This is a genomic window from Candidimonas nitroreducens (assembly GCF_002209565.1).
Lineage (GTDB): Bacteria > Pseudomonadota > Gammaproteobacteria > Burkholderiales > Burkholderiaceae_B > Candidimonas > Candidimonas nitroreducens.
Genome location: NZ_NJIH01000011.1, coordinates 115344 through 173014 on the forward strand (window position 1 = coordinate 115344; position 57671 = coordinate 173014).

Annotated in this window: 49 protein-coding genes, 1 tRNA gene and 1 pseudogene (2 of these 51 cut by a window edge); 29 read left to right on the forward strand and 22 right to left on the reverse strand. The window is 61.9% G+C overall.

Going from position 1 to position 57671, the window contains the following annotated elements; all coding sequences use genetic code 11:
• The 3 genes from CEY11_RS19290 to CEY11_RS25435 all read right to left on the reverse strand — a co-directional run.
• A protein-coding gene (locus tag CEY11_RS19290) for a Bug family tripartite tricarboxylate transporter substrate binding protein (protein WP_158215384.1) crosses the window boundary here: on the reverse strand, positions 1–637 show its 5' portion. It extends 380 nt beyond the left edge of the window; only the first 637 of its 1017 coding nucleotides appear in the window; the start codon lies at positions 635–637; its stop codon lies off the left edge, out of view.
• A 419-nt stretch (positions 638–1056) separates the two neighbouring features.
• Positions 1057–1851: an HpcH/HpaI aldolase family protein gene (locus CEY11_RS19295; protein WP_233154982.1), complete on the reverse strand. Its 795-nt coding sequence runs from the start codon at positions 1849–1851 to the stop codon at positions 1057–1059.
• A 140-nt stretch (positions 1852–1991) separates the two neighbouring features.
• Positions 1992–2147, reverse strand: coding sequence for a hypothetical protein (locus CEY11_RS25435; RefSeq protein ID WP_158215385.1), 156 nt, complete (start codon positions 2145–2147; stop codon positions 1992–1994).
• 109 nt (positions 2148–2256) lie between these two features.
• Between CEY11_RS25435 and CEY11_RS19300 the strand changes: the two genes are divergently transcribed.
• From CEY11_RS19300 to CEY11_RS19310, 3 genes are all read left to right on the forward strand, one after another.
• The gene (locus CEY11_RS19300; RefSeq protein WP_088605056.1) at positions 2257–3039 is read left to right on the forward strand and encodes an IclR family transcriptional regulator; all 783 of its coding nucleotides are present in this window, start codon (positions 2257–2259) and stop codon (positions 3037–3039) included.
• 102 nt (positions 3040–3141) lie between these two features.
• Positions 3142–4077 (forward strand): hydroxyacid dehydrogenase, encoded by a 936-nt coding sequence (locus CEY11_RS19305; protein WP_233154983.1) that lies wholly within the window; start codon positions 3142–3144, stop codon positions 4075–4077.
• A gap of 107 nt (positions 4078–4184) precedes the next feature.
• The gene (locus CEY11_RS19310) at positions 4185–5105 is read left to right on the forward strand and encodes a LysR family transcriptional regulator (protein ID WP_233154984.1); all 921 of its coding nucleotides are present in this window, start codon (positions 4185–4187) and stop codon (positions 5103–5105) included.
• Between the two features lie 258 nt (positions 5106–5363).
• Here the strand turns inward: CEY11_RS19310 and CEY11_RS19315 are convergent, their stop codons facing one another.
• On the reverse strand, positions 5364–6236 hold the full coding sequence (locus CEY11_RS19315; protein ID WP_088605058.1) for a TauD/TfdA dioxygenase family protein: 873 nt from the start codon (positions 6234–6236) through the stop codon (positions 5364–5366).
• A gap of 404 nt (positions 6237–6640) precedes the next feature.
• Here CEY11_RS19315 and CEY11_RS19320 point away from each other — a divergent pair, with 404 nt between their 5' ends.
• From CEY11_RS19320 to CEY11_RS19330, 3 genes are read left to right on the forward strand one after another with little or no spacing between them, the layout of a single operon-like run.
• Positions 6641–8593 (forward strand): serine protein kinase, encoded by a 1953-nt coding sequence (locus tag CEY11_RS19320; RefSeq protein ID WP_088605159.1) that lies wholly within the window; start codon positions 6641–6643, stop codon positions 8591–8593.
• Positions 8594–8616: 23 nt separating this feature from the next.
• Positions 8617–9813 carry a DUF444 family protein gene (locus CEY11_RS19325; RefSeq protein ID WP_088605059.1) on the forward strand — a complete coding sequence of 399 codons (1197 nt, stop codon included), beginning with the start codon at positions 8617–8619 and terminating at the stop codon, positions 9811–9813.
• 1 nt (position 9814) lies between these two features.
• Positions 9815–11206 (forward strand): SpoVR family protein, encoded by a 1392-nt coding sequence (locus CEY11_RS19330; protein WP_088605060.1) that lies wholly within the window; start codon positions 9815–9817, stop codon positions 11204–11206.
• A gap of 24 nt (positions 11207–11230) precedes the next feature.
• Here the strand turns inward: CEY11_RS19330 and CEY11_RS19335 are convergent, their stop codons facing one another.
• A complete protein-coding gene (locus CEY11_RS19335) occupies positions 11231–12280 on the reverse strand; it encodes a tetratricopeptide repeat protein (RefSeq protein ID WP_158215386.1) in 1050 nt (349 codons plus the stop codon).
• Positions 12281–12671: 391 nt separating this feature from the next.
• Here CEY11_RS19335 and CEY11_RS19340 point away from each other — a divergent pair, with 391 nt between their 5' ends.
• Positions 12672–16205, forward strand: coding sequence for an autotransporter family protein (locus tag CEY11_RS19340; protein ID WP_088605062.1), 3534 nt, complete (start codon positions 12672–12674; stop codon positions 16203–16205).
• Between the two features lie 261 nt (positions 16206–16466).
• Here the strand turns inward: CEY11_RS19340 and CEY11_RS19345 are convergent, their stop codons facing one another.
• Positions 16467–19106 carry an AAA family ATPase gene (locus CEY11_RS19345; RefSeq protein WP_088605063.1) on the reverse strand — a complete coding sequence of 880 codons (2640 nt, stop codon included), beginning with the start codon at positions 19104–19106 and terminating at the stop codon, positions 16467–16469.
• On the reverse strand, positions 19103–20236 hold the full coding sequence (locus CEY11_RS19350) for a metallophosphoesterase family protein (protein ID WP_088605064.1): 1134 nt from the start codon (positions 20234–20236) through the stop codon (positions 19103–19105). Before CEY11_RS19350 ends, CEY11_RS19345 begins: the two co-directional genes overlap by 4 nt.
• Before the next feature lie 271 nt (positions 20237–20507).
• Here CEY11_RS19350 and CEY11_RS19355 point away from each other — a divergent pair, with 271 nt between their 5' ends.
• Entirely contained in the window at positions 20508–21305 is a 798-nt protein-coding gene (locus CEY11_RS19355) for an EcsC family protein (protein ID WP_233154985.1), read from the forward strand.
• Between the two features lie 188 nt (positions 21306–21493).
• Here the strand turns inward: CEY11_RS19355 and CEY11_RS19360 are convergent, their stop codons facing one another.
• Positions 21494–21721, reverse strand: a complete 228-nt coding sequence (locus tag CEY11_RS19360) for a hypothetical protein (RefSeq protein ID WP_088605065.1) — start codon at positions 21719–21721, stop codon at positions 21494–21496.
• A 190-nt stretch (positions 21722–21911) separates the two neighbouring features.
• Positions 21912–22466: a hypothetical protein gene (locus CEY11_RS19365; RefSeq protein ID WP_088605066.1), complete on the reverse strand. Its 555-nt coding sequence runs from the start codon at positions 22464–22466 to the stop codon at positions 21912–21914.
• 216 nt (positions 22467–22682) lie between these two features.
• Between CEY11_RS19365 and CEY11_RS19370 the strand changes: the two genes are divergently transcribed.
• Positions 22683–23678: a glycine reductase gene (locus CEY11_RS19370; RefSeq protein ID WP_088605067.1), complete on the forward strand. Its 996-nt coding sequence runs from the start codon at positions 22683–22685 to the stop codon at positions 23676–23678.
• A gap of 84 nt (positions 23679–23762) precedes the next feature.
• Here the strand turns inward: CEY11_RS19370 and CEY11_RS19375 are convergent, their stop codons facing one another.
• From CEY11_RS19375 to CEY11_RS19385, 3 genes are all read right to left on the reverse strand, one after another.
• Positions 23763–24668: a hypothetical protein gene (locus CEY11_RS19375; RefSeq protein ID WP_088605068.1), complete on the reverse strand. Its 906-nt coding sequence runs from the start codon at positions 24666–24668 to the stop codon at positions 23763–23765.
• A 282-nt stretch (positions 24669–24950) separates the two neighbouring features.
• The gene (locus tag CEY11_RS19380; protein ID WP_088605069.1) at positions 24951–25361 is read right to left on the reverse strand and encodes a type II toxin-antitoxin system VapC family toxin; all 411 of its coding nucleotides are present in this window, start codon (positions 25359–25361) and stop codon (positions 24951–24953) included.
• On the reverse strand, positions 25337–25615 hold the full coding sequence (locus CEY11_RS19385; RefSeq protein WP_088605070.1) for a FitA-like ribbon-helix-helix domain-containing protein: 279 nt from the start codon (positions 25613–25615) through the stop codon (positions 25337–25339). Before CEY11_RS19385 ends, CEY11_RS19380 begins: the two co-directional genes overlap by 25 nt.
• Positions 25616–25783: 168 nt before the next feature.
• On the opposite strand from CEY11_RS19385, the pseudogene CEY11_RS25230 reads away from it, so the two are divergent.
• Positions 25784–25917 (forward strand): annotated as a pseudogene (locus tag CEY11_RS25230) (type I restriction enzyme endonuclease domain-containing protein); the annotation flags it as partial.
• Between the two features lie 226 nt (positions 25918–26143).
• Positions 26144–27004 carry a hypothetical protein gene (locus CEY11_RS25585; protein WP_198958941.1) on the forward strand — a complete coding sequence of 287 codons (861 nt, stop codon included), beginning with the start codon at positions 26144–26146 and terminating at the stop codon, positions 27002–27004.
• A 123-nt stretch (positions 27005–27127) separates the two neighbouring features.
• On the opposite strand, the gene CEY11_RS19395 is transcribed toward CEY11_RS25585, so the two are convergent.
• Positions 27128–27203, reverse strand: a tRNA-Ala gene (locus CEY11_RS19395).
• 446 nt (positions 27204–27649) lie between these two features.
• Between CEY11_RS19395 and CEY11_RS19400 the strand changes: the two genes are divergently transcribed.
• Positions 27650–28513, forward strand: a complete 864-nt coding sequence (locus CEY11_RS19400) for an aldo/keto reductase (RefSeq protein WP_088605071.1) — start codon at positions 27650–27652, stop codon at positions 28511–28513.
• Between the two features lie 31 nt (positions 28514–28544).
• Here CEY11_RS19400 and CEY11_RS19405 read toward each other — a convergent pair whose 3' ends face one another.
• The 3 genes from CEY11_RS19405 to glcF all read right to left on the reverse strand — a co-directional run bounded on the left by CEY11_RS19405 (position 28545) and on the right by glcF (position 32561).
• Positions 28545–29531 (reverse strand): Bug family tripartite tricarboxylate transporter substrate binding protein, encoded by a 987-nt coding sequence (locus CEY11_RS19405; RefSeq protein WP_233154986.1) that lies wholly within the window; start codon positions 29529–29531, stop codon positions 28545–28547.
• Between the two features lie 72 nt (positions 29532–29603).
• On the reverse strand, positions 29604–31163 hold the full coding sequence (locus CEY11_RS19410) for an FAD-binding oxidoreductase (RefSeq protein WP_233154987.1): 1560 nt from the start codon (positions 31161–31163) through the stop codon (positions 29604–29606).
• Between the two features lie 12 nt (positions 31164–31175).
• The gene (glcF, locus tag CEY11_RS19415) at positions 31176–32561 is read right to left on the reverse strand and encodes a glycolate oxidase subunit GlcF (protein WP_088605072.1); all 1386 of its coding nucleotides are present in this window, start codon (positions 32559–32561) and stop codon (positions 31176–31178) included.
• Between the two features lie 174 nt (positions 32562–32735).
• Here glcF and CEY11_RS19420 point away from each other — a divergent pair, with 174 nt between their 5' ends.
• The 4 genes from CEY11_RS19420 to CEY11_RS19430 all read left to right on the forward strand — a co-directional run bounded on the left by CEY11_RS19420 (position 32736) and on the right by CEY11_RS19430 (position 38193).
• Positions 32736–33737 (forward strand): helix-turn-helix domain-containing protein, encoded by a 1002-nt coding sequence (locus CEY11_RS19420; protein WP_088605073.1) that lies wholly within the window; start codon positions 32736–32738, stop codon positions 33735–33737.
• Positions 33738–34209: 472 nt separating this feature from the next.
• Positions 34210–34851, forward strand: coding sequence for an HIT family protein (locus tag CEY11_RS19425; RefSeq protein ID WP_088605074.1), 642 nt, complete (start codon positions 34210–34212; stop codon positions 34849–34851).
• Positions 34844–35560 (forward strand): hypothetical protein, encoded by a 717-nt coding sequence (locus CEY11_RS25235; RefSeq protein WP_143322948.1) that lies wholly within the window; start codon positions 34844–34846, stop codon positions 35558–35560. The genes CEY11_RS19425 and CEY11_RS25235 overlap by 8 nt, the downstream gene beginning before the upstream one ends.
• 89 nt (positions 35561–35649) lie before the next feature.
• The gene (locus tag CEY11_RS19430; RefSeq protein ID WP_088605075.1) at positions 35650–38193 is read left to right on the forward strand and encodes a nucleoside triphosphate pyrophosphohydrolase; all 2544 of its coding nucleotides are present in this window, start codon (positions 35650–35652) and stop codon (positions 38191–38193) included.
• Here the strand turns inward: CEY11_RS19430 and CEY11_RS25240 are convergent.
• From CEY11_RS25240 to htpX, 3 genes are all read right to left on the reverse strand, one after another.
• A complete protein-coding gene (locus CEY11_RS25240; RefSeq protein WP_143322951.1) occupies positions 38179–38808 on the reverse strand; it encodes a hypothetical protein in 630 nt (209 codons plus the stop codon). The two genes, CEY11_RS19430 and CEY11_RS25240, sit on opposite strands and share 15 nt — an antisense overlap.
• A gap of 308 nt (positions 38809–39116) precedes the next feature.
• Positions 39117–40778: a Na/Pi cotransporter family protein gene (locus CEY11_RS19435; protein ID WP_088605076.1), complete on the reverse strand. Its 1662-nt coding sequence runs from the start codon at positions 40776–40778 to the stop codon at positions 39117–39119.
• A 316-nt stretch (positions 40779–41094) separates the two neighbouring features.
• Positions 41095–41976 (reverse strand): protease HtpX, encoded by an 882-nt coding sequence (gene htpX, locus CEY11_RS19440; protein WP_088605077.1) that lies wholly within the window; start codon positions 41974–41976, stop codon positions 41095–41097.
• A gap of 241 nt (positions 41977–42217) precedes the next feature.
• Here htpX and CEY11_RS19445 point away from each other — a divergent pair, with 241 nt between their 5' ends.
• Together CEY11_RS19445 and CEY11_RS19450 are read left to right on the forward strand one after the other, a co-directional pair.
• Complete coding sequence (locus CEY11_RS19445; protein WP_088605078.1) at positions 42218–43126, forward strand: DMT family transporter; 909 nt, start codon at positions 42218–42220, stop codon at positions 43124–43126.
• 11 nt (positions 43127–43137) lie between these two features.
• Positions 43138–44016 (forward strand): sulfurtransferase, encoded by an 879-nt coding sequence (locus CEY11_RS19450; RefSeq protein ID WP_088605079.1) that lies wholly within the window; start codon positions 43138–43140, stop codon positions 44014–44016.
• 10 nt (positions 44017–44026) lie between these two features.
• On the opposite strand, the gene CEY11_RS19455 is transcribed toward CEY11_RS19450, so the two are convergent.
• A complete protein-coding gene (locus CEY11_RS19455; RefSeq protein WP_088605080.1) occupies positions 44027–45175 on the reverse strand; it encodes an aromatic ring-hydroxylating oxygenase subunit alpha in 1149 nt (382 codons plus the stop codon).
• A 501-nt stretch (positions 45176–45676) separates the two neighbouring features.
• Between CEY11_RS19455 and CEY11_RS19460 the strand changes: the two genes are divergently transcribed.
• From CEY11_RS19460 to CEY11_RS19500, 9 genes are all read left to right on the forward strand, one after another.
• Entirely contained in the window at positions 45677–45964 is a 288-nt protein-coding gene (locus CEY11_RS19460) for an exodeoxyribonuclease VII small subunit (protein ID WP_088605081.1), read from the forward strand.
• Position 45965: 1 nt separating this feature from the next.
• Positions 45966–46880 (forward strand): polyprenyl synthetase family protein, encoded by a 915-nt coding sequence (locus CEY11_RS19465; protein ID WP_088605082.1) that lies wholly within the window; start codon positions 45966–45968, stop codon positions 46878–46880.
• 122 nt (positions 46881–47002) lie between these two features.
• The gene (gene dxs / locus CEY11_RS19470; RefSeq protein ID WP_088605083.1) at positions 47003–48907 is read left to right on the forward strand and encodes a 1-deoxy-D-xylulose-5-phosphate synthase; all 1905 of its coding nucleotides are present in this window, start codon (positions 47003–47005) and stop codon (positions 48905–48907) included.
• Between the two features lie 152 nt (positions 48908–49059).
• Entirely contained in the window at positions 49060–49863 is an 804-nt protein-coding gene (gene folE2, locus CEY11_RS19475) for a GTP cyclohydrolase FolE2 (protein WP_088605084.1), read from the forward strand.
• A 244-nt stretch (positions 49864–50107) separates the two neighbouring features.
• Positions 50108–50476 (forward strand): 30S ribosomal protein S6, encoded by a 369-nt coding sequence (gene rpsF / locus CEY11_RS19480; RefSeq protein WP_088605085.1) that lies wholly within the window; start codon positions 50108–50110, stop codon positions 50474–50476.
• Positions 50477–50522: 46 nt separating this feature from the next.
• Complete coding sequence (gene priB / locus CEY11_RS19485; protein ID WP_088605163.1) at positions 50523–50825, forward strand: primosomal replication protein N; 303 nt, start codon at positions 50523–50525, stop codon at positions 50823–50825.
• Between the two features lie 107 nt (positions 50826–50932).
• Positions 50933–51205, forward strand: a complete 273-nt coding sequence (rpsR, locus tag CEY11_RS19490; RefSeq protein ID WP_088605164.1) for a 30S ribosomal protein S18 — start codon at positions 50933–50935, stop codon at positions 51203–51205.
• Between the two features lie 15 nt (positions 51206–51220).
• On the forward strand, positions 51221–51676 hold the full coding sequence (gene rplI, locus CEY11_RS19495; RefSeq protein WP_088605086.1) for a 50S ribosomal protein L9: 456 nt from the start codon (positions 51221–51223) through the stop codon (positions 51674–51676).
• A 231-nt stretch (positions 51677–51907) separates the two neighbouring features.
• Positions 51908–53317 (forward strand): replicative DNA helicase, encoded by a 1410-nt coding sequence (locus CEY11_RS19500; RefSeq protein ID WP_408608149.1) that lies wholly within the window; start codon positions 51908–51910, stop codon positions 53315–53317.
• A 150-nt stretch (positions 53318–53467) separates the two neighbouring features.
• On the opposite strand, the gene pdxA is transcribed toward CEY11_RS19500, so the two are convergent.
• Both pdxA and CEY11_RS19510 read right to left on the reverse strand, forming a co-directional pair.
• Positions 53468–54481 (reverse strand): 4-hydroxythreonine-4-phosphate dehydrogenase PdxA, encoded by a 1014-nt coding sequence (gene pdxA / locus CEY11_RS19505; RefSeq protein ID WP_088605088.1) that lies wholly within the window; start codon positions 54479–54481, stop codon positions 53468–53470.
• 246 nt (positions 54482–54727) lie between these two features.
• A complete protein-coding gene (locus CEY11_RS19510) occupies positions 54728–55540 on the reverse strand; it encodes an IclR family transcriptional regulator (RefSeq protein WP_158215387.1) in 813 nt (270 codons plus the stop codon).
• 129 nt (positions 55541–55669) lie between these two features.
• Between CEY11_RS19510 and CEY11_RS19515 the strand changes: the two genes are divergently transcribed.
• Both CEY11_RS19515 and CEY11_RS19520 read left to right on the forward strand, forming a co-directional pair.
• Positions 55670–57076 carry an FAD-dependent oxidoreductase gene (locus CEY11_RS19515; RefSeq protein WP_088605090.1) on the forward strand — a complete coding sequence of 469 codons (1407 nt, stop codon included), beginning with the start codon at positions 55670–55672 and terminating at the stop codon, positions 57074–57076.
• Between the two features lie 63 nt (positions 57077–57139).
• Positions 57140–57671: the 5' portion of a Bug family tripartite tricarboxylate transporter substrate binding protein gene (locus CEY11_RS19520; protein ID WP_088605091.1), read on the forward strand. Its footprint extends 464 nt past the window's final position; the window shows 532 of its 996 coding nt (coding positions 1–532); its start codon is at positions 57140–57142; the stop codon falls past the right edge of the window.

Below are 57671 nucleotides of genomic sequence, written 5' to 3' on the forward strand. Positions count from 1 at the left end.
GATCTCCCATGACGTCGAGCAACACCTGTGAATCACCCTTATAAGGTATGTGCCTGATGTCGAAGCCAGCGCGACGCTTGAAGGCTTCCATACCCAACATGGTGATGCTGCCCATGCCCGATGTGCCATAAGTGTATTTGCCGGGGTTGGCCTTGGTGACTTTCAGGAATTCCTGAAAGTTATTGGCCGGAAAATCGGAAGCCACCACGATAACCGCATCGTTGGTAGCGATGGCGGTGATTGGTATGAAGTCATTCAGCGTGTCGTAGGGGACTTTCTCCAACTGCGGCCGAATTGTTAGGGCGCCGGCCGTGTCGACCAGCAGCGTGTAGCCGTCGGCGGGATCCTTGGCTACTCGCCCGGCAGCCACGCTGCCCGATGCTCCCCCTACGTTCTCCACAATCACCGATTCGCCCCACAACTTGGTCAGACCTTCGGCCAGCATACGGGCTTGCAGATCTGTCGCACCACCGGCGGCGAAGCCGACGATCAGGTGAACCGGATGCGAAGGGAATGATTTCGCGTTGGCTGCATCGGAGTTGCTGGCTTGGCAGGGGGAGGCGAAGAGCGCTATAGCGCCCGCCAACATACCCGTCGATGCTGCTGTGAGCCACCACCATCTTTTTATTCCATTCATATTGTCTCCTTGACTGGTTGGCAGGCACGAAATTGTGCCAGGTGCAGGCAATCTTGGGCGAAGCATATGCCACGACGCGCTGCCTAGGATGAACATTCTGGAGCGGGGTGTCCATAACGTCCAATCATCTTTGTTTTCTAGTCTATAAATGGCAGTGATGGGCGCGTAGAGTGAAAGCGTAGGAGCCGCTCTCGGGGGCTAAGCGGGCAGCGATGAGGAAGCGCCACGCAAATGCCAGCCGATTTTTAACCCAGCTAAGATCGACGATAGCGCCGCTGGCCGTACCGCGTGGACGCGGTGTGCTACGCAGCGCGTCCAAAGAATAGTCGCAGTAGGCACCCCCAAAGCCTGATGCCGTAATCGCGGGGAAGGGAGTTGATTCCTGGGCTAGTAGCGATAGGCGCTTCTTTTGGGAGAGGTCACACGTTTAACGCCGACCGTAACAATTTTGTGCGTGCGGTAGCACCGGAAACCATGTACTGCAGGTCGCTGCCCGCGGAAATATATAAAGCGCCCATTTTCACGAATTGCGTCAGCAGTTCTGGATGCCCCGATAACCCGCCCACGCCGACATGCTTGCCGTGTTTACGTGCTACGGCGGTTACATGTGCATAGATCTCTTTCACTTTAGGGTGGTCGAATTGGCCATCGATTCCCAGTTGGGCGCATAAGTCGTTGGTTCCAATGAATAGAATGTCTACACCCTCGACTGCGGCGATTTCCTCGGCATTGTCCACTGCGTCCGGCCCTTCGAGCATTGTAACGACAGTAGTCTTGGCGTTCAGCTCGCGCCGGGCCTCAGCTAACGGATAATTTTGGAACTTGAGCTGTGGTAAGCCTATCGACACAGATCGGTCGCCCAATGGTGGAAATTTCGCAGCCGCAACGACTCGTTCCGCTTCATTCCGGTTACTGACATGCGGAGCAATGATGCCCATCGCGCCTCCATCTAGCACACGCGATACATATTCGGGTGCATAGCTGGGCACACGTACAAACGGTGTGATGCCCACAGCCAGCGCGGCCATGCAGATTTGGCTGGTCTGGTGCATGCTATGCATGCAGTGCTCAAGATCGATATATAGCGTGTCGTAGCCGCAGGATTTGGCGATCTGTGCTATCTCGATGCTTTCGACCAGTCGAACCTGAAAGGAGACCGCGGGCTTTCCCGCCGCTAGATTTGAGGTCACATTGTTCTGAATGATGTCGTTCACCTTACGCCTCGTAGAGTAGTTGAAACGGATTGCCAGCGGGCAGAGTGCCCGCGTGGAGAGTATGGATTGTGTTTTGGTGCGAGGCAGGATGTCGTCCTGCGGCCGGAGATGTTCGTCATTAAGAACCTTGGCCATATTACTTAGTGCATGGCGGGAAACAGGCCACGGAAGGCCAGTACATGATGGCTCGCGAAAGCTTTTTTGACTTGCACTGTAGTGTCCGCATCGCGTGTGTCGCGCAAGTCAATGCCGGTGATTTCGGCTCCGGTGTGCGAGATCAGTGGCGTGTTTGTCATCTCGACTCTCTTGTCTTTTGTTTCGATGATGCTATCACTCGATTCAATTTTTCTCACTAGAAAACTACAATGCGATTTCATTTTTTATATATATGGTTTGGTGTAGTAAATGACACAAGAAGGTGTGAAATCCGCCCAGCGAGTGTTCAGGATCTTGGAGTTCTTTGGGCAAGAGCAACGCGACTTGTCAATGACGGAAATTGCGCATCACTGTGGTTTTCCTCAGTCGAGCACCTCGGCGCTGATGCGCACAATGACGGAACTGGGTTATCTGCATTTTGATCGCGGTAGCCGCACGTATCGACCGACGCTGCGCCTACCGCTGCTGGTAAGTTGGGTCAACACCAAACTGTTTAATGGTGACAAGATCCTGCAACTTATGCAGGATCTCAGCGAAGCCACGGGCGAAACGATTCTATTGGCAACGGAGAATGGCCGCTGCTGCCGCTACATTCATGTGATTGAAGCAACTGGCCCGTTGCGGCTGCATGCCATGGCCAGCCAAACCAGGCCGTATGCGCGTACCGCATGCGGTTTGGTTCTGTTAAGTCAGTGGAACCAGCGGAGATTGGCGGGGTTCATTCAGCGCACCAATGGCGAAGAGCCTGATCCCGCTTTGCGCGTGGATCTGGCAGCCCTGTTGAAGCGGCTCGACGGTATTCGCAAAGACGGCTACGTCAAGTCTGTTGGGGGCCTGACTAATGTTGGCGGCGCTGTTGCGATGATGTTGCCGCGGGTCGAATCCGAGCCCCCAATGGTGATTGGCATTGCCGGATTCCAGACTCGAGTAGAGGCGCACGCCTCTGCATGGGTTGAGAAAATGCGCAGTGTCGTGGCACGGTATTTTGGTGAATACGAATATAGCAGCCTTATGCCGAAAATTGATATATAAGGCATCAGCTGGGTTTATGTTGCTCACTATAAAAGTGATTGGACTGTTATGCCAATGGATCTGAGAATGTTCGTACCTCTCTCGTGTGCATGAAAAATACCTGTGATATACGTACTCGACGCTTTCGAACCCTCCGGGCTTCAATACTTGGCAGACCAAAATCAAAGCTTCGTGCCTTTTGGTGATCCGCGCGGTATTAACTGGCATCAGGATGCTGTTGGCATCATGATCCGAGGGAGCCAGTTGAGCGCAGATGATTTTGCACGTGCTCGAAAGCTTAAAGTAGTATCCAAACAGGGGGTAGGCGTAGATAACATTGCACTGAGCGCTGCACGCGAACATGGTGTAATTGTGTGCAACACACCGGGTATCAATAGCGCCGCGGTGGCCGAATTGGCATTCACTCTGGCGATGGCAGTAGCGCGTCGTGTCAGCGAGTTCGACCGTATGATTCGTAGCGGGTCAAAGATAGTTCGCCCTCGATATCTTGGTCGTGCAATGCATGGTAAGACGATCGGCTTCATTGGCATGGGCAACATCGGCACGCAGGCGGCGCGGCTATTTCGCGGGGCGTTCGATTGTAGGATACTGGCCTACGATCCGTATGCCCCGATGGGGCATTGGGGCGATATACCACATGTGCGTATTGCCGATCTGGAGGAATTGTGGCCGCAGGTGGATGTGCTGTCACTACATGTGCCTCTGACCGATACGACGCGCAATATTGTCGATCGCGCCGCCATAGCTCGGATGAAACCCAGCGCGATTATCATTAACGTTTCACGCGGTGGGCTGATTGACGAGCTTGCACTAGCGGATGCTTTGCGTGACGGCAAACTATTCGGCGCTGGCTTGGATGCCTTCGAGGAAGGCGAGCCGCCCAGCCGGAGCAACCCACTGCTTGCATTCCCAAACGTGCTGGCCACGCCTCATGCTGGTGCGGGCACCATCGAAACGCAGGCCGACAGTTCTCTAGCAACCGCCCGCCAGTTGTTGCACGTACTTGCCGGCAACGAGCCATTCCACCGTGTGGTATAGGCCGCTCTTACCCCGCTATTTTCGACAAGCTTGAACTTGTCAGGTGCCTGCGTTACAGTCGCCAGCATTGCGCCTGGCCATGGCGCGTGAGCGAAGGCGGAACCACGGTGAATCTACGGCAGCTGGAAGTCTTTCACGCGATTATTCGCGCCGGGTCGGTCACGGGCGCCGCACGCGATCTGAACGTGACGCAGCCGGCCATCAGTGCGGTGCTGAAGCACACTGAGCAACAGCTGAACATGAAGCTGTTCGAACGGGTCAGCGGTCGGCTACAGCCAACGCCAGAGGCGATAATCCTGCTGCCGGACGTAGAAAATGTATTTGCTCGCATCGACACGATCCGAAGGCTGGCGCACAGCTTGCGCGATGGTCGAGCCGGGCAAATCGTAATAGCTACTTCACCCACTCTGGTCAACGCTTTTCTACCACAGGCGGTGGCGTCGCTGCGCAAGCAGGGGCCGGACATGAAGATCTATGTGCGATCCTTGCCTACGCCTCTGGCGATTGATCGTGTGTCGCGGCGTGAAGCTGATATCGGGATCGTATACGGCCCCGTCGAAGAACCTTCGGTCACCTCCGAGCGGTTCGTCTGCTCTGAAATAGTGTGCGCATTGCGTGAAGATCATCCGCTGGCCACCGAGCCGAAGATCGATACCGTGATGTTGGCAAATGAGCCTGTGATTTCCATGGGAGCCAGCACATTCCTCGGCCACACGATTATCGAAACGTGTAGGCGTGAATCACTTGAGGCGCCGCGGGTGGGCGTGGAGGCGAGCTCATCTCTGGCCGCTTGCATGATGGTACAGGCAGGTGCTGGTGTCGCACTGATCGATCGCATTACCGAGGTAGCGCAGCACTCGGATGGCGTGGTGTTCCGTCCATTCGTACCCCGTATCGTGATCGAAGTGGTGTTACTGTTTCCCCGCGATCGTCCGCGGTCTAGAGCCACTCGACGTTTGGTAGCCTTGCTGAAGGAGTTGGCGCCCGTCGGCTTCCGGATGCAGGATGGTGCCGGCCGTTCTGAATAGCCGGGGGGCGCTCGTGGCTGGAGCGCCCGTTGCCGGCAGCGGTGATGTGGGCAGAGCTTGGGCAGCGGTTGCCGATGCGGAATGGGTTGGGCGGCCGATCTATGGCTGGCGTAAATGGATCGCCGAAGCACTTCTCGTGCTCGGTTCCGGGCGGTTCGGTATACACAGACTGGCTAGGACATACCATATTCGTATGTGATACTGCTGGCCCATACCATATCTGTACTAAAAGATTCCGCCTCCCGCCCGCGGTGGACATCAAGCGTGGGCCACAGCCTGCGCCGAATACGCTTCTAGCGGCTTGCCTTGCAGCATGATGCGGTAGAGGTAGCGCAACTCGGTCGGATCGTAGTCCGCATTGGCTTGATGTAACACACTGCGGTTGTCCCAGATAACAAGATCGCCAGGCTGCCATACGTGCCGGTATTCGAACTTCGGTTGAGTGGCATGGCGGAACAGGCGCGCAATCAGTGCATATCCTTCTTCGTCGGGCATGCCTTCAATACCTTCCATGCGCCCGGTATTCAAGTACAAGGCCGGTCGGCCGCTTTCAGCGTGGCGGATGACTAGCGGCTGAGACGTGCGCGGCATGGCGTCACGCTCTTTATCACTGAGCTTGAACATCTTGCGTGTGCTGTGTGTACTCTCGTAAACGTGCAGGGAGCGCAGGCTTGAAATCTGCGCCTTAGTGGCCTCGTCCAGGTCGTCGTAAGCGGCCCGTGCGTCGCAAAACTGAGTATCGCCGCCTCGGCTGGGCAAATTCACAGCATGCAATATAGTTGCTTTGGGCGGTGCAGAGAAGTTGGAATGATCTGTATGGAATTCTTCGCCGCGCACGTGCAGCTTACCATCGACTACCGGCAAGTCGCGTGACGAAATTGTGCCTACTTCAGGATGATCCGGCAGGGCGAATTTTTTCAGTTGCTGAGCGAGGATATCGCCGAACATGCGTGCAGCAGCTGAAAACTGTCCGGGTTCCAGCTTTTGATCGCGTACGACGAGTACAGCATGTTCGATCCAGGCTTCGTAGATACGCCGGCGATCCGATACGGTAATCGGCCCAGACAGATCCACGCCACGAACTTCGGCGCCAAGCACAGATGATGATATGGGTGTAATGGTCAAGGTCATGAGAAATCCAATCTGAGTGAAGACGGCTTTCATTTTGACGATGACATGCAGAGCACGCCAATCACGATTTTGGCCTCAATCATAATCTGGACTGATGCTGAGTGATTCGGGATGATACCGAATACGCTTTACTCGCGGTCGTCTATTCCGACCCTAATTTATCGGTCATGGCCATAGGTGCGAATATCAAGTGATATGGTAAGCACACTGCAACAATGCTTCTGTGTCGATATGCGAACCGGTACCCGGGCGGCGAAAGAGTGCGAATTTCTCTGAACTTCGAGCGCGAACGGGTGTCCAACCCCATAGCAATGGACATTTCGAGGTTGGGTTTCCACTGACTCAGGTTCATAGATGCACAAGCAGGGTCAGCGGGCGACTCAACTCCATGCTTGGAGAAGGCCATGACCGAATACAACAAAGATACAGAACGACAACGTTCTGAATTTGTCGAGTCGCTGACGGATTATTCGCGCAAACAGCAAGCCCAGCAATGGGCGGGCAGCTTCAACGATTACCTGCGTGACATCGTCGCCGGCAATCCGGGGCGCGCCGCCCGATCCAGCCATCAATATATTTGGGACATGATGTGCTGGCGCGGCATAGAGGCGCCCAAGCAAAGCGATGCCTGCAATCGCTACAAATTGTTCGAAGATGATTTGTTTGGCATCGACCAGGCCCTGGAGCGGGTTGCCAATTACTTCAAGGCGGCCAGCGAAGGCTCCGAGGTGGGGCGGCGCCTGCTGCTCTTGCTGGGGCCACCGTCGGGCGGCAAATCAAGCCTGGTGACGCTGCTCAAGCGTGGCCTCGAGGCCTACAGCCGCGTCGATGACGGTGCGCTGTACGCCATTCAGGAAAGCCCGATCCAGGAATCGCCCCTGCTGCTGATTCCGCACGGCAAGCGGGCCGAATTCAAGGATTCCTACGGCGTCGAGATCAGTGGCGAATTGTCGCCCTACACGCGCGCGCTGGTGGATGACAAATACGGCGGCGATTTCGCCCGCGTGCCCGTGCACCGCATTTTCATCGACGAGGCCGGCCGCAAGGCGGTAGGCACTTACGCCCCGCACGACCCGACCACGGCCGATATCGCCGACCTGGTGGGCTCGGTCGACCTGTCCAAAGTGGCCGAGTACGGCGACGAGGGCGACCCGCGCGCCTGGTCGTGGTCGGGGGCGGTCTATGCCGGCAACCGCGGCCTGCTGGAAATGATCGAGATTCTCAAGGTCAAGCGCGAGTTCCTGTACCTGCTCTTGACCCTGACCCAGGAGCAGGTGGTCAAGGTATCGCGCTTCCCGCTTATCTACATCGATGAAACGATCGTCGCGCATACCAATATGGCCGAATTCCGCCGCTTCCTGCAGGAAAAGGAAAATGAAGCCCTGCTCGACCGCATGGTTATCGTACAGGTGCCCTACACCTTGTGCTACACCGACGAGGCGCGCATCTATCACAAGCTGACCTCGGCCACGCCGTCGTTCCGGCAAGTGCACCTCGATCCGCACGCGCTGGCGGTGGCCGCCGTGTTTGCCATACTTACGCGCCTGAAGGCTTCGGAACGCGCCGACCTCGACCTCAGCAAGAAGCTGCGCATACACGCGCATGAAGAGGTGGAAGGGATTTCGGATACCGAAGCCGAGCACATCATGCGCGAGCAGCCCGACGAGGGCATGGACGGGGTATCGCCGCGCTTTGTCGTCAATGCGCTGGCCAGCGCCATCAGCCAGTCGGAGAGCAAGAGCCTGACCGCAATGGAAGTCATGCTGGCGCTGAAGGATGCGATCGAATCCGATGCGCGCATGGATGCGAAGATGAAGAAGCAGTGGATTGACTTCCTGGTCACCACGCGCAAGGAGTTCTACAACCGCTGGGTCAAGGAAGACGTGCACAAGGCGCTGTTCGTGTCCTTCCTGGACGAGGCGCAAGAGCTGCTGGACAAATATTTGGACGAAGTCGAGGCGGTACTCGAGAGCCGCAAGGTGGACGACCCCATCACCGGCGAAGAGCGCGATGCCGACGAACGTTTCCTGCGCAATGTGGAAACCAAGATCGGCATATCCGATTCCGGCAAGACCTCGTTCCGCCAGGAGATCGTGCGCAAGGCCCTGGGTGCCTACAAGCGCGGCGTCAAATTCACGCTTGCCGAGCACGCGCGTTTGCGCGAAGCGATAGAGCAGTACCTGTTCCAGGAGCGGCGCGACGTGCTGCGTCTGGTCACTTCGAGCGCGCGCGCCGACGCCGAGACCATGGAAAAGATCTCTGCGGTCGAACAGCGCCTGGTCAACGACTACGGCTACGATGCGCATAGTGCGCACGAAGCGCTCAACTATGTGACCACACTGCTGGCGCAGGAATAGCCGCGGTATGCGAGGCCATCATCATGAGCAGGCCAGTAGTCCGGCAGCTGTCCAACCTGGCGCACGCGCACCGCTGGTACAGGCTGTTTTCGCGCGGCGCCCGCGACTGGCTGCGGCACAATGAAAAGGTTCGCGACGCCGTGCGCGAACAACTGCCCGAGATGATCGCGGGTGCCGACATCCTTAGCCGGCCCTCGCATCATACCGTGCAGATTCCGGTTCATTTCCTGGAGCATTACCGCTTTCGCCTGAATACGCCCAAGGAACAGTCGGGCGTGGGGCAGGGCGGCGGGCGCCCGGGCGACGTGTACCGGCAGGGCCAGGCCGAAGGCAGCGGCGCCGGCCAGGCGGGCGCCGGCGGCGATGGCGGCGGCGAACTGCGCTTCTTGCTGGAATTGCGCATCGAGGATATTGTCGACTGGATCTGGGAAGAGCTGCACCTGCCCGATCTCAAGCCCCGCAGCAGCGATGCGCTGCGCGACGAAGATCTGGTGCGCGAAGGCTGGAGCCGGCACGGCCCCCACGCGCGGCTGGATCGGCGCCTGACCATGAAAGAGGCGATCAAGCGGCGCCATGCCCAGCCCGACGGGGCCGCGCCGTTTTCCGACGAAGACCTGCGCTTCCGGCAGCTGGCGCGGCGGCAGCGCCCCGCCACCGATGCGATCGTGGCGCTGGTGCTGGACGTGTCCGGCTCTATGGATGCAGAGCGGCGCAAACTGGCCAAGTCCTTCTTCTTCTGGGCGATACAAGGCTTGCGCCGGCAGTACGGCGACGCACTGGAAATCGTCTTTATCGCGCATACCAGCGACGCCTGGGAATTTACCGAAGAGCAGTTTTTCCAGGTAAGCGCCACCGGCGGCACCACGGCTTCCAGCGCCTTCAAGCTGGCGCTGGAAATTTTTGCCGAGCGCTACCCCACGCGGCGCTACAACCATTACCTGTTTTACGCCTCTGATGGCGACAACTTTGCCGATGATCGCGGCCTGGCCGACAGTCTCTTGTGCAAGCTGGGCAATATCGCCAATTTCATGGGGTTTCTGGAGACACCGCAAAATCCGCATGAATCGGGGCTTTCCGAAATCGGCCGTTTGTTCCGTTCGCTGGAGTCGCGCAATTATGCGGTAGGCACCTATACGGTGCATGACCGTGGCGGCGTATGGAGTGCCGTACGCCGCTTCTTCCAGCGCCAGGCGGACGCAGCGGCGGGCAAGGAGGCCTGAGATGCAAGCTACCTACGAACATGGCCTCGAGCAGCTTTCACTCTACATGCCGAAGATCGAGGCGCTGGCCAGGCGCGACGGGCTGGATTTCGACCCGGTCGATTTCGAGCTGGTACCCAATACTTTCATGATGGAGGTGGCGGTGTACGGCCTGCCCATACGCATGCCGCACTGGTCTTTCGGCGTGCGCTACATCCATCAGCAGGTGCAGCACCGCATGGGCGGCTCGCACATCTTCGAGGTGGTGTTTCCGGGAAATCCCAACCGTGCCTACCTGGTAACCGACAACGGGCTGGCGCAGAACACGCTGGTGACGGCGCATGTGCTGGGACACGCCGATTTTTCCAAAAACAATGCCTTGTTCGCGCGCATGCAGCAGCAAGTGGGCTATCACATCGTGACCGAGGCGGCGGAACGCGCGCACAGCATTCAGGCCGCGATAGAAGAGTATGGCCAAAGGCGTGTGGAAATGGTGCTGGATGCGGCGCTTGCGCTGGAGCAGCACATCGACGTGGATCAGCCCATACATCGGCACGATTACCCGGTCGATATCGAACCCAGGGCGAATCCCAAGCCGACCGGCTTTCGTTCCCGCTACGCGGCGCTGCCCGGCGAAGAAGCGCCTGCGGCGCGTGGGCGGCAGCGCGCCCCCGTGCCGCCGCATCCGGAATCGGATCTGTTGTGGTTCATGGCGCGCTATGCGCCCGACATGGAAGGCTGGGAGCGGGATATTTTCCTGGCGGTGCGCGAAGAGTCGTTTTATTTCTACCCGGTATTCGCCTGCCAGATCATGAACGAAGGCTGGGCCAGCTACTGGCATGCGCGCCTGCTGCGCGAGGCCGACTTCCTGCCGGACGATGTTTATCTGGACGCGATCAAATCGCATTCGGACGTGATCCGCCCCTACGCCAGCGGCAAGGATTTCGCGCTTGCCCTCAACCCCTATCACGTCGGTTTTGCCATGTGGGAGCACATCATCGAGAACGAAGGCCTGGACACTGCCTTGCGCATACGTGCCGAAGAGGACGACTTCAGCTTCATACGCAACCACCTCGACGAGGCCCTGGTCGAAAAATTGCAATTACTGGGCTATCGCAGCGGCCGGGAGCCGGGGGCCGGAATCCGCGTCCAGGTCGAGGACATGGACATCGATGCCTTGCGGGAACAGTTGATCGCGCCGAAGTTCAATTTTTCCGCGCCGCACGTGCAGGCCGTCGAGCTGAGCAACGACGGCAGCCTGATGCTGCGCCATGACCATGCGGCCGATGGCCGCGGCCTGGATCTGGATCGCGCGAAGAAGGTGCTGGACTACATCGCCCTGGTCTGGCGCCGCCCCGTGGCGCTGGAAACGATAGACGGCGAGGGCAACAAGAAGACTTTGGCGGCTCGCTGAAGAGCAGGTCGGCGGGCTGGGGAACTACGGCGCTTTCAAATACGCGTCCAGCGCTGCAAGTGCCTGGCCAGGCCGGTGCATGGCCGCGGCCAGGTCTTGGGCACGCTTGATTTCCGCCGGCTTCATGTCCTGCTGCACGTGCTGCAGATTCTTTACACTCAAGGTATTGCCGCTATTGGCCGCATGCATGAACAGGGCGCAGGCCGCTACCTTGTTTTCGGGCACCCCGGCGCCCCGTACGTACAGGATGCCCATGGCGTTCCAGCTTAGGGCGAAGCCGCGCTGCGCTGCGCGGCGGTACCACTTCATGGCCGTGGCGTAATCCTTTTGTACGCCCAGGCCTTGTTCGTACATGGAGCCCAGATTGTGTTCGGACGGAGCATAGCCCTGGGCGGCGGCCTTCAGGTACCAGTTGCGGGCCTGTTCGAAGTCTTGTTTGATGCCGCGGCCGTTGCGGTACGCCAGCGCCAGGTTGTGCTGGCCGATGTCCGTGCCTTGCTCGGCGGACAGGCGAAACAGCGTGGCCGCAAGCGGATAGTCCTTTTTCACGCCGTCGCCGTTGCTGAGCATCATGCCCAGGTTGGCCATGGCCAGCGGATGGCCCTGCTGGGCCGACAATTGGTACCAGCGCGCTGCCTCTTGGTAGTTCTGTTTTACCCCGCGCCCGTACTGGTAGCGTACGCCCAGATTGTATTGGGCCCAGACCTGGCCCTGCACCGCGGCTTTTTCATACCATTTCAGGGCTTCGGCATCGCTTTGCGGCACGCCCTTGCCGTGGCTGTAGGCCCATGCCAGATTGTTTTGCGCCCCGGCATGGCCCTGGTCGGCGGCCAGGCGGTACCAGCGTGCCGCCGCAGCGGGGTCGGCGGGCACGCCCTGGCCTTCGTCGTAGGCCAGGCCCATGCGGAACTGGGCCTGGGCATCGCCCTTGTCGGCCAGCGGCCGCCATTCCTGCAAGGCCGTCGCATAATCGCCGCGGTCGGCGGCTTGCTCGCCTTCTTTGTAGCCCGCATTTGCCAGGGCGGCCGAGCCGAGCATCGCGATAGCAAGCGTCAACTTGATCAAATTATGCATATTGTTTTCTCTGGTTCCGTACGCCATGCGAAGCAGGCCGCGCCTTCGGGTTGGCGCCACTGTCGGGAAATATATCAGCGGCGACTCAAAAGCGTTTCATTCAAATGAATGGAGTACGAGGGCCCGGATGCTTGTGATTCGGCCGACGCTTTGCGAGTCCCAGCGCCTCGCAAGCTGTCTTTGCGACCGGCTCTGTGCCTGGCGGTGGATGATGGCCGGTGTCATAAGCGCAACATCCCGCTAATTAATTGTGCTTTTAGTTTCTTTTTCATCCATTTGAATGACGGTTGATTTCTCGAGCTCGTCCAGAATAAGCAAAAAGTTTTGACTACGACAGGGGAATCACGTGAAAAACCACGGCCGGCGCAGCCGCGTCAGGAACCATAGGTCTGTGCATACATATGCTGCGCCCGGCTCGCGGCCGCACTTGCTGACTTTGGCGGTATGGGCCGCATTGGCGGCCCTGCCGCCGGCCGCCAACGCGGCATGTACTGTTTCGGGGGTGGATCTTAGCTGCGGGCCCGGCGACGTCCTGGATGCGACCACTTCCGTACAGGCGTTCACCAACTCGCATGCCCAGCTCAATGGCGAGGCGAACAACCCGGTCACCGTCTCGACCACGGGCACCGACCCGCTGTTCAAGGTACTGGCGCCCGACAATCACGTCACTGCCACCGCCAACCACACCGTGTTCAACGCCAGCGCTACGGTTCTGCAAGCCGACTCGTTCGGCGATTCCACCCTGAAGCTGCAGAATTCCACCATCAACATTGGCCTGGGCACGGCGCCCAAAAGCGGGTTCGACGACCCCTGGACGCTGAAGTATGCCCTGTACGCCCAAAGCGCCGGCGGCGGGGCGCCGATCATCGAGCTTAACAATGTCGAATTCAACAACCTGAGCACCACCCCAGGCAACGTGATGAATCTGGTGTACGCCAATTCCAGCAATACCACGCCGGGGCCGCAGGTCAGTGCCAATGGGGTTACGACCCGCGGCCCCGTGGATTACGGCTTCGTCATTGCCGGCCAGGGCTCCAGCCTGCTGCTGGAAAATTCCCAACTCAAGGACGTCAATTTCAGCGCGATCAGCAATCAGGCCAACGATTATTCCGCCGGCAGGGACATCGCTCAAGTCACGATCAGGAACTCGGTGATTACGGGCGCTAATGAAGAGGGCGCTATCTCCATAGACAACATTGGCCCCAACAGCCGAACGTCTGGCTTCCAGTTGGATATTGCCGACAGCCAGATTAGCGCTTCAAATGGCACGGCCATAGACATTACCCTGGCGCAACAGGATGCGCCGATTGTCGTGAACTTCGGCGTGCAGGATACCCACACCCCCAGCACGCTGGTCAGCAACGACTACGGCATAGCGGCCTACAGCCTTGCTTCCGGCGCGCACCAGCCTATTACCATCACCACGGGCAGCAACACCCAGATCAACGTCAGCGGTACCAAGTATGGTGACTATGGTGAGGGCGTGGGCATTCTTGCCTTTAGCCAGGACGGCGATGGCGCGGTGACCGTCCGGAATGCGGCAAGCATTGATGTTCAAGGCCAATCTGCCACCGGCATCGACGCCGTAAGCAATGGGCCGATTCTGGTCGACAGCCGCGAAGGCGATATCCGCGTGGCGGGTACGGACGGCAGTTTGGGGATTTACGCCGGCGACGCGGACGCGCCTGTTAATCAGACCATCCATATCATGGCAGGTGCCATAGACGTTCCCAATCAATATTCCAGCGCCGTTTCGGCAAATACCTCCAACGGCACGATCACGGTCGATGTCACCAAGAAAATATCGGCTCCCGGCAAAGGTTCCCAGGGGGTCGCGGTGTCTCTGGGCAATGCCAGTGCCGACATCAATGTGATGCCCGGCGGCTCCATCTTGGGGGGCGCACGGGATCCCGACGACTGGGGATCACTCAGCCCTTACTACTATCCTTCGGGAATATTGGTGGTCAATCGCAAGGCCTCCGGCGTACAGGCCACGACCATCAATAACCAGGGTTCGATCGGCGCCATGACGGATGGCGCCATCGCTTCCATGATGGATCCGGATACGCTGGTTCAGGACAGCCCCGTGGTGATCAACAACTATGGCACCATCACCGGCTATGTCGACCTGGCCCGCGTCAGCGCTACCGGCCCACAGAATACTTTCAACAATTATTCGTCCAATTCGTTCGTCATGCGCAATTTTTCCGACACGAACGGTGATGGCGTGCGCGATACCAAGGCCGTGTCGGTGTCGAATTTCGGCGGCCCCAACGCGCTGTTCAACAACGCGGCCAGCGGCACCGTGCGTTTCGGTGACGTCGCCGGCAACACCGCCACCGATACTACCGGCCAGTACATCCCCACCACCGGAAACCCCGGCCGCGCGCTCGACGCTAGCGTCTACGGCCTGTCCCGCGCCGGCATCGCGCAGGGCCAACTGGTCAATCTGGCCACCTTCATCAACAGCGGCACGATAGACCTGACCGGCCCGGCCGTGGGCAATGTGCTGGCCATTACCGGCAATCCCGACATGGCGGCATCGGCCACCGGCTCGGCCACGCCCGGTGTCTTCGTGTCCAATGGCGGCGCGCTGCGCGTCAATGCCGTGCTGGACGCAGGCATGGCGCCCGGCGCCGGTACCGGCTCGCAAGCCGACATGCTGGTGGTCGACCGCACGCAAACCGGCGCTGGCGGCGCCACGCGGGTCTTCGTGGCCAACCAGGGCGGCCTGGGGGCCCAGACCACGGGCAGCGGCATCGAGCTGGTCGAAGTACGCGACAAGACGTCCGGCGCCTCGGATCCGGGCGCCTTCGCCCTGGGCCAGCGTACCGCGGCCGGCGCCTACGACTACACGCTGCAGCACAATGGCACCGGTGCCGATGCGGCGGACGGCAATTGGTATCTGCGCAGCAGCCTGCGCCCCGAGATCCCACTGTATCAGGCGGTGCCGGCCCTGGCCGGACGCATGGGCCTGGACATGCTCGGCACCTACCACGACCGGTTGGGCGAAGACTACAGCCATACCGCCGAGGGCGCGGCGCCAGCCTCGCGGCGCGCCGCGTGGGGCCGCATATACGGCGGCAATTTCAAGACCCGCCTGGACGGCAGCGGCGCCCAGCGGCTAAGCCAGTACGCAAGCGACGGCCCTGCCTACGACATGAGCACCTGGGGCCTGCAAACCGGCATGGATCTCTACCGCCGCCATGGCGGAGCCGGCCAGGCCGCCGATGTCGCCGGCCTGTACTTCGGCTACAGCCACGGCAGCGCAGATGTGGAAAATGCTGCAAGCGACAGCCGGGCCGGCACGGTCAAGCTGGACGGATACAGCCTGGGCGCGTACTGGACGCGCAAGGGCGCCGGCGGCTGGTACGTGGACGGTGTGGTGCAAGCCACCTACTATGGCAACATCCAGGCCGATTCCAGCCTGGGCCAGCGCCTGAGCACCGATGGCTGGGGCCTGGCGGCCTCGGCGGAAAGCGGCTACCCCTTCAAGCTGGGTGCCGGCTGGAAGCTGGAACCGCAAGTCCAGCTGCTGTACCAGTACATCGACATCAAGAACGCCTCGGACGACTTCGGCCAGGTGCGCTATTCGTCCGACGGCAATATCTATGCGCGTGTCGGCGTGCGGCTGGACAAGGCCTTTACCACGGCCAGCGGCGGGCAGTTTACGCCCTGGGCGCATGCCAACGTTTGGGCCAGCCCCAGCAACCCGTCCACCACACGGTTCTCGACGCTGTCGGGCGCCAACACGGTGGCCATGCAGTCCGGGCTGGGAGGCACCTGGATGCAGCTGGGCGTGGGGCTTGCCGGCCAGGTGGCCAAAAACACCAGCGTGTTCGCCGCTGCCGACTATAACCAGAACATTGGCGGCCAGAAGGCCTACGGCGTCAGCGGCCGCATAGGCTTGAAAATAGCCTGGTAATTGCCCTGGCCATTGCAATAGGCGACAGGTTTTCCATGGGTACCCCGCATCGGGCCTGACTGGCTCGGTGTGGGGATTTTTCCCTATTGTTCCGATGCCGTTCGCAGGACTGGCATCGGCTGCATTCAGATATTCGCGTGTCGGTGTCCCAGGCACCGGGTAGCCTTTGCGAATGCCGCAAGCCGGGCTTCCGGCGGGTGCGGCCCGTCCGATGCGGCCTGGCCTTCGGCCGCGCTGGAACAAACCTAGCGCAAACCCGCATCAGTCCGCCGCTTGCAGCGACTGCATGGAAATCGGCGCTACTCCCAGATCCCGCCAGTTGTCGGGATGGCAGGTGAACAGCAGGATCTGGTGGCGCTGCGCGGCGTCGAAAAGAATCCGTTTCATTTGCGCCAGGCGCGGCGGGTCGCTGTGCACCAGGGCGTCGTCCAGAATGATCAGGGTAGGGCGGCCCGCCTCTTTGAGCAGGTCGGCATAGGCCAGCCGGCTGATCAGGCCCATCTGCTCGCGTGCGCCGAAACTCAGCGCGTCGAAGTCGCCGTGCTCTTCGTGGCCGTCGATGGCGCGCACCAGCTGCTGGGGCAGCAGGTCTTCGTTGACGCTCAGGCGGGCCTGCGGAAACAGCAGCTGCAGATAGTGGTTCAGATGCCGTTGCAAGGGCGCCTGGATGCGTCGAGTCAGTGCTTGCCGCTTGGCGCGCAGCAGGTCGAGCAATAGCTGTAAAGCCGCGGCGCGTTGATCGAGTTCGCCGCGGCGGCGGCCCATATATTCGAATTGCCGGGCCAGCTCGGCGCGCCGCTCTTCCAGGTCATTGGCGCCCAGCGCTTCCAGCTTGCTTTGCAGGCCGGCCAGTTCCAGTGCGCGCCTGCGGGCCGCGTCTTCCAGCGCATCGGCGGTTCCCGAAAAGCGCTTGATGTCCTGGTCGAGGATGTCCGGATTGGCGGCTTCGATTTGCTGGCGCCGCAGATCCATGGAACGCCGCAGGGTGCCTTCCCGGGCTTGCAGATCGATCAGCCTGTCGGCGATCTCTTTTTCCTGTTGCTGGCGGCCGGGCGCTTGCACGGAATCCTGCAGCCTCTGCCATTCGGCTTGCGCGTTATGTACCGCTTGAAGCGCCAGGCTGTGTTCTGTTTCGTAGCGGCTCGCGGCCTGCTCGGCATTCTTGAGCTGTTCGCGCGCTTGTTCCAGGGCCAGTTCTGCGGTGGCTGCGTCGATGGTGTTGGCGTCCGGCTCGGGCAGGCCCGCCAGTTCCTGTTCGATCGCCTGGCGCCGCTGCCGCAGCAGCGCCTGCTGATTGTGCAGTTCGTCGACGCCTTTGGGGGCGCTGTGGCCCAGCTGCAGCTCGCCGCGCCTGATGTCTTCCTGCAATGCGCGGCGCTGCTCGGCGCGCTCTTCGGCTTGTGCCAGGCTGTCGACGCGAAACTCGCCCAGCAGGGCGGCGAAGCCGTCTTGTGCGGCTTGGCGGCGCCGGGCCAGGTCGGCGATGTCCTCACCGCCGGGCTGGATGCGCAGCCGGCCGGTGCCTGGAATGTTTATATCGACGGGTTCCAGCAGCAGGCGCTGGCCTTGCCCGACCAGGTCTTCTTCGCCCAGCCGGATGTGTTGCGCCGGCAACAGCTCGAATTGCAGCCGGGTTGCCACGGCCTGCTGCGCAATCTCCAGCTCGCCCAGTCGCTGGCTTTGGGCCCGCAGCCGCTTCAAGGCGGCCGCATCGAGCGGGTTCGCCTGCAGCTGCCCCTGCCAGCCCAGCAGCTCGGCCTGCAATGTGCGCGCTTGATTCAGTTTGTCGTCCAGGCCTGACAGTTCCCGATCGGCCTGGGCCAGCTCGCCGGCCAGCGCGGCACGTCGTGCGTGGCGGCGCGCCAGCTTCAGGGTTTCGTCCGCCTGGTGATAGGCGGCTTGCGCCGCGACCTGCCGGGCTTCGATGGCGCTGCGCTGCGCCTGCCGATCGCCCAATGCCTGTTCGGCCTTTTTCAGCTCCGCGGCTCGCAGGGCCAGGTCTTCCTGCTGCCGGGCAAACGACGCCAGTTGCTCGCGGCACAGGCGCTGATTGCCTGTGCAATGCTGCAGATCCTTTTCTTCCTGTTGCTGCGCCTGTTGCCAGCCTCGAACTTCGGCCAGGCGTTCCCGGGCCTGCAGGGCCTGCTGTCGGTAGGCTTCCCAGGGTCTTGGCGCGTCTTCTTCTTGCTGGCGGCGCAGTTCGCCCAGGCGATCCACCTGCTGGCGATAGGTGGCAATGGCTGCATCGGCCTCGCGCAACTGCGCTTCGGTGTCGATGTATCTACGTTGAATATCTGCATAGTCTCCGGTGGGACGGCCGGTGGCGGTCAATAGAACGGCTCGCTGGCGTTCCACCTGGGCTATGATCTCGTCCCCTGCGCTGCTGGCCACTTCCCCGAGACTTGCACCCAGTACCGACTTCAAGTAGCCGCTGGCGTAGCCGAGCGGCTCGCGGATGTCCTGGCCGCAACCCTGTTCGATCCACAGCAGGCCCGGGATGCCCCAGTGTTCGGCCTTGCTGGCGCCGCGTCCGGGCAACTGATAGCCCAGCAGTTCGGCCAGCTTTTCCTCGGCTTCGTCGCCGTTCAGCCGCTGGCCCGCGATGTCCAGGTCGCAGCGCTTGTGCTTCAGAAAGCTCTTGCTGAGCTTCCAGCGTGCGCCCTGCCAGTCGAACTCCAGCTGCACGCTGGGCGCGGCCGACGAGTCTCCCCAGGGTTGCAGGTCGTCGACGCTGTTCGATTTGTGGCGCTCGAAGAAGGCCGCGCGTATGGCGCGTACCAGTGTGCTTTTGCCGGATTCATTGGGGCCGGTGAATACATTGATGCCCGGGCCCAGGTCGCGGACTTGCAGCGGCTGGCGGAACTGGCGCAGATGTTCGACACGCAGGCTGCACAGCTTCATGCTTGCTCCTGGGTCATTTGTCGATCGCGCAACAGCCCGGCCAGGATGGCCAGGGCATCGCGGGCCGCCGTGCCGCCATCATCTCGCGACTGCTCCTGCTCTTGCTGTAGCTCAGTGATGACTTCGCCCAGATAGCCATCGGCGTGCAGCGCCGCGATATCTTCCGCCGTGGGTGTCAGCCGCAGGCCCGACTGATCGCATTGCAGGCTGCGGCATCGGCCTTGTACCACCGACAGCGTCTGCTGCAGGCGTTGCTCGCCGGCCAGGTCTATGTGCCCGGTAAGCGTCAGATCCAGAACCGTGTTGGGGGGTAATTGCTCCAGGCGCTGCAGCAGCGGTTCCAGGTCGGACGCGACCGACAGTTCCGTCGCCCAGTCTTGCCAGCGGTATTGCGTCGTAAGCTGCGGAACCACCACTGGCGCCTGCCCTGGGCCGGGCAGATCGACCAGCAGAACCTGGCCCGCGCCGTTGTCCTTGAAGCGTTCCTGTTCGGGGGTGCCGCTGTACCAGGTACGGTCATCGACGCGTTTCAGCCCGTGCCAGTCGCCCAAGGCCAGGTAGTCCAGGCGCGCGCGCCGCGCCCGGTCGGCGGCAATCGGGTTGGACGAATCGATGTCCTCGGCCAGAATCCCCTGGACGCTGCCGTGAGCCAGGCCGATGCGCAGCAGCCCGACAGCTGTCTCGGCTGTGTCGAACCATTCGGTCAGGTCGCTGTGGGTCTGGCGCTGCGTCAGGGGCGCGGCCAGGATCGCAAAGCCGAGCTCTGGAAATTCGCGCACGCAGGGCTGCAGCATGACGTGCGCATTGGGCGGAATGGCGGACAGGCGCTGCGCCTTGGCCCAGACGCTTTCCGCCAGTGCGGCGTCGTGATTGCCCGGGATCAGTATCCATAGGCCGGCGTAGCCCTGCATGGCATTGAACAGCCGGCGTATGCTGCGATCCGACACGGTTTGCGCGTCGAACACGTCGCCGGCTACCAGGACGGCCTGAACCTGTTCGCGCGTGGCCAGTGCGGCAATATGCTCGACCGTCGAGTAGCGGGCCTCGGCCAGCACCGCCGCGTCTTCCGGCAGGAAGCGCCCGTACTGGCGGCCGATCTGCCAGTCGGCAGTATGGAGAATTCTAGGCATTATGGTTCGAGTATTGGCTTATTGTCGGTCGCATCGATGTTCGATGCCGGGGCGCTCACACTTTGTCATCATTGCTTATCTTTCGGGCCACGCGGCCGCCGGCGCAGTTGGCGAACCTTGCTGGCGTCCTGGCTATGTCGCTGGCTGTGTTGCCCGGGAAGAATGGGCCTGCTTGAATTCTAGCGTTTTGCCTCCAGCTTCATGCCGTACGGTTCATCGTATACCCGACGCACAGCGCCCCTATCAGAGCAAATAAGGACGGGAATCCATCGTGGACACGCCTCTGAACGCCGCCGACCTGGCCGAACTGCGCATGGCGCGCCAGCTGCTGGAAAATCCGGGCCTGGCCGCGCGCATGACCAACCTGCTCGGCACGCCCATCGAGAAAGGCCTGGGCATGCTGCCCGAGGGCTGGCATGGCCGCATCGCCGGCATCGCCAGAGCGGCGCTGAGCAAGGCTGCCGATGCCGCAATCTTCACTCTGGATGATACGCCCGGCGGCAAGAGTGCCGATCGTTGGCACAAGTGGGGCGCGGCGCTCAGCGGCGGCGTAGGGGGCTTTTTCGGCCTGGCCGGCCTGACGGCGGAACTGCCCATTTCCACGACCCTGATGATGCGCTCGATCGCGGCCATAGCCCGCAGCGAGGGCGAATCGCTGCGCGACGCCGATACGCGCAGCGCGTGCCTGATGGTCTTTGCCATGGGAGGCAAGGCCGCTGCCGACGACGCCGTCGATAGCGGCTACTACGCCGTGCGCATGGCCTTGGCCCAGGCGGTGGGACACGCGGCCGATTATCTAGGTACCAAGGTGACCGTGGACAAGGCGGCGGCTCCTGCGATGGTGCGCCTGATCGCCGCGATTGCCGACCGCTTCGGCATCCAGGTCACCGAAAAGGCCGCCGCCCAGGCCATTCCGGCGCTAGGCGCCGCCGGCGGCGCCCTGGTCAATACCCTGTTCATCGGCCACTTCCAGGACATGGCGCGCGGCCACTTCGTCGTGCGCCGGCTGGAGCGGAAGTACGGCGAGGAAGCCGTGCGTGCGGCGTATCTGGCCTTGGGAGACAGGTGAAGGCAAATGAATACTCGCGTTTGCGAGCTATTCATGTGTTGCCATGCCTGCCTATTGCAAGATTCCCAGGCCTTCCGGCGGGCTGCTTAGGCTTCCCGATACGCTGTCCAGGCTTTCCAATACCTTACCCAAGCCTTCCGGTATGCCATCCCGGCCTGCCGGCGCGTTGCCGTGTAGGCCGCAAGGGCTTATTTGCGCTTGAACCATCCCATGAAACCGCCCAGAACCAGAATAGCGCCCACCACAATCCCGGAAATACCCAGCCATTGGGGGATGGCCTTATCCTGCGTCGCTTTCAGGGCAGTCGAGCCCAGCTTGACGATGGTTTCAGTGTCATGATAGGTGCCGCTGCCCGCCACCACCCAAATACCTGCCACGAGCGGGACGAGGCCGACGATAATCAAGATCAGGCGCATGTTTGAATTCCCTCAGGGTTTGTATCACTGAAAATTTACTACAGTTACGACAGAACCCTGTAACGTTCTCCTACCGTGTTGCGAACGTGCGCCGGCGCCGGGGTGTATCGGCGTTGGAGAGAGCATCGAGCCGGTGGTTATCGGTAGTGACTATCGCCCGGCGGCAGCGGCCCGCGCTTTGCCCATTGCGTCATACGCCGGTGGCGAGCCTTGCCATGACGATGATAATGGCGACCTGCATGACACCCTGGCTGGCCACCACATAGTAGAAGCGGCTCATCGTGCGCCCGATCTTCGGGCCGTCGGGATTCGGTTTCTGCAGTTCGAGGCAGACACGCACGCTGGTGGGCAGAAGATAGCCCAGGCCCTGGATGGTCATGAGCGTGATCAGAACCAGCGCCGCCACGATCCAGCCGAACTGCGGCCAGGGCAGCTGGGTGAAGCCCATCCGAACCGCCAGAAACCAGCCGGCGGTGCCGGTCAGGATCGACAATGTAGGTAGCAGAAACAGCGTGACCGGCGTCAGCCGGGTGATGATTTCCTTACGCACCGGAATGGGGACGCTGCGGATGATCGGCCCAATGACGAATCCCATGAACAAGTCGATGCCGGTCCATAGCACGCCGCTCATGACGTGCACCCAGTTGAGGAACCAGAGGCTGCCGTACAAAATCGCGAACACCAGCACGACGAGGGCCGCCACGGCGTACCAGAGGTAGCGCCAGCGGATGAGATTGACTTGCATTGCGGGTGATGCCGTGGATGACGCGTCCATAGAACCTCCGGAGTTTCTTTGCCGGGCCAGCTGAGCATTACGTATGATACTGCCGGGCCGCTGCCCGGCCTATGCCGGGGTTCTTGAACGGAGCGGCGAGGAATTTGCCGCCGCCGGGTGTCTGCGATCCGAACGCCATTGCACCAGTGCTAGTATTTGTGAACCGTCCAATCGAAGGAAGCGGCCGTGAGTGCTAGCAGCGACCAGCAAGATCTTGGGTTCGCGCCCATGTTCGACCAACCCATTGCCTACATGCAGCGTACCCGCGAATGGTACCTGGCCCTGGGGTATGACAACCCGTATACCTGGGCCCACTATACGGACGTTCCCTTTCATGCGCTGGGCAAGCCATTGTCGGCCGCCACCGTGACGCTCATCACCACTGCCGCGCCGTACCAGGAAGGCAAAGGCCCGCAGGGGCCGGGCGCGCCGTACAACGCGGCGGCTAAGTTCTATGAGGTGTATTCGCTGCCGACCGGATGCGATCCCGACCTGCGGATTTCCCATGTCGCCATAGACCGCAAGCACACCAGCATGGAAGATTCCAGAACGTGGTTTCCGCTGGCAGCATTGCGCGAGTCGTTGCAGGAGGGGCGCGTCGGCCGGCTCGCCGCCCGGTTTCATGGCGCACCCACGAACCGCAGCCAGCGGCACACGCTGGCCGTGGACTGTGCAGAGATTCTGCGGCGCTGCCTCGAAGATCGGGTCGACGCCGCCATTCTGGTGCCCAACTGCCCCGTGTGCCACCAGACCGTCAGCCTGCTGGCCCGGCATCTGGAGGCCCATGGTATCGCCACGGTGATCATGGGCTGCGCCAAGGACGTCGTCGAATACTGCGGCGTGCCCCGGTTTCTGTTCAGCGATTTCCCGCTGGGCAATGGCGCCGGCAGGCCGCACGATTCCGAGTCCCAGCGGCGCACGCTGGCGCTCGCCTTGCAAGTGCTGGAAAGCGCGCCCGGGCCGCGCGCCACGGTGCAGAATCCGCAGCGCTGGTGCGACGATCCCGACTGGAAGCTGGACTACTGCAACGCGGCGAGAGTCAGCCCGGCCGAATTGCAGGTCTTGCGTGAAGAAGCCGAATCCGCCAGAAGGCTGGCGCGGGGCATGCGTGAAGCCAGCCAGGCGAGCGGGCGCGCCGCCGGCTTGGATCCCGCGGCCCCGCAAAACAAGACGCTGGGCTGAAGATCCGAAGATCCGTCAGGTGTGGTTACCGATGCCGTGGAGCAGGGTCGCTGCGCCATCATGGCTGCCGAAGGGCGGGGGCGCCTATCCGGTCAGCCACTTGACGAACAGCGGTACGCATTTGAAGCGCCAGCCGTTCTCGGTGGTCAGTTTCAGCAAGGGGTCGCGCATTTCCCGGATGTCGAACTCATAGGAGTAGCTGAGCTTGGCCACCGGCCGGCCATGCTCGATCTGTATGCCGTAGACCGTTTCCTTGTGGTGTTCGTAGAACGTGACGGCACCCCATTTCATATTGAATGAAAGGTTCAGGCCGTCCAGCCCGCCCGAGGCGTTGAACTGGATTTCTTGTTCGTGTACCCGCGCCGTGTGATCGGTTTCGTCGAAGCGGATGGTGATGCGGGACAGCGACGAGATCTTGTGTATGCGCATCAGATCGAGCCACGCAGCGTCGGCGTATTTCCAGTCCACGATGACCTCGTCGGCGCGTTTTCCGGGGCTGACGGTAAAGGGGAATTCGGCACCGCTGTTCATTACCAGCATGCGTTGGCGCAGGTCTTGCGCACTGATCGCATGGGAGCCCGGCGCGGGTTCGAATGTCATGGACCAGCTCACCATGCGCAGGAACAGCAAGGCCATCACCACGATATAGGGCAACAGGAACAGCAGCGGCGAGGGCATGCCCGGCGCATCGAGATCGTAGCTATTGAGGCGCAATCCGGAGTAGGCCCGCGCAATCAGGAATACGCTGCCGGGCAGCGTCAGCGTGACGAAGAAGGTAAGGAAGAAGGCGGTAGGCCTCCGGTTGTCCGGAAGCACGAAGAACAGGATCACCCCGGCCAGCACGGCCACCAGCAAGATGCCGCCCAGCACCGCCCCGAGCATGTGGTCGTGGAGGTCGGGGCGCTTCCAGGCGATGTAGATCAACAGCAGCGCCAGCGCGGTCGTGACGCCCATCGCTGCCAGCGCCGGGCCCGTTCCCTTGCCTTCCATGTCGTCCCCTTGTTGCCTTGTTGCCTTGTTGCTTTATTGCCTTGTTGCCTTCTTGTTCTGTTCGCCGGCGGCGTGTGCGCGCGGACATAGGTATATAGGCATATAGATCCCGATCCGCGATCGGCTAGGCCAAAAGTCTATCAGGCGGCACGCGAAGGTGATTCATTCATTTGAGCTAATCGGGCGCCGCAGGGGCCGACGCGCCGAGCCCTGCAGCCTTGTCCGCTGCATCAAGTGAGGCCCGCCAAAAGTTTATTCAGGGCAGGCCGCTTACTTGCCTTCCTACGGGTTGATGATGGCCAGCCCTGTTGCTTCAACGGGGCTGATGTCGCGTGTGGCGACGGTATAAGCGCGCGTGGCGGCCGAGGCCGCGATGTAGCCGTCGGCCTTTCCTATGGCGTTACCTGCCACCCTGGCGGCTGCCATCAGCTCGGCATAGGCCCGCGATGCGTCCAGGCCGAAGGGCAGGACGCGCCCGGCGAAGGCCGGGATCACTTTGCGCTCCAGCAGCTCCAGGTAGGTGGCCCGGCGCTTGCCTTGCGGCATGGCCGCCAGGCCGAAACGCAGTTCAGCCACGGTGATGGCGGACAAATACAGCGTTTCGATCATTTGCGCGCCCATCCATGCCACCACCTGGGGTGCAGGCTGGGCCTTCCAGAGTTCGGATATTACGTTGGTATCAATGACGAGCATTCGAAGCTCATTGGTTCGGCCGGTGTCTTGTCGCGCTGCCGGTTGATGGTTTCGACTTCGGCGTGGGTCAGGCTGCCCGCCTCGCGGGCGATGGAAGCCAGCATCGAACCAAGCTTGATGCGCCCCTCGGGCCTTGCGGCTTGTTCCAAGATGCTGCGAACCTCTGCCTCGGTGCTGTGGCCATGCATGGCTGCCCGAACCCGGATGGCGCGATGCACTTCCTCGGGGATATTTCTGACGGTGATAGAGGCCATGATGCAAATCCTTCATTTGCCATGTTTGATATCACCTTATATAAATGATATCGATTTTACAAGGCTGAGGAATTGAGCTGAGAAGCTGCGGGAGTTTGGCTTCTCCTGTTCACTGGTTGCCGTGCTATGGGTGTCGCGGTAGGGTAAAGCGTTTCTTGTCCAGCATTGAGTCGGCACGCCGGCCTGCGGTTGATGGTTAAGCGCATACTGCGCAAATACAAGTATCCTTTAGATATGGCGGATGCCGCTGCGGAGCTGGCGCTGCAACAGGTGAGGTGTTGGGTGAGATGTGGAACGCTTAGGCATGACCTTGCACTGTGCAGGTCGTTGCCTGATTGACGTTCGGGGGAGAAAACCAGGCAACGTACCTGCGATTATTTTTCCGAATCTCTTTTGGGCTCTGATCACCGCTGGAGGTTTTCGAATTGCCCCTGATTCACATGGAGGTTTGTTCCCACAGGTTTTCCCAGCTTTGCCTTGTGCGAGATAGGCTGTCGTGGTCAGGCCGCTACAGCATAGGAGAGAGAGGTGGCAGAGTTCTCTGACAAATTTGTTGCATTCGTTGACATTCTCGGGTTCAAAAATTTGGTTAACAGAGCATCGCGCCATGATGACATGTCTTTGGACGATCTCTTACGTTTGGCACAGACACTTGGGCCAACTGAGGCTCGAAGTGTGTTCGACGCCTATGGGCCGGTGTGTTGTCCTGCGGCGCATCGAGTAAGGAAAAACCTTGATTTTCGAGTAGTCCAGATATCTGACTGCGTGATTGTTTCCAGTGAAATCTCCCCTGCGGGATTGATAAATTTAATCCATTACTGTTGGGGCTCCGTCCTGAGGCTCTTGACTGAGGGTGTTCTGTGCAGAGGATATGTCACACGGGGTGAGATTTATCATACGGAGCGGCAGGTCATCGGGCCGGCGTATCAGGAGGCATATAGCAAGGAAGGGAGGGTCTCTGTGTTTTCGGATGGGGAGGGTGAAAGCGATGGGACTCCGTTTGTTGAAGTTGCCCCGATAGTTTTGGAGTATGTCGAGAGTCAGTCAGATCAATGTGTGTCGGAAATGTTTAACCGGATGGTGCAGAGGGTTCCTGATGGGGCTGCCCTTTTCCCATTTAAGAGATTGGAGGCCTCAGGTGCTATTGGAGGTGCTCAATCAGAGGAACTGCTCAAGGCGAATGCCACAATCAGAGAGAATATTCATAAATATAAGCGTCTGATGTGGTCGTTTGGCAAACCAAGCGGCGAACGAGCCTTATCTAAGGTGAGGCATTACGAGGCGGCTCTTGATGAGCAGCTTCGATTGTGTGATGGCCTCGATGAGGTTGTCGGGAAACTTCAGCAACCGGCAGTGGCTGTTCATCATTCTCCACCGTCAGGGCTATGAATGTTGTAATTGTTACTTTGAAGCGACGGTAGCAGAGAACAGATTCCTGCGATTTGTGTGGCCGGGTGTACGTGGGAATCTAACCAAAAAAACGCCCGACTGAGAACAGTCAGGCGTGTATTCTGGTGGAGACGAGGAGGATCGAACTCCCGACCTTCGCATTGCGAACGCGACGCTCTCCCAGCTGAGCTACGTCCCCAGAAAGACAGGCATTCTAGCAGATTTGCGGGGCTTGTGTGTCGAACCCGGGCTGGCGGTTGACCCGGGCAGGCAACCGGGTGCAAAGAGCAGAACGGCCAGCTGGCGGAGCTCTGGCGCCCGAGGCTTCTTCCGCCCATTACCTGCGACGGCTATTCATCGACACTTTCGTCTTTGGGCTGCCCGCCAGGGGCGGGCATGCCCCCTAGCGGCACGCCCCCTAGCCATTGCTGCCCGTTCAGATGCTACATTGGGGAGGTAATCCAGCGCATCCTCGATCGCCTACCTGGCGAGCGCGCTGGGAATAACGGGGGTGGGCCTCATCCCCGCGCATTGCGCATGCGGGCTCGTCATGGCAAGCCGCTTCCAGGCCTTTCCGGAACAGAGCGGCTCCGTGCATCCGGGAAGCTTCGTGCATGCGCAGACATCGTCCAGGAGAATATCAGCATGACTACGCAACTACCGGCGGCCGCGGCCGGGCAATTTCTTATCGGCGGCGATCTGGCCGTCAACCGCCTGGGCTATGGAGCCATGCGCGTCACGGGCAAGGGCATCTGGGGCGAGCCGGCCGATCTGGCGCAGGCCCGGGCCACGCTGGCCCGGGCGCCCGAGCTGGGGGTCAATTTCATCGACACGGCCGACAGCTACGGGCCGTACGTCAGCGAAGACCTGATCCGCGAGGCGCTGCATCCGTACCGCGGCATGGTGATCGCCACCAAGGGCGGGCTGGTGCGCCACGGCCCCGACATCTGGAAACCGCTGGGCCGGCCCGAATACCTGCGCCAGTGCGTGCTGATGAGCCTGCGCCGCCTGGGGCTGGAGCGCATCGACCTATGGCAGTTGCACCGCATCGACCCTCAGGTGCCCGAGGCCGAGCAGTTCGAGGCCATTGCCGAAATGCACAAGGAAGGCCTGATACGCCATGTGGGCCTGAGCGAAGTAGGCATGGCCCAGATCGAGACGGCGCAGAAATATTTCCCGGTCGCCACCGTGCAGAACCGCTACAACCTGAGCGACCGGCAGAGCGAGGCCGTGCTCGATTACTGCGAGCAGCATGCCATGGGTTTCATCCCCTGGTATCCGCTGGCCGCGGGCGCACTGACCGGCCCCGACTCGGCGGCCGCGCAGATTGCCCGGCGGTTGAACATCACGCACGGTCAGCTTGCCCTGGCCTGGCTGCTGAAACGCTCGCCGGTGATACTGCCTATTCCCGGCACGAGCCAGGTCGCCCATCTGGAACAGAACGTGGCGGCCGCCACGGTAGTGCTGTCCGACGAAGACTACGCGGCGGTAAGCGCGCAGGCCGCCTGATCAGGCGGCCTGCGCGCGGACTGCGGACAAATTACTGGATGCTGATGTTCGCCTGCCTCGCCACCTTGGTGTACTGGGCGATCTGGCTCTTGATCGTGGCTGCCAGTTCGGCCGCGCTGCTGCCTATGGGCTCGATGCCCAGCTTGCCGAGGCTGGCCTGCATTTTCGGGTCGTGCAGCGCCTGTTGGACGCCTTGCTGCAGCGCCGCCACGATGGGGGCGGGAGTGCCGGCGGGAGCGAAGAGCCCCGACCACAGCAGCATCTGGTAGTCGGGCCCGCCCGCCTGCGCGACGGTGGGCACCTGGGGCAGCGACGCGATCCGCTTGCCGGTGGTGACAGCCAGGGGCCGCAGCTTGCCGGCCCGGATTTGCGGGATGACGGCGGCGCTGTCGCCGAAGGTCATGGGCACCTGGTTGGCGAGCACCGCCTGAACCGCCTGGGCGCTGCCCTTGTAAGGGATATGATTGAAGCGCAGATGCGCCTGCTGCGCGAACATTTCGGTTGCCAGCTGGAATGAGGTCGCAGCGGATCCGTAGTCTATGGATCCGGGCTTGGCCCTGGCGGCCTGCATCAGGTCGGGCAGCTTGTGATAGGGGGTAGATGGGTTGACGACGATCAGCAAGGGGAAGCCGCCTATCATGCTGACGGGGGCGAAATCGGCGGTGGGGTCGTAAGGCAGCTTCTTGTACACGGCGGGGTTGACTGTCATGCCGCTGCTGGGGCCTATTAGCAGCGTGTAGCCGTCGGGCTTGGCCCGCTTGACCGCGTCGAAGGCGATGAAGCCGTTGGCTCCGGGGCGGTTCTCGACCACGAAGGGCTGGCCCATTTGCGTCTGCAGGCGCTCGGCGAGCAGCCGGGCCAGTACGTCATTGCCGCCGCCCGGAGGAAATCCCACGACGATTTTCACCGGCCTGTCCGGATAGCTTGCCGCGACCGCGGTGGATGCGGGGAACAGGCTTGCGGCCGCAAGCGTACACAGGGCCAAAGCCGCGGCGGCGGCCGTCTTGATGGGCGTCATATATGTCTGTCTCCTGGTGAGTGTGATGGCGCGGCGCCTGGAGGCCGGCGGCTCGCCGGCGCCGCGGGATGTTTAGCGCATGCCGTACTTGCCGGGTGCGATGACGCCGTTGGGATCCAGGGCGCGCTTGATGGCGTCGCACGCCTGGACGATTCCGGGCATGCGCTGCTCTTGATGGAACTGCTGGTACATGGTGGGGGCGCGGCCGACGAAGACGCCTCTTTCGGCATAGCTGGCGGCCAGTGCCCGATAACATTGGTCGGCGCGGGCCGCCTCGTCCGGGTCGCTGCGATTGAATACCAGCGTATGCACGCCGCGGGCGAAACGCGGCCCGCAAACGTTGGAGACCATGTATTCCAGGCCATGCTGGCGGCAGATTTCGCGCGAATGTTTTTGCATCTGGTGCGCGATCTGCCCGTTCATGGGCATGCCGGGAAGAAACCAGGCGGTGCCTCCGCCGGGGCGCCAGTTGAGCATGCGCAGTTCGCCGTCGCTGGGCATGCCCAGGTAGTTTTTGCGGGCGATGTCCAGCGGCGCCACGGCCTGCGCCTCTTCGGGCGGGATGTAGCGGATCTTCGAGGACTTGGTGAAATGGGCGCGCAGCCTGTCGATCTGCGGGGCAACGGCCTGCTTGCTGGCGCCGAAGAGGGCGCCGGAAATGTTCCAGGCTCCCAGGCCGTGCTTGTGCTGCAAGGCCCGCCGGGCTTCGTCGCTGATCTGTTTGCGCCCGCCCGTAGCGGCATATTCGGGGTTGCTTTCCGCCGCCGCGATCAGATACAGATCGTTGGTCACGCGGATCTGGGTCGGCACGAAGTTGGTCTGCTTCAGCGGGCGCACGAGTTCGATGACCTCGTCCAGGTCGTCATCGTCGGCCGCGCTGAAGAAGAACGGTTCGATGTGAGGCGGGCGCAGCATCAGCCAGATGCCGGCTCGCGTGACGATGCCGTAGTTGGATTGGGTGAACAGTCCGTCGAGCGCCGGCCCGAAGCTGTACTTGGAGACGTGCCAATTCAGGTGTTCGGCGGCCTCCAGGCTGCCGTCGCCGGTGCGGATGAGATCGCCGCTGCCGAGCACCACCTCCATGCCGCAGACACTGCCGAAATGATCCGCGGCCGCGCCGCCGCCGCCGCCCTTGTCCAGGGCATTGCCCAGCAGGCTGCCCTGAGGTGGCCCGGCCGTCGGGGACATCATGAGGCGGCTGCCGCGCTTGTTCAGTTCGTCGTACAGGGACTGGAAGCTGACGCCGGGCTCCACCTCGCAATAGCCCAGGGTCTCATTGACTTCGAGCACTTTGTTCATGTGGCGGCCCAGATCGACCACGATCTGCCCGGAGCACATGGGGGACTTGCTGCCCAGGCCGATGTTCTGCCCGGTGCTGATGGGAAACAGCTGAACCTTGTGCCGATTCGCCGCCAGGACGATGCGCTGGACGTCGGCGGTCGAGGCCGGGTATAGCACGGCGGCCGGCCGGTTGTCCGGGCTGGGCAGCGTGTGTTCTCCGTAGCGGCCCAGAGTCGCGTCGGCGGTGGAGACGGCGTCGGGCCCCAGCTCGCCGCGCATGTCTTTGAAGAATGCGTCGAGGCTGGATTGCGGCGTGGCCGGAGTTGTGGCGGGAAATGCGGCGGTGTCCAAAGCGGTGGCTCCTTACCAAAGCAGATCGGAAGTTTCGGGGACGGCGCTCGCCGCGCCGTTGTGCAGCGGGTCTTCGGCATGTTCGTCGGCGGGCTGCGCCGCCGGCGTGAAAGATTCCATGCCTCGGGGCGGCGGCCCCCCTGCGGCCCAGTCCAGCAGCTGCACGGTGTGCGCCACCGGTATGTCGGTGTACAGGGATATCTGTACCAGGCATCCCATGTTTCCCGCCGCGATGATGTCGGGTCGTACGGCTTCGATGTTGCCGGCCTTGCGCTGCCCGAGCCTTGCGGCGATTTCGGGCTGCAGGATGTTGTAGGTTCCGGCCGAGCCGCAGCACAGGTGGTTTTCGGCGATGTCCGCCACCACGAATCCGGCGCGCCCCAGCACCGCCCGCGGCTCGCGCGTGATTTTCTGGCCGTGCTTGAGCGAACACGAGTCGTGATAGGCGACGCGTGCCGGTATGGGGCTTGTCAATGGCAGATCCTGCGCGCGCGCATTCAGGAATTGCGTGATGTCCACGCAGGCCTGCTCGACCCGCGCGGCGCGTTCGCGGCGCGGCGGGTCGTCCTGGAACAGCTCGCTGTAGTGCCGGATGACGGATCCGCAGCCCGAGGTCGTCACCACGATGGCTTCGATTTCGCCTTGTTCCAGCAGCGTGTGCCAGGTGTCCACCAGCCGCGCGGCGTGCCGCTGTGCGGCGCCGCGATGACCCAGGTGCAGATCCAGCGCGCCGCAGCAGCGGCCTGCCAGGCCGCTGTCGACCACCTCTATGCCCATGCGGCCCAGCAGCCGGCGCGCTGCGTCGTTGATCTCGCGGCCCAGTGCGGACTGCACGCAGCCATCCAGCAGGGTCACCTTGCCGGCGTTGAGGGAGCCGGCGCGTATGCCTTCGTCCGGGCCCAGGCCGCGGGCGGCGAATGCGCCGACCGCCCTGGCGTTGGACAGCCGCGCGAGCGTGCCCAGAGTGCCCGGCAGGCGTGCGGCGGCCCCGCCTGCCACATGAGCCGCCCGCGTCGCGACGCTCAGCAGGCGCGGATGGGTCATGATGTACGACAGCGCCTTGCGCTTGAGGCGCTCGCTCAAGGGGCGCACGCCGGACTGCTCTATGTATTCGCGCGCCGTGTCGATCAAGCTGCGGTAGTCCACGCCGGCCGCGCAAGTGGTCGCGCACGACAGGCAGGACAGGCAGCGGTCGACGTGGAGAACCGTGGCCGCCGGGGGCTTGCCGCCTTCGGCAAGCATGTCCTTGATCAGGGCGATTCTGCCGCGCGGCGAGTCGTTCTCTTCGTGATCCAGGACGTAGGTCGGGCAGACCGAGGTACAGAAGCCGAAGTGCACGCAGGTGTCGGCGACCTTGCGGCCTTGTTCGAGTCTCTCTGTCGGTATAATCGTTTGCATGCTTTCTTACGTGGCGCCTGAGCCATAGCCGGCCCGGGCTGTCGATCGGAACACTGCTGCGCCACGGTTGGCGCGGTTTCAGCCACTATATTGATTGATGCTGCCCGCTGGTGTCTTGGCCTTGCGTGCCACACGACATGACTGACAGCGCCACGGGCGACAGGCCCTAGACACATGGAATCGGAATCGCAGTCGCAGCGGTGCGCCGAGGACTGGCGCCGGTGGAAGGCCCAAGGCTCCAGGCAGCAGCGGGTCGATTACTGGAACGACGTCATCTGCCAGGCGGTGCTGGACGTCGACATGACGATGCAGGAACCTCCCGTGGGCGGGGGGCTGTTTCGCGGCAGCATCAGCAGCCTGAACCAGGTGGGCGCGCGCTTCGTCAATTTCCGCTCGTCCGGCCACGAAGTCACGCGTACACCGCGACAGGTCGGCCGCACCGACGGCGGCTACCTCATGGTCAGCCTGCAATACCGTGGCCAGAGCCGTCTTACCCAGAACCGCAGTGATGTGGTGTTGAACTCCGGCGACGTGGGCATCGTCGACAGCGGCCTGCCATTCAGCCTGTTTTTCCCTCAAGAAGTCGACCGGCGCATCGTGATGCTGCCCAAGTCGCTATTGGCTGCGCGCACGCGCAGCCTGGCGAATTGGCGTGGCCCGGTGCGCATTGCGTCGGACTTCGTGCTTACGCCGCTGATCGCGCACACGCTGAGAATGCTGACCGAGCGGGCGCAGCCGCTTACGGATTCCCACGCACATTTGCTGCTGGAAAGCGTGGCCGATTATGTGGCCAGCTGCTTGAGCCAGCAGCCCGGCGCGCAGGGCGCCGCCGCCATTGCCCGTGCGCGCTACGAGGCCGTGTTGCGCCATGTCGCGCAGCACATCGCCGATGTAGAGCTGGACGCCGGCGGCGCGGCTGCGGCGGCGGGGATGTCGGTGCGGACGCTGCATCGCCTGTTCGAGCGCTATGCCGATTGCAGTTTCGAGCAGCACGTCATCCGCGAAAGATTGCATCTGGCCCGGCGCGGGCTTGCCGCAGGCCGGCACGCTTCGGTGTCGGCCGCCGCGTTTGCGGCGGGCTTCAACGACTTGTCCCATTTCACCCGGCGCTTCCGCGCCAGCTTTGGCATTTCCCCGTCTTCGCTGCTGTCCGGCGGGCGCGAAGACGAGGGTTGAAATGAAACTATGATCTTCAACTGTCTTATAGGGTGTGAGTGGTGCAATGCGTGGTAAAAAACTAAAGTGAAACCAGGTTGCTCCTTCGAGCCGAAGTGGTAGTGACTTGATAGTCAATTTGCCGACGGCTGCCCGATGGCATGAAGTAAAAGATATTTCAAGGACGAGTTCAAGCCTGGAGCGGTGCTGTTGGCAGGGTAGTTTGGCTGCAACGTATCGCATCTGCTCGGGCATATTGATGAGCTGATAGAGCTTGACCAAAATCTAATTTTTATTCAGAATCAAAGAGTTAAGTGGAGCCATGCTGGGCTTTCATGCACAAGTGATGTTCTGAGCGTGTTGTAATTGGACGTGTATCTACCCTATTTCAATCCTTTCAAATTGACGAGGTACGAAGCCTCGACTTAGTGCCCGATCGATCTTCGTAAAGTAAACAAGTGCTACCATACAACGAGAACAGCGGTGGGCAAAAATGGAAAATAGGTGCAGATTCTGCGCGGTAAGTGAAAACCAGCAATCCTTCGGCGTAGCTGACACGAAGTTGGCCAGTGATGGGCGTTACTTTGCCATCCCTTCAATCGGATCATTGGTAGAAGGGTGGACGCTTATCGTCCCTAACGAGCACTGTGTGTCACTCCGCGCCCACTACGGAAGCAGTAATTTCGGCGCATTTGTCTCAGATATAGCTGGAAAGGTGCGCGATGCCTACGGTTCTGTGATTGCATTTGAACATGGAGCAAACCATGAAGGGTCGGCTACCGGCTGTGGTACCGACCATGCTCATCTGCACATAGTGCCGTTTGATGGTATCGATGTTGAGGATTTAGATTCATCTGGCATCGTGTTTCATATGATGAATGTGGCCGACATTGCCCAAGTTGTCGGCAGTAGTGAATACCTGGCATTTTTCCCTGACATCGCTGCAAATCCAACACATGTGCGGGTTGCCATCTTGGATGCATCTGTATCTCAGTTTTTCCGACGTCTAATCGGGTACAAACTTGGACTGAGCGCCGAGGAAATGGACTACCACAAAAGCCCGCGGCTGGATGTGGCTTCGGCTACGGCTATGGCTTTGATGCCAGTGTTCGAAACTGCCGCCGAAAATGAATGACGATGTCTTGAGGAGACAGACGGAGTCCGAATACGGCGTTGCTAAATCAAACGGCGGCACTGGCCAATTTGCAAGTGAAAGTGCAGCAAGGGATGGTGTTGGCTCTCTCGACTCGGGCATGGCGCTGAAGTCTAAAGGCGATACGTCTAATGAGTCTAATGAGCTCAAATTGCGCTTGCCCGGGCCGGACAGTGGAGATCCCACGGATGGGCGGCAGCAATATCAATGGCAAACGCGATATACAGGTGGTACTGCTTGGCGACAGATAAGCATTGAGGCAGTCTACACGGTAGCAGTTGCATCACTCTCGCTAGTTCTCATTTTCGTGGTATGGCGAGGTTATATCCCAAAATGGCTCGAACTAACCGCCTCTGAGGCAAAGGTTTTTCGCATCTACGGCTTCTATACAGCGGCTGGATTACTTGGCGGAACCGTGTTTTGCTTGAAGTATCTCTATAGAGTTGTGGCAAGAGGGTATTGGCACGAAGACCGGCGGCTCTGGCGATTTATCTCACCATTAATAGCTGCAAGCGTTGCATTCGCGATCGGTGCGCTAATACAGAGCAAACTCATTTCTTTTGCTGTACAGAGTCGAGCGCCTGGCATTGTTGGAACAGGCTTTCTTATAGGGTACTTTGGTGATCAAGCAGTCGCAAAGCTGCATGAAATCGCAAACGTGCTATTTGGGACATCCACTCGGTCTTCATAGTCGTGGCTATTCAACCGCAACGCCCGATAACGATCGTAGACGCGACCAATACTCGAATTGTTCCGGCACATCTAATCACGAAGGAACTCGTGGGGCAAAAAGCCTATGGGCTGAGTTGCATCCCTAGTATTTGGACACTTCCATTTATTGTGGCTTCGTCCAAACTGTACGAAGATTATTCCCGAGCGACGCCTAGAAAAAAGGCCCAGTGTATCAAATGGTGGGCGGCTCGCATGGCTGGTGCGTTAAATGGCATTGGAATATCTGGCGGTACCACCGTTTGGGTTCGCTCATCAGGTGTTACTGAAACAATCGCGCAACGAGGGCGATTTCATTCTGAGCAGACTACTGTCACCGACCTTGCTCGTGCACTCGAAATATGCCTCCAACAGATCGCGTTGTCCCTAGGTTTGTCGTCTGAGCAGGTTTGCTTAATTGTTCAACGTGCTGTGGTTCCGATCGCCGCGAAGGGGCATTTATCGGACGAGAGACAGTATGTACAGGAGGCTCGAGACTGGCTTGGCGAAGTTGAAACGCCGGTACCGGATCCTTATTTTCAGATCAATTTGCGGCAATGGCGTCGTCGTCAGAACGACGCGGCGTTCTCCCTTCCCTTGAGCTGCACGCTCAGCGTGTCAATTTCGCGTGCGCTTGAGCCTGCTGCATGGTGGGCATACAAACGTGATACGCGAGTTCATTTTGAATGGGTTTGGGATGGCAAAGCTGTTTATTTAGTTCAGGTGGATGAAGCTATTAAGCGAGATGGCTTCGACCCAACTGCACAAACTAAAGTGCTACAACGCCAGAAGGGCACTACACCGACACTTGAATGTTTGAAAGAGATTTCAGAAGAGCACGCAAGAAAGTTTCATAAAATTAAAAACGTCGAAATCTATAAAAAGCTCGGCATGCCATCATGCCCGATATTTGTCTTGGATGATGTCGGTGTCCTCTCCAAGATCATTTTTGGTGAAATTCCTTGTGATCTCCTTCGCGACATAGAGAAGCTTTGTGAATACTCACTCGTTATTCGTACGGATATAGAAACGAATGAGCAAACAAAGCGTCAACTTCTGCCGCGCACGTGCGAGGTGCGCGACAGCCGAGCTGCCTTGGAGTTTTTGAAAGGCACTCTCGAAAATTTTAAGCAGGCAAATATTAGCGAGCCAATTGCATTCATCTTTCACAACTTCATCCCAGCCGTTAGTTCTGCTTTTGCTTATGCCGCTCCAGGAGTGAGAAAGGTTCATATCGAATGCTTATGGGGTCTTCCGGAAGGGCTCTATTACAACAGTCACGATAAGATAATTGTCGATACAAAAAAAGGCTCATTAGCTTCTGATTCAACATTTGATTCCAAAAAATTTTCCATCCAATACAAGAAATTTTACAAGGGATTTTGTATTGCCCCTGATCACGACGGCCAATGGGTACGCAGGGCTCTTGCGGCGCCGTACGACTGGCGGAGAGCCATTAGCAAAGATGAATGGATCCGTGAAATAGCACTCCAGTCTCGCCGCATTGCAGAAATGTCTGGCGAGCCACTGAGTATTATGTGGTTTGTTGGCGTGCCTTTAAGATTTTCATCGCAGCCGATATTCCCTTGGTACCATGAGCCGTATCTAGTTCAAGAGCGGCATAGAAACGCATCCAGGCGGCGCAAAGCGGCTTGGGACAAAACCTTGATAATTAAGAATGCCGCAGATGTAGAGCAATTAAAGGCGGAAGCGGAGCGGGAGCGTTCTCAAGTTAAGCAAATTCGGCTGCAACCGGCCGATAATGATCTACTTCGAAACAAAAATCTACTAGAAACAGTTGGGGCGCTTGCAAAAAAGATTGATGCTGTAGTCTATTTGGAGGGCGGCATGTTGTCTCATGCTTATTATCAGCTCATACAAACTAAGGCGCAAATCGATATTGCTCAACCATTCGATCAATTGGACGAAACTCGGGAATTTCATAAGCTAGTGCGTGATGGTGTGCCGGGTAAAATAACCTCTGGTGGAGAGGTAGCAAAAATTGTTCGCCTTTCAGGTGATGACTTGTTGCTCGCTCTACGAGAAAAGCTTGTTGAGGAGGCAATCGAGGCGCTTGACGCTCGTGGCCATGACAAATTGCTTGAAGAGCTCTCTGATGTCGAGGAAGTCATAGATGGAATATTGCGCCAATTAAAAATCAGTCGCACCGAACTAAATCGATTAAAAAAACGAAAGAGTATTCAGTCTGGAGGCTTCGAGAATGGCATTGTTCTGGTCGCGACGGCAAATCCATCCCGGATTGGGCTATTCGCTGAGTCTGGAAATCTTTTTGAAGACGATTCGGCCGCAATCACTGCTCCCTCGCTTGAGTCAGTGGATCGACGTGGTGCGGTCACTCGTCGATGGGAAGACAAACGAGAGCACTCATCCAAGACTGAGCGCGTTTTGAGAGTCTCGGTGAGCCTCACACAGGATAATTGGACAACTGATTCGGGGGAAATCTCTGTGGGTGAAAGAGGTGATTCGGCAGTCCGGGCACGTATTACTGGCAGTAGAGAAGGATCGTCAATGACCTTGGAGGTGTCACTGTATACACTTCCTCGTCAGCTTGATCTTTTTCAGTTGGAAGATGAGCCACCATTATCGTCTAGTTAATAATAGCTCGTGCTTCTTTACGGAGTGAGCAGTGCGCATTAAAATGCGCTTAATATTGAATTCGTGTTGCGTTGCTTTCTTTCTAACAAAATCGCTATCATCGTATGTTATTAAAATATCATGCGATGTTTGATGAAGTTTTCCAAACAATTTTGCATGGTTGATATAATTGAATCTATATAGTGGCTTCACTCCAGGTTCAGATAGTTTTGTGTATGGTGGGTCAACGAAAAGCTTTACAGGGTGGCGCCGACGATGCAAGAGCGTTAAGTATTCGAGAGCATCCTCTTCAATCACTTTAAAATTGTTCGCATATTCATTGAGGCGCTTAATGCGATCAATTAGAGTCTGAGGATACCATCGGGATGACACTCCCTTATTGCGTTCTCCTGTTCGAAGTATTCCTGCTCCATCAGCAAGAATACCCCCTCGCCTAGCACGATTCTTTACAATCGTCTGAAAAGCGAGCCCAACATCTGTTCTGAATTTTTTATCGAGCAACTCTTCAACGCTCTCTTCTGTGAAGCGAAAGCCTCGAATTCGAGAGCATAATTTTCTAGCGTCAGCTGAAAACACCGTGCGCCACAGAGCGCAAATTGCTGGGTCGATTTCCACTAGAATCGCTCGATGTACGTACCCCTCCAATACGGCGAGTAATGATGCGTAGGCTCCTCCCGCAAAAAGCTCGACCAACTCAGCTCGACTATCCCTGGCCAGCCATTCACGAAGCTCAGGAGCTAACCACGATTTCCCCCCAGGATACCGTAACGGACTATAGTATGGAATTAGCTCTGGCACGTGAATATAAGCGCGTCTCGGACGGCGAATTTTAGCGTATGTGAATGGCAATTTCCCCCTTAAAGTGGCGTTGTTTAAATAATGGGGGGCTACCTAGTTGCGTGGCGAGAGGCAACCGAGGGGCCTTATGCCTGCACTTCGCGCAGGCGGTTCGGCAGCAGTTCGTTGTGCTTGGCCAGCACCGGGTAGGCGGCCGCGCCCACCAGGTAGGAATTCACGGTCTTGGCATCGCGCAGGATCTCCAGGTACAGCGAGCCCAGTTCGGCCGAATCCAGCTGGCCGGACTTGATCCGATCCAGGTGGCGCTCGGCGGCCGCCGCTTCGATATTGCGGAAGTGGTCTTTCTCGACGGCCAACTGGCGGGCGCTTTTCAGGTCTTCGGCGACGAACAGGGCCGCCGTCTGGCGCTGGTTGCGCAGCAGCCGATCCAGCACTTCAGTCAGTTCTTCGCGCTGTTCGGGCTTGAGCGTCCAGCCCTTTTTGCGCAGGGTGCCGGTATGGCCCAGCAAGCCGGTGGTGGTGATGCTGGCCGCGTGGGTGATGTTCGACGAAAAGGTAAGAATCTCGTCGAGGCGGCGCTGGTCGTCCTGGCTCATGCTGTCGTGATCCAGCGTGGCCAGGTAGGTGGTGATCAGGTTGTCGAGATGGCTGATGGCGTGGTTGATTTCCCGGGCCTGGGCTACCCGCTGCCGGTTGTCGCGGCGGAATCCGGCGCGCGTGATGTTGATCAGCGTCTGCAGCATATCCGACAGCCGCAGGGCCTCGCGCGCGGCGTTGCCCAGCGCCACGGCCGGCACCTCGTGCGCCGCTTCGTCCAGGTACAGCGGCTTGCCGGGGTCGTTGGGGTCGATGCGCTTGGGCAGCCATTTCACCAGTAGCCGCGAGTAGGGCTTGAGCAGGGGCAGGAACAGGATCGCCGCGGCCACGTTGAACAGGGTGTGGAAATTCGCCACGGCGCGCGCCGGGTCGGTGGAAAGAAAGCTCATCATGGCGGGTATCCAGGGCAGCACGATCAGCGCCAGGAAGCAGGCGACGACGCGCAGGCCCAGGTTGCCCAGCGGCACGCGGCGCGCGGCCGGGTCGCTGTCGGTCACGCCTTCGATCAGCGGGTTGACCGAGGTGCCCAGGTTGGCGCCCAGCACCAGGGCGTAGGCCACCGCCGGCGTGACCACGTCGTGGGCGGCCAGGGACATGATGAGCACCACCACGGCCACGCTGGAGTGGGCCGCCCAGGCCAGGGCGGCGGCCAGCAGCAGGGCGATGACCGGCTGCGAGGCCAGGGCGCCCAGGATCAGCTGCAGCAGCTCGGAATGCTGGATGGGAGAGAACAGGGTGACCAACTCGTGCAAAGAGATGAGCAGCAGCCCCAGGCCTATGAAGACGCGGCCCAGGTCGCGCCGGCGGCCGGGCTGGTGGCGCCGGAACAGCCACACGCCGATCAGGATCAGCACCGGGGCCAGCGCGGACAGATTGAAGGACAGCAGCTGGACGATCAGCGTGGTGCCGACGTTGGCGCCGAGCATGGCCGCCAGCGCCGGGGTCAGCGCCACCAGGCCGCCGGCGGCGAAGCCCGTGATCATCAGGCCGGTGGCGGTGCTGCTCTGCAGCGCCGCGGTGATGCCCAGGCCGGCGGCGAAGGCCCGCAGGCGCGTGCCCAGCGCATGGCCCAGCGCCGTGTCCAGGGCGGCGCCGAAGGCGCGCTGCACGCCGCTTTGCACCATGTGCACGCCCCAAAGCAGCAGGGCGATGTAGCCCCCGAAATCCAGGAGTGCGAGTACTTCAGTCATAGGCAATGCTTATCGAAGCCCGGCGGCCCTGGCCGGGGAACGTGGAAAACAGCCCTGCGGCGGGCATGCCCGGGCAGGATCGTGCGCTCGTGGATTCCTTTGCGCGGATCCACGGACGGAACCCGTTAGTTTGCGCCGAAAACCTTTACATGACAACGGCCATGGCTGCAGCGGCCATTCGTGCTGTGTCATTCGTGACACGGCCGCATGGGGCTGGCTTCATGCGGCGCGGCCCGAGCGGGCCGCGCCGGGCCGCTCGGGCCGGCCCGTTCCGGCACATGGTTAGGGCCTGTGCACCCTAAAAGCGGAGCAGGCCTCAGGCGAGCGGCGCGGACTGCAGGGCGGCGATGCGCGAGGCGATGGGCGGGTGCGAGGCGAACAGGGCGCTGATCGCCCGGCCGCCGGAAATACCCGAGGCCTCGAAGGTCTTGGGCAGTTCGCCGGCCTCCAGGCCGCCCAGGCGGGCCAGGGCATGGATCATGGGCTCGCGCGAGCTGAGCAGCCGCGCCGAGCCAGCGTCGGCGCGGTATTCGCGCATGCGCGAGAACCAGGCCACGATGACCGAGGCAAGGATGCCGAAGACCAGTTCGCAGACCACGACGGTGACGTAGTAGCCCACGCCTACGTCGCGCTCGTTCTTGAGCAGCGCCCGGTCGACGAAATAGCCTACCACCCGGGCCAGGAACACCACGAAGGTGTTGACCACGCCCTGGATCAGCGTCAGGGTGACCATATCGCCGTTGGCGATGTGGCTGACCTCGTGGCCCAGCACCGCGGTGACTTCTTCTTCGTTCATGCTTTCGAGCAGGCCGGTGGAAACCGCCACCAGCGCCTCGTTGCGGAAGGCGCCGGTGGCAAAGGCGTTGGGTGCGCCTTCGTAGATGGCGACTTCGGGGCGGCCGATGCCGGCGCGGTCGGCCAATTGGTGGACGGTGTCGACCAGCCAGGCCTCGCGCGCATTGGCGGGCGCCTGCGGATCTATGACCCGGGCGCCGGTGCTGGCCTTGGCCATTGTTTTGCTGAGCAGCAGCGAGACGATCGAGCCCGTGAAGCCCACCAGTGCGGCGAACACCAGCAGCTGCGACAGATCCAGCCCGTTGGCCGTCAGGTAGCGGCCCACGCCCAGCGCGCTCATGGTGGCGCTCAGCACCAGCACGACGGCCAGGTTGGTGAGCAGGAATAACACGATGCGTTTCATTGCCAGGATCCCCCTGTGATACGAAAATTCTGTACGGTGTATGGCGACAATCTTTGGAATATCCAATATGGGGGCGGTCGCCGCGTTTCAAAGCGGGCGCATGCACGATTCCGCGGTGCCCGCTGCAGGGCCGCCCCGCCGTATGGAAGCGGATACGGATTATGATCCATCCCGCGAGGTTATAGTATCGGCTTTTCCTCGCCCTGTTTTCCTGTCCTTCCCAACGAGTCCCGGTTGAACCATGCAGTCGCTCTGGATGTTATTGGCCTGCGTCATGTTTGCGATCATGGGCGCCTGCGTCAAATTCTCGGTGGATTTCGGGGCTACGCTGGCGCAGGTGGTGCTGTTTCGCGGTGTCCCGTCGGTGCTTTGCCTGTTGCTTTGGGCGCGCTATTATCGCCGCACCCTGGCGCCCACGAGCTGGCGGGCGCACCTGTGGCGCAACGTCGCCGGGGTGGCATCCATGTGGCTGGGCTTCTATGCCCTGGCGCATCTGCCGCTGTCCACCGCCATCAGCCTGAACTACACCGCGCCGCTGTTCATCGCCGGCTGGATGCTCGGCTGGGGCGGATCGCAGCGCGATCCGGTGCGCATCCTGGCCGTGGTGGCCGGCTTCCTGGGGGTGGTGGGGATCCTGCGTCCCAGCGTCCAGCACGACCACCTGCTCGCCGCGGCGCTGGGGCTGTCGGCCGGGGCCATGTCGGCCGTGGCCATGATGCAGCTGCGCGAACTGGGCAGGATAGGCGAGCCGGAATGGCGTACGGTGCTGATTTTCTCGTGCTGCGTGTGCCTGAGCAGCATGGTGGGATTCGGGTTCGGCGGCTGGAATCCGCTTAGTGCCAAGGCGTGGCTGGTGCTGGTGGCCCTGGGCAGCAGCGGCATGATCGGGCAGTTGGCCATGACTCGGGCCTTCGGCCTGGGCTCGGCGCTGTTGACCGCTGCGCTGCAATATACGACGATTATTTTCGCTGCCCTGCTGGGCATTGTTTTCTGGGGCGATTGGCCCGATCTCATCGCCTGGGGCGGCATCGCGCTGATCATCGCGTCGGGCCTGCTGTCGATCTGGCGCACATACACCGAAGACCGCATCGTCCGCGAGGTCGAAGCCACGACAACGGCCAAGGCCACGGCGGCTGCGGCCGCGGAATAGGAGACCACAATATGTCTGATGTACTCATGCAAGCCGAAGACCTGAAGGCGGCGCTTTCCAAGGGGCGCTGGCTGGTGTTCGACGTGCGCCACGATCTGCAGGATCACGCCGCCGGCCGCCGCGCCTACGAACAAGGCCATGTGCCCGGCGCCGTCTACCTGGATAACGAAACCCAGCTGGCCGCTCCCAAGACCGGGCGCAATGGGCGCCATCCCTTGCCGGCCATGGCCGATTTTGCGGCGCTGATGCAGGCTTGCGGCCTGACGCCCGACACCCGGGTGGTGGTGTACGACGCGCAAGGCGGCATGTTCGCGGCACACCTCTGGTGGATGCTGCGCTGGCTGGGCCACGAGCACGTGGCCGTGCTCGACGGCGGCTGGCAGGCCTGGCAGGCCGCCGGCGGTGCGCAAGAGAGCGGATCTGGGCGCAATCCGGCGGCGCAAGCCTCCGGTGCGCCGACGGGTGCCGGCGGCGGGCAGCGCCCGCACATGCCCATGGTGGATGCGCAGGCCGTGGCGGCGAACCTGGAAAAGCCGGCTTTTACCGTAGTGGACGCGCGCGCCGCCAATCGCTATGCCGGTGAGGTCGAACCCATGGATCCGGTGGCCGGGCACATCCCCGGTGCCCTGAATCGTCCCAATGGGCAGAATCTCGGCGCCGATGGGCGTTTCAAGGCGCCGCAGGAACTGCGCGCCGAATTTTCCGCGCTGTTGCAGGGCCTGCCCGCGCAGCGCGTGGTGCATCAGTGCGGCTCGGGCATCACGGCCTGCCACAATTTGTTTGCCATGGAACTGGCCGGCCTGACCGGCTCGGCGCTGTACCCCGGTTCCTGGAGCGAATGGTGCAGCGACCCGTCGCGGCCGGTGGCCAAGGGCAGCGTGCCCGGTTGACCCCGGGGCTTCAGGCTTCCGGCCCCATCAGGCGCCGGTACCATTCATGGAAGTGCTGCATGCCGTCTTCCATGGGTGACTGGTATGGGCCGGAATCATTGGCTCCGCGCAGCATCAGGGCCTTGCGGCCGGCGTCCATGCGCTCGGCGATTTCGTCGTCTTCCACGGCCGTTTCCATGTAGGCGGCACGCTGGGCCTGCACGAAATCGCGCTCGAAGGCGGCAATATCTTCGGGGTAGTAGAACTCGACGATATTGAGCGTTTCCTGCGGGCTGACCGGGTGCAGAGTGGACAGCACCAGCACGTGCGGATAGAGCTCGATCATGTGCGTGGGGAAATAGGTGACCCACACCGCGCCGAACTCGGGCGCGTCGCCCGCGCGGTATTCCAGCAAGCGGTCGTGCCAGTCGCCATAGACTTTGGAGCCGGGCTGGGTAAGCGCCTTGTGCACCCCGACGCGCTGGGCGCTGTACCAGTCGGAGAATTCCCAGCTCAGGTCGTCGCAGGTGACGAACTGCCCCAGGCCCGGATGGAACGGGCCCACGTGATAGTCTTCCAGGTAGACCTCGATGAAGGTCTTCCAGTTGTAGTGGCAGTGGTGCACCTCGACGTGGTCGAGCACGTAATCGGAAAAATCGAATTCGGGACGCTGGAACAGCGCCGCCAGGTCTTGCGCCGGGCTGCGCGGGCCTTCGAACAGCAGGCCGTGGCAGTTGTGCAGCGCAAAGCGCGGCAGGGCGGAGCAGGGCTTGTCTTCGAACAGCGGCGCGCCTATGAGCTGGCCCTGCTGGCTGTAGGTCCAGCGGTGCACAGGGCAGACGATGTTGCCGCCGGTGTCGCGCAGATTGCCGCAAGAGGCCCGCGGGTCGGTGACGTTGCCCGTGGTGCCGCCCAGCATGATGGCCTGGCGGTGGCGGCAGACATTCGACAGCAGTTCGACGCCTTCGGGGCTGCGCACCAGCACCCGGCCGGCCCGCTCTTGCGCCAGGGTGCGCCAGTCGCCCACTTCGGGCACGAGTTTTTCGTGCCCCACATACAGGGCCGACTGTTTGAAGATGAGTTCCTGTTCTTTGGCGAATATGACTTCGTCGAAGTAGCTGCCGACCGGGAGCTGTGTACGTGCAGGCGTCAGATGCGCCACTTGACCGATATCGGTCATAATTTTCCCCCCCGCAAGGATGAAAACCGGACAGCGCTAGACCACGCGCATCGCCTGCGCGCCTGGTGTTTGTGGTGTGTCCGGTGCGAAGAAAAAATGGGTCGGCTAGTGGGAAATCAGCCGAAACCGAAAATTGTACCCTAATTTTTCTCTTAAAAAACAAGACCTATAGCCATGCCGGCAATGGGGCCGGGGCGCATCCCTTACAATTCCGTTATACAGGCGCGGCACGGCCGCGCATTGAATTTTTTGCCGCCAGGCCGCCCCAAGGCAAAAAGCTCCCCCTTGGGGGATGAGCCCGGACACGACACAGTCCCTGCGGACTGTGTCATGCCTGGCGAATCCGAGCGGCATGCAAAGCCGCGAGGTGGATGGCAAGCCGAAGGCGCGGCGTGGGGGGTATTTTTTGCCGCCGGGCCGCCCCAAGGCAAAAAGCGCCCCCCCTTGGGGGGCAGCAAGCCGAAGGCGCGGCGTGGGGGGTAATATTCCAGGATGATCGCAATGGCAGACAACAGCAGCGGCAAGGGTGCGGCCACCGGGCCAGGCGGGCAGGACGGCCTGCCTCAGAAAGGCCTGCCCCAGGACTTCGAAACCGCGCTGGCGCAGCTCGAGGCGCTGGTGGCGCAGATGGAAAACGGCACGCTGGCGCTGGATCAGTCCCTGGCGGCCTACGAAAAAGGGGTGGAACTCGCCCGCATCTGCCAGCAGCGGCTGGACGCCGCCGAACAGCAAGTGAAGGTGCTGCAGGGCAATCTGCTGCGCCCGCTCGATGCCGCCGACGAGCCATAACATGGGCGCCAGGCAACTCGAATTTTCCTCCTGGCTGTCGGATCGCGTCCACCACACCGAGACGGTGCTGGAGCGCCTGCTGCCCGAGCCCGGCACGGTGCCCGGCAGACTGCACCAGGCCATGCGCTATGCAGTGCTGGGCGGCGGCAAGCGGGTGCGTGCAATGCTGGCGTATGCGGCCGGCGAGGTCTGCCTGCAGGCCGGCACGGCCTCGACGGCGCAAGAGATGGCTTTGGACTACGCCGCCGCGGCCGTCGAGATCATCCATGCCTATTCGCTGGTGCACGACGATCTGCCCTGCATGGACGATGACACGCTGCGGCGCGGGCGCCCCACGGTGCACGTGCAATTCGACGAGGCCACCGCGATGCTCGCCGGCGACGCGCTCCAGCCCCTGGCCTTCGAGCTGCTGGCGCAGATGCCGATTGCGCCGGCGCTGATCGTGCAGGCGGTGCAGATCCTGGCCCATTCCGCCGGCAGCAACGGCATGGCCGGCGGCCAGGCCATAGATTGCGAAAGCGTGGGCAGCATGCTGACGCGCGACCAATTGCAGACCATGCACAGCATGAAGACCGGCGCCATGCTGGGTGCCAGCGTGCTGCTGGGCGGGGTGGTGGCCGGCGCCAGCTCGAGCGTGCGTGTCAGCCTGGAGTCCTACGCGGCGGCCGTGGGCCTGGCGTTCCAGGTGGTCGACGACATTCTCGACGTAACCGCCGACACCGCTACGCTGGGCAAGACGGCGGGCAAGGACGCCGCCAGCGACAAGCCCACCTATGTATCGCTGCTGGGGCTGGATGGCTCGCGCGAGCTGCTGCACAGCCTGCGCGAAGAGGCGCATGCCGCGCTGCTGCCGCTGGGCGCGGCCGCCGGCCGGCTGGGCCAGATCGCGGATTTCATCGTCGGCCGGGATCGCTGATGCCCGCTGCCCGCGTCCGTGCTCTATACGTTCTAAAATAAGCGGGAAGGTGGCCGCGGCGCGAGCCGCGCCCGGCCCCAAGATCGCTACACGGCGCTTGCCGAGAATTTGCCTATTGCCTCATGACTACCGTTACGCTTGACCAAATCCAGTCTCCTTCCGATCTGCGCACCCTGGGCCGGCGCGATCTCAAGGACGTGGCGGATCAATTGCGCGAATTCGTGTTGCAGTCGGTCTCCAAGACCGGCGGCCACCTATCCTCCAATCTCGGCACGGTGGAACTGACCATCGCCCTGCACTACGTCTTCAACACGCCCGACGACCGTATCGTGTGGGACGTGGGCCATCAGTCGTATCCGCACAAAATACTTACCGGGCGGCGCGAACGGATGTCCACGCTGCGCCAGCAGGGTGGCATATCGGGCTTTCCCAAGCGCAGCGAGTCGGAATACGATGCCTTCGGCACCGCCCACTCGTCCACTTCCATCTCGGCGGCGCTGGGCATGGCGGTGGCTTCGCGCAACCTGGGCCTGCAGCGCCGCCATATCGCCGTAATCGGCGACGGCGCCATGACCGCCGGCATGGCCTTCGAGGCCCTGAACAATGCGGGCGTCACGCCCGGCGTCAACCTGCTGGTGGTGCTCAACGACAACGACATGTCGATCTCGCCGCCGGTCGGGGCCCTGAACCGCTACCTGGCGCGCCTGCTGTCCGGCGGCTTCTACGCCGCGGCCAAGAACGTCGGGCGCGCGGTGCTGCAGCATGTGCCGCCCGTGCTGGAATTCGCCCGCCGCGTCGAGGGCCACGCCAAGGGCCTGGTTTCGCCGGCCACCTTTTTCGAAGAGCTGGGCTTCAACTATGTGGGGCCCCTCGACGGCCACGACCTGGACGCCCTGGTGCCGACGCTGGAAAACCTGCGGGCGCTGGGCGGACTGCAGTTCCTGCACGTGGTCACCCGCAAGGGCCACGGCTACAAGCTGGCCGAGGCCGACCCGGTGCTCTATCACGGGCCCGGCAAGTTCGACCCCAGCGTGGGCATACAGAAGCCCAAGACGCCGCCGCGCCAGACCTACACCCAGGTGTTCGGCCGCTGGCTGTGCGACATGGGGCAGGCCGACGAGCGCCTGTACGGCATCACCCCCGCCATGCGCGAGGGCAGCGGCCTGGTCGAGTTCGAGCAGCGCTTTCCCGAGCGCTATTTCGACGTCGGCATCGCCGAGCAGCACGCGGTCACTTTCGCTGCCGGCCTGGCCTGCGAGGGCCGCAAGCCCGTGGTGGCCATCTATTCCACCTTCATGCAGCGCGGCTACGACCAGTTCATCCATGACGTGGCCTTGCAGAACCTGGACGTCACCTTCGCGCTGGATCGCGCCGGGCTGGTCGGGGCCGACGGCGCCACCCATGGCGGCAATTACGATATTGCATTCCTGCGCTGCGTCCCCAACATGGTAGTCGCCACGCCGTCGGACGAAAACGAGGCGCGGCTGCTGTTAAGTACCTGCTACCAGCACCCGGGGCCGGCTTCGGTGCGCTATCCGCGCGGCGCCGGCTGCGGGGCCGAGGTCGTGGCGGGGCTGGAAACCGTGCCGCTGGGCAAGGGTGTGCTGCGCCGCCAGGGCAGGCGCATCGCCATCCTGGGTTTCGGCACCCTGGTGCCGGCGGCACTGGCGGCGGCCGAAGCGCTCGGCGCCACGCTGGCCGACATGCGTTTCGTCAAGCCGCTGGACGAGGCCCTGGTGCTGGCGCTAGCGGCCGAGCACGATGTCCTGGTCACGGTCGAAGAGGCCTGTGTGATGGGCGGTGCCGGCAGCGCGGTCACCGAGCTGCTGGGGGCGCACGGGCTGTGCCTGCCGGTGCTGCAGCTGGGCCTGCCCGACGCCTTCATCGACCATGGCGAGCAGGCCGCGCTGTTGCGCGGGCTGGGCCTGGACGCGGCTGGCATCGAGCGCTCGGTGCGCGAGCGCTTCCAGGCCGTGCTGGCACCGCGATTCGGCGCCAAACAGGCAAGCGCCGCCGGCGGACAATAAGCTTATGGCTCGCTTCCGACCCTCAGGTTGTGGTGTAATGTGCTGATTGCGTTGGGGTTTTGGCGAACGGCCCGACGCAGTTTGTTGCATAATCTAAAGTTTGCCATTTTTCGGGAGCGTGCCCGGCGCCGCATCCCCCAGGTTTGTGACACATGAATTCTCTGACTGATCCCCTTGTCGCCATGCCCGACGTGCAAAGCAGCGTCGACACTCGCCATATCCCCATCCAGCGGGTTGGCGTACGCGGCGTGCGCCACCCCATGCTGGTGGCCGGTGCGGGCGGGCAGGCCATGCCCACCGTGGCGCAATGGGAGCTTACGGTAGCGTTGCCGGCCGAGGAAAAAGGCACGCACATGTCGCGTTTCGTGGCGCTGCTCGAGCAATATCGCTCGCGGCCCATGACGCCGGCGCTGTTCTGCGACATGGCTCGCGACATGCTGCCGCTGCTGCACGCCGTCAAGGGCGACATCACCGCGTCCTTTCCGTATTTCATCGAGAAGGTCGCGCCGGTATCGGGCGTGGCCAGCCTCATGGACTACGAGCTCACCTGGACGGCGCGCGCCGAGGGCGACGCCGTGGCGTTCGAGCTGGCGGTACTGGTGCCGGTTACCAGCCTGTGCCCGTGCTCCAAGGCCATCGCAGACTACGGCGCGCACAATCAGCGCTCGCACGTCACGGTGCGCGTGGCTTATGGCGATCCGGCCCAGGCCAACGTCGACGACCTGATCCGCCGCATCGAGCAACAAGGATCCAGCGAATTGTGGGGCCTGCTCAAGCGCACCGACGAGAAATTCGTCACCGAGCGCGCCTACGAGAATCCGAAATTCGTCGAAGATCTGGTGCGCGACGTGGCGGCGCAGGTCAAGACCGTTGCCGGGGTGCAACGCTTCCACATTGAAGCCGAGAATTTCGAATCCATCCACAACCATTCGGCCTACGCCGTGGTGGAAGGCTGAGCCTGTCGTGCCGGCCGTGGCCGCGGCCGGACACGCGCGCTTCAACATGCTAAAATAGACGGTTTCTTGCTCGATTCTTCCCGGTGTTGGGAGGGACGGGCTGCCCCTTTCGGGCGCCTTTTCATTACGTGTACCTGGCGTATTCATGCGTTTCTACGCATATTCACGCGCGGCTTGGCCCATGGCCTGCCGGTGCACGGCATTTCTCGGCGTTTCCGGAAGACATCCTCAAGGAGTGTAGTTCATGCGCCACTACGAAGTAGTGTTCATTGTGCATCCCGATCAAAGCGAGCAGGTGCCCGCTATGGTCGAGCGCTATCAAACCATGGTCACCGGCAGCGGCGGCCAGGTGCATCGCACCGAAGACTGGGGTCGCCGCCAATTGGCCTACCCCATCCAGAAGCTCGTCAAAGCTCATTATGTCTGCCTGAACATCGAGTGCTCGCAAGCGATTCTCGATGAGCTCGAGCATTCCTTCCGCTACAACGACGCGGTTCTGCGCCACCTGGTCATCAAGACCAAGAAGGCGCAGACGGCTCCGTCGCTGATGATGAAGTCGGTCGAGCGCGAAGAGGCCCGCAAGGCGTCGTCCGAAACCACTTCGGCGGCGTAAGGCGCAGGCTGTTGCGTCCGTGCCCGCAAGCGTGAACCAGCTCGCCATGACCGCCACGGCGTTCGAGGTCAAGCCGCTGCGATACACCCCGGCAGGCTTGCCGGCTATCGAAATGCTGCTGAACCACGAGTCCGAAGTCATGGAGGCCGGCCATCCGCGCCGGGTCGAGTTGACGGTTCCTGCCGTGGCCCTGGGCGACGTGGCGCTGCTGCTGGCGGACACTCCGCTGGGCGCCGTGCTGTCGATCGAGGGCTTCCTGGCTCCGAGCCGCAAGGGTTCCAGCAGGCTGGTGGTGCATATCCAGCAGGCGAACCGGACGTATGCCGGAGGGGCCACGGTTCTGGTCTAGGCCGCAACCGCAGTTTTGAGTTTTGATTGGGTGCGAATCGCAGGGCGGTTCGCCATATGGAAAATATCCAGGGGCTGCTTGGCTCCCCTGAAACCGAGAGGCACATCATGGCTTTCTTCAAGAAAAGCAAAGAAAAGCGCAAATTCACGCAGCAAAATCCGCTGTTCAAGCGCCGCAAGTTCTGCCGCTTCACCGCGGCCGGCGTCGAGGAAATCGACTACAAAGACCTGGACACGCTGCGCGACTTCATCCAGGAAAACGGCAAGATCATCCCGGCTCGCCTGACCGGCACCAAGGCCCACTACCAGCGCCAGCTCGACACCGCGATCAAGCGTGCGCGCTTCCTGGCCCTGCTGCCTTACACCGACAATCACCACTAATCCGGGGCCTACGTCATGCAAGTCATTCTGCTCGAAAAAGTAGTCAACCTGGGTAACCTCGGCGAAGTCGTGCGCGTGCGCGACGGCTATGCCCGCAATTACCTGATCCCGAAAAAGATCGCCCGCCGTGCCACCGACGCCGCCCTGAAAGAGTTCGAAGCGCGCCGCGCCGAACTCGAAAAGGTGCAGGCCGAGAAGCTGGCCGCCGCCCAGGCCTTGGGCGAGAAGCTCTCGGGCCTGACGCTGACCATCTCCCAGAAGTCGGGCGTGGACGGCCGTTTGTTCGGCTCGGTCACCAATATGGACATCGCCGCGGCGCTGCACAAGCAGGGCTTCGAGTCGGTGGAAAAAGCGCAGGTGCGCCTGGCCAACGGCGCCTTCAAGGCCGTGGGCGAGTACCCCGTGCAAATTGCCCTGCACGCCGACGTGGTGGTCGACATTACCCTGGTGGTGCAAGGCGAAATGGCCTGATCCGGCAAGGGCGGCGCACAGGCGCCGGCCATGCCGCTGCACCCGCTACACTATAGCCGGCGTATGCCGGCTATTTCTTTTTCCGTTTCCCTATGCGTCTACGGGTTTGCAATCAGAACGGCAAGCGCGTTAAGCGAATCAGGCGCAAAGCCGGAAACAATACAAAGTACGGCAAGGCGAAGTAACGCAGCTATGCTGTTGAATGCGAATCCGTAGCAAACCGAGGTGGCAATGCCAGAGAGCAAGACAATGAACGGTGCGGTGGCGGGCGGCGCGCCGCTGAGCGGCGATCCGCAGCTGGACTATCTGCGGGTGCCGCCGCATTCGGTCGAGGCCGAGCAGTCCGTGCTGGGCGGCCTGCTGCTGGACAACGCCGCCTGGGATCGCATCACCGACGTCCTGGGCGAAGAAGATTTCTACCGCTACGACCATCGCATCATCTGGCAGCACATCACGCGCCTGATCGGCCTGGCGCGCCCGGCCGACGTGGTCACTGTGTACGAATCGCTGTCCAGTGCCGCCAAGGCCGAGGAAGTCGGCGGCCTGGCCTACTTGAACGCGCTGGCGCACAACACGCCCTCGGCGGCCAACATCCGGCGCTATGCCGAGATCGTGCGCGAGCGCTCGATGCTGCGCAAGCTGGTCTCGGTGGCCGACGAGATCTCGGCCGCGGCCTTCAACCCCCAGGGCAAAGAGGCGCGCCAGCTGCTCGACGAGGCCGAGTCGCGCGTGTTCCAGATTGCCCAGGAAGGCTCGCGCGGCGTATCCGGCTTCCAGGACATACAGCCGCTGCTGACACAGGTGGTCGAGCGCATCGACGAGCTGTACCATCGCGAGGGCGATTCCGACGTCACCGGCGTGCCTACCGGCTTCACCGACCTGGATCGCATGACTTCGGGCCTGCAGCCCGGCGACTTGATCATCGTGGCCGGGCGCCCGTCCATGGGCAAGACCTCGTTTTCCATGAACATCGGCGAGCACGTGGCCATAGAGCAGGGCCTGCCGGTGGCGGTGTTCTCCATGGAAATGGGCGCGGTGCAGCTGGCCATGCGCATGGTGGGCTCGGTCGGCATGCTCGACCAGCATCGCATGCGTACCGGCAAGCTGACCGCCGACGACTGGCCGCGCCTGACCCATGCGGTGCAGCAGGTGCAGGAAGCGCAGATCTACATCGACGAGACCCCGGCGCTCAGCTCCATGGAGGTGCGGGCTCGCTCGCGCCGCCTGGCGCGCCAGTGCGGCCAGCTGGGGCTCATCATCATCGACTACATGCAGCTCATGTCGGCCAGTTCGGCCGGCGAGAACCGCGCCACCGAGATTTCGGAAATCAGCCGCTCGCTCAAGGGCCTGGCCAAGGAATTGAACTGCCCGCTGATCGCGCTGTCGCAGCTCAATCGCAGCCTTGAACAGCGCCCCAACAAGCGCCCGGTAATGAGCGATCTGCGCGAGTCCGGCGCCATCGAACAGGACGCCGACTTGATCCTGTTCATTTATCGCGACGAGGTCTACAACCCCGACTCGCCCGACAAGGGCACCGCCGAAATCATCGTCGGCAAGCAGCGTAACGGCCCCATCGGCAGCGTGCGCCTGACCTTCCAGGGCGCCAGCACGCGCTTCCTGAATTTCACGTCGGTGATGTAGCGCCGCGCGCGGGTTCCTACGGGGGTAGTGGCATGCGCGCCGCAAGGGCTCCTGTGGGGCTGCATGTGCGTCGCCACAATAAAGCGCGATTCAGCGGTTTATCTGCTGGCAGGCCGGGCCGGCACGCCAGCTCAGTCGCCTTCAGCCGGCCTACGCCGGCTGTTGCCCGGCCGTCATGGCCAGCGCCATGTCGTAGGCGGCGCGCAGCGAGCGCGGGTCGGCGATGCCGCGGCCGGCGATGTCGAAGGCGGTGCCGTGATCCACGCTGGTGCGCACGAAGGGCAGGCCTACCGTGACGTTCACGCCGTGGTCTATGCCCAGGTACTTGACCGGGATCAGGCCCTGGTCGTGGTATTGGGCGACGACGATGTCGAATTCGCCCTGGCGGGCGCGCATGAACACGGTGTCGCCGGGCCAGGGGCCGCTGGCGTCTATGCCTTCGGCGCGCGCTTGCGCTATGGCCGGCGCGATCACCTCGATTTCCTCGCGGCCGAAGCGGCCGTCTTCGCCGGCATGCGGGTTCAGGCCGGCCACCGCAACGCGTGGCGCGGCCAGTCCGGCCTGGCGGCAGGCCAGGTCGGCCAGCCGCAGCGTGGTCAGTTCCTGTTCGAGGGTAATGTGGCGCGGCACTTCGGCCAGGGCCATGTGGATGGTCACCAGTATCACCCGTAGTTCGGGGTTGGCCAGCATCATTGCATAGTGCTGCGTGCCGGTGCGTTCGGCCAGGATCTCGGTGTGGCCCGGGTAGTCGGCGCCTCCGGCCTGCATGGCCTTCTTGTTCAAAGGCGCGGTGACGATGGCGCGCAGCCGCCCCGCGCCGGCATCGTCGATGGCGTGGCACAGGTATTCGTAGGCGCCGCGGCCCGCCTGCGGGCTGAGCCTGCCGGGTGCCAGATCCGCCGGCAGCGGCTGCCAGCGGTTGTGCACGGCGATGATGCCGGCGCCGTTCAGCGGCACATCGTCGGCCGCCGACAGCTCTTGCACGCGCAGGCGCTCTTGCAGGCCCAGCGCGGCGATGGTGGCGCGCAGCACGCCGGCGTCGCCATACACGACGGTGGGTGCGGGCAGCCCTTCGGCGTGCAGCTTGACGATGATTTCCGGCCCGATGCCGGCGGCGTCGCCCAGGGTGATGCCGACGGGAAGGCTGGAGGTGTGCGAACTCATATGAAACTCGAAAAAGTGCTCAGGGCGCGCCGGCCGGCACGTGCCTGCGTCCGGCCTGCTTGTCCGCGTGTGCGGGTAGGGGCGGCTGGGCGCGCGTGGCGAACCGGCATGACGCTGGCGTAATGTGTATTACGTGTATTACGGCTATTTTAGAGCCTGCCGGACGGCTGGGTCGGCCGGCTACTCACCAGCTACTCACCAGCTACTCACCAGCTACTCACCGGCTACTCACCAGCTACTCACCAGCTACTCGGCGGGTGCGGGCGCCGCGCCCGGGGCGCCGTCGGCCAGGTGCAGTTCGAGTTCGCGGGCCTCGCCGCGCAGCGTGTCGACGACCTCGCGCAGGCGGGCGCCCGACAGCCGTGAAGAAATCGCCGCGATGCTCAGTGCCGCCACCGGCGTGCCGGCAGGATCCATGACCGCTACTCCCACCGCGCTGACCCGCGGGACGATCATGTCGCGGTTGTAGCCGTAGCCCAGGCGCCGCGAGGTTTCGAGCAAGCGCACGATGGCGTCCATGCGTCCGGCGGAAAAGCGCGACAGATAGGGGCGGCTGTCCTCCATCAGGGCCTGGGCCTGGCCGGCCGGCAGGCATGCCAGTATGGCGGCGCCACCGGCCGAGACGCACAGTGGGCGGCGCGCGCCTACTTCCACGGTGAGCGCCTTGATCGGGTAGTGGCCCTCGCGGCGGTCGATGCAGACGGTCTCGTGGCGGCTGCGCAGGTTGAGAAACGCCGTGTCCCCGGTATGCCGCGCCAGCCTGTCCAGGGCCTGGGCGCCCATGGCGCGCCAATCGTAGCGGGGCTGCGCCGCAACGCCCAATTCGTAGGCCAGCCTGCCCAATATGTAGTGGTGGGTATGCGGGTCGCGCGCCACGATTTCTTCGCGGCCCAGTGCCGCCAGGATGCGGTGCAGGGTGGAGTGATGCAGCCCGCAGTACTGCGCCAGTTCGCCCAGCCGCCAGCCGCCCTGGCGACTGGAAAGCGTCCGCAGCACCAGGAAGCTGCGCTGCAGCAGCTGGGCGCCGGCCGTGCCTGCGGGGTTTTTCAGATTGTTCATATAGTGGAAATATACGATAAACCGGCCGCTCCGGTTACGCATCGGGATTTCATAATTGGCACGCAGGCGTGATTGCTGCTCGGTCGCCATAGGCGACCGAAGCCTTAATGTTCATATTATGGAAATTCGATGGAAAGCAGCCCAAGCAAGGAAATAGCAGCCGACGTGGTAGTGGTCGGCGCGGGATCCGCCGGCATTTGTGCGGCCATTGCCGCGGCCAAGGCGGGTGCCCGTACGGTACTGGTGGATGCGGGCCCCATGCCTGGCGGCGAGCTGCTCACGGGCATGGCGGTGGATGGTGCCTTGAACGCCCGGGGAGAATGGATACTCGGCGGCGTGGGCCGGGAATTGTTCGACGAATGCGCGCGCCTGGGCGGCTATATCGGGCCGCTCAATGACTGGCGGCTGATCTGGTACGTGTGCTTCGATCCCGAAGTCATGAAGCTTGCCGTGATACGTTTGCTGGATAAATATGGCGTGTCGCTGATGTTGCACAGCGTGCTGTTCGATGCGCAGGCGCACGACGGACGTGTGCAGGCGGCACGACTGTTGAACAAAAGCGGCACGGTGCGCCTGGCGGCGCCATGCTTCATCGACGCGTCCGGCGATGGCGACCTGGCGGTGCTGGCCGGGGCGGGCTTCGACCTGGGCGGCGCGGGCGGGGAATTCCAGCCCTTGTCGATGATGTTCCGCATGAGCGGCGTGGATACCGATGGGCTGCTCGATTATTTGTGCCGGGCGCCCGAGAATTTCGCCCTGGGGGAAAGCGATGCCATACGCGGCGGGCGCAGCGATGCGCAGATCGCGCAAGAAGTGCGGCGCCAGGGGCAGCCCACCGTATTCATCAAGGGCGACGGGCCGCTGCTGGCGGGCGCCATCGCGCATGGCGCCATGTATCCCACGGCGCTCATCATGATCCAGCCCACTTCGGCCTCACGCCGCGAGGTGTGCCTGAATTCGACGCGGGTGGCCAATGTCAATGCGCTGGAAACGGGGGCCCTGAGCGCCGTGCTGGGGCCGCTGGCCCAGCAGATAGAAACAGGGGTGGGTTTCATGCGCGGCAACGTGCCCGGCTTCGAGCATGCGGTGTTTTCCGGCATGGCGCCGCGCATAGGGATACGCGAGACGCGCCGCGTGCAAGGACTGCAGACGCTTACGGAAGAAGATGTACTGCAGGCGCGCAAGAGCGATCTCGGTATAGGAAAAGGCAGCCACCATGTCGATATCCATCAGGCGGGCGCGGGCCAGATACGCATACCCGTGCGCGACGGCGGCTCTTACGACATTCCATGGGGGTGCCTCGTGCCCCGCGGCCTGTCCAATGTGATTCTGGCCGGACGTTGCGTCTCGGCTGATCGGGCCGCGCACGGCTCGGTGCGCGTCATGGGGCCCTGCATGGCCATGGGCCAGGCGGCCGGTACCGCCGCGGCCCGGCTGGCCGGCGGCGAGTGGGGCGGCGACGTGCGCCAGGTCGACGTGGCGCAGCTGCGCCGCCGCCTGGCCGACGATGGCGCGATTCTGGATGGCACGCACTGATGAGCCGGCACCGGGCTGGCCCATGCGCAAACTTATAAGCGTATATAAGCATAAGGAGGAAACATGAATATTCGCGATAAACGAATTCCGGGAGCCAGGCGGCTGGCGGCCGTGGCGGTGGCGCTGGCCGCGATGCTGACGGGCCTGCCCGGCACGGCCAAGGCAGCTTACCCGAGCGGGCCGATCCGCCTGATGGTGCCGTTTCAGGCCGGCGGCCTGACCGACATATTGGCGCGCACCATAGGCAATGGCTTGTCGGCCGAGCAGGGCTGGAACGTCATCGTCGAGAACAAGCCCGGGGCCGGCGGCAATATCGGCGCCGATTTCGTCGCCCGCAGCCGGCCCGACGGCCAGACGCTGCTGATGGGGTCGATAGGCACCAATGCCACCAACCCGTTCTTTTACAAAGACATGCATTACGATCCGCGCACCGCATTCGCGCCGGTGGCGATGGCGGCCACCGGCACCCTGATGCTGGTCGTCAACCCCGAGCTGCCGGTGCAAGACCTGAAAGGCCTCATCGCCTATGCCAAGGCGCATCCCGGCAAGCTGTCCTATGCCTCGGGCGGGGTCGGAACCTCGCAGTACCTGGCGG

Excerpts from the sequence above, each read along its gene's own strand:
- CEY11_RS19335 (WP_158215386.1), bottom strand. The coding sequence starts at position 12,280 with ATGCATAATTTGATCAAGTTGACGCTTGCTATCGCGATGCTCGGCTCG.
- CEY11_RS19405 (WP_233154986.1), bottom strand. The coding sequence starts at position 29,531 with ATGACGCCCATCAAGACGGCCGCCGCCGCGGCTTTGGCCCTGTGTACG.
- CEY11_RS19465 (WP_088605082.1), top strand. The coding sequence starts at position 45,966 with ATGGGCGCCAGGCAACTCGAATTTTCCTCCTGGCTGTCGGATCGCGTC.
- CEY11_RS19425 (WP_088605074.1), top strand. The coding sequence starts at position 34,210 with ATGGAAAATAGGTGCAGATTCTGCGCGGTAAGTGAAAACCAGCAATCC.
- priB (WP_088605163.1), top strand. The coding sequence starts at position 50,523 with ATGACCGCCACGGCGTTCGAGGTCAAGCCGCTGCGATACACCCCGGCA.
- folE2 (WP_088605084.1), top strand. The coding sequence starts at position 49,060 with ATGAATTCTCTGACTGATCCCCTTGTCGCCATGCCCGACGTGCAAAGC.
- CEY11_RS19325 (WP_088605059.1), top strand. The coding sequence starts at position 8,617 with ATGAGCAGGCCAGTAGTCCGGCAGCTGTCCAACCTGGCGCACGCGCAC.
- CEY11_RS19455 (WP_088605080.1), bottom strand. The coding sequence starts at position 45,175 with ATGACCGATATCGGTCAAGTGGCGCATCTGACGCCTGCACGTACACAG.
- CEY11_RS19400 (WP_088605071.1), top strand. The coding sequence starts at position 27,650 with ATGACTACGCAACTACCGGCGGCCGCGGCCGGGCAATTTCTTATCGGC.
- CEY11_RS19375 (WP_088605068.1), bottom strand. The coding sequence starts at position 24,668 with ATGGAAGGCAAGGGAACGGGCCCGGCGCTGGCAGCGATGGGCGTCACG.
- CEY11_RS19300 (WP_088605056.1), top strand. The coding sequence starts at position 2,257 with ATGACACAAGAAGGTGTGAAATCCGCCCAGCGAGTGTTCAGGATCTTG.
- htpX (WP_088605077.1), bottom strand. The coding sequence starts at position 41,976 with ATGAAACGCATCGTGTTATTCCTGCTCACCAACCTGGCCGTCGTGCTG.
- CEY11_RS19460 (WP_088605081.1), top strand. The coding sequence starts at position 45,677 with ATGGCAGACAACAGCAGCGGCAAGGGTGCGGCCACCGGGCCAGGCGGG.
- rplI (WP_088605086.1), top strand. The coding sequence starts at position 51,221 with ATGCAAGTCATTCTGCTCGAAAAAGTAGTCAACCTGGGTAACCTCGGC.
- CEY11_RS25435 (WP_158215385.1), bottom strand. The coding sequence starts at position 2,147 with ATGACAAACACGCCACTGATCTCGCACACCGGAGCCGAAATCACCGGC.
- CEY11_RS19450 (WP_088605079.1), top strand. The coding sequence starts at position 43,138 with ATGTCTGATGTACTCATGCAAGCCGAAGACCTGAAGGCGGCGCTTTCC.
- CEY11_RS25235 (WP_143322948.1), top strand. The coding sequence starts at position 34,844 with ATGAATGACGATGTCTTGAGGAGACAGACGGAGTCCGAATACGGCGTT.
- glcF (WP_088605072.1), bottom strand. The coding sequence starts at position 32,561 with ATGCAAACGATTATACCGACAGAGAGACTCGAACAAGGCCGCAAGGTC.
- CEY11_RS19345 (WP_088605063.1), bottom strand. The coding sequence starts at position 19,106 with ATGAAGCTGTGCAGCCTGCGTGTCGAACATCTGCGCCAGTTCCGCCAG.
- CEY11_RS19500 (WP_408608149.1), top strand. The coding sequence starts at position 51,908 with ATGCCAGAGAGCAAGACAATGAACGGTGCGGTGGCGGGCGGCGCGCCG.
- CEY11_RS19350 (WP_088605064.1), bottom strand. The coding sequence starts at position 20,236 with ATGCCTAGAATTCTCCATACTGCCGACTGGCAGATCGGCCGCCAGTAC.
- CEY11_RS19380 (WP_088605069.1), bottom strand. The coding sequence starts at position 25,361 with ATGCTCGTCATTGATACCAACGTAATATCCGAACTCTGGAAGGCCCAG.
- CEY11_RS19330 (WP_088605060.1), top strand. The coding sequence starts at position 9,815 with ATGCAAGCTACCTACGAACATGGCCTCGAGCAGCTTTCACTCTACATG.
- CEY11_RS19420 (WP_088605073.1), top strand. The coding sequence starts at position 32,736 with ATGGAATCGGAATCGCAGTCGCAGCGGTGCGCCGAGGACTGGCGCCGG.
- CEY11_RS19385 (WP_088605070.1), bottom strand. The coding sequence starts at position 25,615 with ATGGCCTCTATCACCGTCAGAAATATCCCCGAGGAAGTGCATCGCGCC.
- CEY11_RS19365 (WP_088605066.1), bottom strand. The coding sequence starts at position 22,466 with ATGCAAGTCAATCTCATCCGCTGGCGCTACCTCTGGTACGCCGTGGCG.
- pdxA (WP_088605088.1), bottom strand. The coding sequence starts at position 54,481 with ATGAGTTCGCACACCTCCAGCCTTCCCGTCGGCATCACCCTGGGCGAC.
- CEY11_RS19315 (WP_088605058.1), bottom strand. The coding sequence starts at position 6,236 with ATGACCTTGACCATTACACCCATATCATCATCTGTGCTTGGCGCCGAA.
- CEY11_RS19445 (WP_088605078.1), top strand. The coding sequence starts at position 42,218 with ATGCAGTCGCTCTGGATGTTATTGGCCTGCGTCATGTTTGCGATCATG.
- rpsF (WP_088605085.1), top strand. The coding sequence starts at position 50,108 with ATGCGCCACTACGAAGTAGTGTTCATTGTGCATCCCGATCAAAGCGAG.
- CEY11_RS19360 (WP_088605065.1), bottom strand. The coding sequence starts at position 21,721 with ATGCGCCTGATCTTGATTATCGTCGGCCTCGTCCCGCTCGTGGCAGGT.
- CEY11_RS19435 (WP_088605076.1), bottom strand. The coding sequence starts at position 40,778 with ATGACTGAAGTACTCGCACTCCTGGATTTCGGGGGCTACATCGCCCTG.
- dxs (WP_088605083.1), top strand. The coding sequence starts at position 47,003 with ATGACTACCGTTACGCTTGACCAAATCCAGTCTCCTTCCGATCTGCGC.
- rpsR (WP_088605164.1), top strand. The coding sequence starts at position 50,933 with ATGGCTTTCTTCAAGAAAAGCAAAGAAAAGCGCAAATTCACGCAGCAA.
- CEY11_RS19510 (WP_158215387.1), bottom strand. The coding sequence starts at position 55,540 with ATGAACAATCTGAAAAACCCCGCAGGCACGGCCGGCGCCCAGCTGCTG.
- CEY11_RS19515 (WP_088605090.1), top strand. The coding sequence starts at position 55,670 with ATGGAAAGCAGCCCAAGCAAGGAAATAGCAGCCGACGTGGTAGTGGTC.
- CEY11_RS19320 (WP_088605159.1), top strand. The coding sequence starts at position 6,641 with ATGACCGAATACAACAAAGATACAGAACGACAACGTTCTGAATTTGTC.